Annotated in this window: 51 protein-coding genes and 1 pseudogene (1 of these 52 running past the window's edge); 30 read left to right on the top strand and 22 right to left on the bottom strand. The window is 66.0% G+C overall.

The window, feature by feature from the left end:
• Together QW845_RS23200 and QW845_RS23195 are read right to left on the bottom strand one after the other, a co-directional pair.
• Positions 1–47, bottom strand: partial view of a putative bifunctional diguanylate cyclase/phosphodiesterase gene (locus QW845_RS23200; protein WP_315803850.1) — the 5' end (the start) only. The gene continues 1,732 nt to the left of window position 1, outside the view; the window shows 47 of its 1,779 coding nt (coding positions 1–47); its start codon is at positions 45–47; the stop codon falls past the left edge of the window.
• A gap of 191 nt (positions 48–238) precedes the next feature.
• Entirely contained in the window at positions 239–1,207 is a 969-nt protein-coding gene (locus tag QW845_RS23195; RefSeq protein WP_315803849.1) for a sensor histidine kinase, read from the bottom strand.
• Between the two features lie 181 nt (positions 1,208–1,388).
• Between QW845_RS23195 and QW845_RS23190 the strand changes: the two genes are divergently transcribed.
• Entirely contained in the window at positions 1,389–2,231 is an 843-nt protein-coding gene (locus QW845_RS23190; protein ID WP_315803848.1) for a glucose 1-dehydrogenase, read from the top strand.
• A 212-nt stretch (positions 2,232–2,443) separates the two neighbouring features.
• On the opposite strand, the gene QW845_RS23185 is transcribed toward QW845_RS23190, so the two are convergent.
• From QW845_RS23185 to QW845_RS23175, 3 genes are all read right to left on the bottom strand, one after another.
• Entirely contained in the window at positions 2,444–3,820 is a 1,377-nt protein-coding gene (locus tag QW845_RS23185; RefSeq protein WP_315803847.1) for a cytochrome P450, read from the bottom strand.
• Between the two features lie 896 nt (positions 3,821–4,716).
• Entirely contained in the window at positions 4,717–4,875 is a 159-nt protein-coding gene (locus QW845_RS23180; protein WP_315803846.1) for a hypothetical protein, read from the bottom strand.
• 374 nt (positions 4,876–5,249) lie between these two features.
• Positions 5,250–6,068, bottom strand: a complete 819-nt coding sequence (locus QW845_RS23175; RefSeq protein ID WP_315803845.1) for an outer membrane protein — start codon at positions 6,066–6,068, stop codon at positions 5,250–5,252.
• Positions 6,069–6,427: 359 nt separating this feature from the next.
• On the opposite strand from QW845_RS23175, the gene QW845_RS23170 reads away from it, so the two are divergent.
• The gene (locus QW845_RS23170; RefSeq protein ID WP_315803844.1) at positions 6,428–6,838 is read left to right on the top strand and encodes a response regulator; all 411 of its coding nucleotides are present in this window, start codon (positions 6,428–6,430) and stop codon (positions 6,836–6,838) included.
• Positions 6,839–6,973: 135 nt separating this feature from the next.
• Here the strand turns inward: QW845_RS23170 and QW845_RS23165 are convergent, their stop codons facing one another.
• The gene (locus QW845_RS23165; RefSeq protein ID WP_315803843.1) at positions 6,974–8,212 is read right to left on the bottom strand and encodes an LLM class flavin-dependent oxidoreductase; all 1,239 of its coding nucleotides are present in this window, start codon (positions 8,210–8,212) and stop codon (positions 6,974–6,976) included.
• A 444-nt stretch (positions 8,213–8,656) separates the two neighbouring features.
• Between QW845_RS23165 and QW845_RS23160 the strand changes: the two genes are divergently transcribed.
• The gene (locus QW845_RS23160) at positions 8,657–10,159 is read left to right on the top strand and encodes a PHB depolymerase family esterase (protein WP_315803842.1); all 1,503 of its coding nucleotides are present in this window, start codon (positions 8,657–8,659) and stop codon (positions 10,157–10,159) included.
• 6 nt (positions 10,160–10,165) lie between these two features.
• On the opposite strand, the gene QW845_RS23155 is transcribed toward QW845_RS23160, so the two are convergent.
• Positions 10,166–10,834 carry an MBL fold metallo-hydrolase gene (locus tag QW845_RS23155; RefSeq protein ID WP_315803974.1) on the bottom strand — a complete coding sequence of 223 codons (669 nt, stop codon included), beginning with the start codon at positions 10,832–10,834 and terminating at the stop codon, positions 10,166–10,168.
• Between the two features lie 136 nt (positions 10,835–10,970).
• On the opposite strand from QW845_RS23155, the gene QW845_RS23150 reads away from it, so the two are divergent.
• Positions 10,971–11,453: an MmcB family DNA repair protein gene (locus tag QW845_RS23150; protein ID WP_315803841.1), complete on the top strand. Its 483-nt coding sequence runs from the start codon at positions 10,971–10,973 to the stop codon at positions 11,451–11,453.
• A gap of 126 nt (positions 11,454–11,579) precedes the next feature.
• Here the strand turns inward: QW845_RS23150 and QW845_RS23145 are convergent, their stop codons facing one another.
• The 4 genes from QW845_RS23145 to QW845_RS23130 form a co-directional block, all read right to left on the bottom strand.
• Positions 11,580–11,840, bottom strand: coding sequence for a DUF1488 domain-containing protein (locus QW845_RS23145; RefSeq protein ID WP_315803840.1), 261 nt, complete (start codon positions 11,838–11,840; stop codon positions 11,580–11,582).
• A gap of 98 nt (positions 11,841–11,938) precedes the next feature.
• A complete protein-coding gene (locus QW845_RS23140; protein WP_315803839.1) occupies positions 11,939–12,181 on the bottom strand; it encodes a hypothetical protein in 243 nt (80 codons plus the stop codon).
• A gap of 103 nt (positions 12,182–12,284) precedes the next feature.
• Positions 12,285–12,422, bottom strand: a complete 138-nt coding sequence (locus QW845_RS23135; RefSeq protein ID WP_315803838.1) for a hypothetical protein — start codon at positions 12,420–12,422, stop codon at positions 12,285–12,287.
• 282 nt (positions 12,423–12,704) lie between these two features.
• Positions 12,705–12,869 carry a hypothetical protein gene (locus QW845_RS23130; RefSeq protein ID WP_315803837.1) on the bottom strand — a complete coding sequence of 55 codons (165 nt, stop codon included), beginning with the start codon at positions 12,867–12,869 and terminating at the stop codon, positions 12,705–12,707.
• Between the two features lie 62 nt (positions 12,870–12,931).
• Between QW845_RS23130 and QW845_RS23125 the strand changes: the two genes are divergently transcribed.
• From QW845_RS23125 to QW845_RS23115, 3 genes are all read left to right on the top strand, one after another.
• The gene (locus tag QW845_RS23125) at positions 12,932–13,201 is read left to right on the top strand and encodes a hypothetical protein (RefSeq protein ID WP_315803836.1); all 270 of its coding nucleotides are present in this window, start codon (positions 12,932–12,934) and stop codon (positions 13,199–13,201) included.
• A complete protein-coding gene (locus tag QW845_RS23120; protein WP_315803835.1) occupies positions 13,194–13,490 on the top strand; it encodes a hypothetical protein in 297 nt (98 codons plus the stop codon). The genes QW845_RS23125 and QW845_RS23120 overlap by 8 nt, the downstream gene beginning before the upstream one ends.
• A 209-nt stretch (positions 13,491–13,699) precedes the next feature.
• Positions 13,700–14,065, top strand: a complete 366-nt coding sequence (locus tag QW845_RS23115) for a hypothetical protein (protein WP_315803834.1) — start codon at positions 13,700–13,702, stop codon at positions 14,063–14,065.
• A gap of 23 nt (positions 14,066–14,088) precedes the next feature.
• Here QW845_RS23115 and QW845_RS23110 read toward each other — a convergent pair whose 3' ends face one another.
• Positions 14,089–14,643: an ActR/PrrA/RegA family redox response regulator transcription factor gene (locus QW845_RS23110; RefSeq protein ID WP_315715137.1), complete on the bottom strand. Its 555-nt coding sequence runs from the start codon at positions 14,641–14,643 to the stop codon at positions 14,089–14,091.
• A gap of 177 nt (positions 14,644–14,820) precedes the next feature.
• Positions 14,821–16,176 carry an ActS/PrrB/RegB family redox-sensitive histidine kinase gene (locus QW845_RS23105; RefSeq protein ID WP_315803833.1) on the bottom strand — a complete coding sequence of 452 codons (1,356 nt, stop codon included), beginning with the start codon at positions 16,174–16,176 and terminating at the stop codon, positions 14,821–14,823.
• Positions 16,177–16,273: 97 nt separating this feature from the next.
• On the opposite strand from QW845_RS23105, the gene QW845_RS23100 reads away from it, so the two are divergent.
• From QW845_RS23100 to QW845_RS23080, 5 genes are all read left to right on the top strand, one after another.
• A complete protein-coding gene (locus QW845_RS23100; RefSeq protein WP_315803832.1) occupies positions 16,274–17,065 on the top strand; it encodes an ABC transporter ATP-binding protein in 792 nt (263 codons plus the stop codon).
• On the top strand, positions 17,062–17,874 hold the full coding sequence (locus QW845_RS23095; RefSeq protein WP_315803831.1) for an ABC transporter permease: 813 nt from the start codon (positions 17,062–17,064) through the stop codon (positions 17,872–17,874). Before QW845_RS23100 ends, QW845_RS23095 begins: the two co-directional genes overlap by 4 nt.
• 124 nt (positions 17,875–17,998) lie before the next feature.
• Complete coding sequence (locus tag QW845_RS23090; RefSeq protein ID WP_315803830.1) at positions 17,999–19,327, top strand: polyhydroxyalkanoate depolymerase; 1,329 nt, start codon at positions 17,999–18,001, stop codon at positions 19,325–19,327.
• A gap of 208 nt (positions 19,328–19,535) precedes the next feature.
• Positions 19,536–20,375 carry a SprT family zinc-dependent metalloprotease gene (locus QW845_RS23085; protein ID WP_315803829.1) on the top strand — a complete coding sequence of 280 codons (840 nt, stop codon included), beginning with the start codon at positions 19,536–19,538 and terminating at the stop codon, positions 20,373–20,375.
• A 316-nt stretch (positions 20,376–20,691) separates the two neighbouring features.
• On the top strand, positions 20,692–23,355 hold the full coding sequence (locus QW845_RS23080; protein ID WP_315803973.1) for an EAL domain-containing protein: 2,664 nt from the start codon (positions 20,692–20,694) through the stop codon (positions 23,353–23,355).
• Positions 23,356–23,559: 204 nt separating this feature from the next.
• On the opposite strand, the gene QW845_RS23075 is transcribed toward QW845_RS23080, so the two are convergent.
• Positions 23,560–25,764: a penicillin-binding protein 1A gene (locus QW845_RS23075; RefSeq protein WP_315803972.1), complete on the bottom strand. Its 2,205-nt coding sequence runs from the start codon at positions 25,762–25,764 to the stop codon at positions 23,560–23,562.
• Positions 25,765–25,918: 154 nt separating this feature from the next.
• Here QW845_RS23075 and QW845_RS23070 point away from each other — a divergent pair, with 154 nt between their 5' ends.
• From QW845_RS23070 to QW845_RS23055, 4 genes are all read left to right on the top strand, one after another.
• Positions 25,919–26,344: a DUF1330 domain-containing protein gene (locus QW845_RS23070; protein WP_315803828.1), complete on the top strand. Its 426-nt coding sequence runs from the start codon at positions 25,919–25,921 to the stop codon at positions 26,342–26,344.
• 282 nt (positions 26,345–26,626) lie between these two features.
• A complete protein-coding gene (locus QW845_RS23065; protein ID WP_315803827.1) occupies positions 26,627–26,941 on the top strand; it encodes a metalloregulator ArsR/SmtB family transcription factor in 315 nt (104 codons plus the stop codon).
• The gene (locus tag QW845_RS23060) at positions 26,938–27,297 is read left to right on the top strand and encodes a polyketide cyclase (protein WP_315803826.1); all 360 of its coding nucleotides are present in this window, start codon (positions 26,938–26,940) and stop codon (positions 27,295–27,297) included. Before QW845_RS23065 ends, QW845_RS23060 begins: the two co-directional genes overlap by 4 nt.
• 41 nt (positions 27,298–27,338) lie before the next feature.
• Entirely contained in the window at positions 27,339–27,956 is a 618-nt protein-coding gene (locus QW845_RS23055) for an ATP-dependent Clp protease proteolytic subunit (RefSeq protein WP_315803825.1), read from the top strand.
• A gap of 331 nt (positions 27,957–28,287) precedes the next feature.
• Here QW845_RS23055 and QW845_RS23050 read toward each other — a convergent pair whose 3' ends face one another.
• The 4 genes from QW845_RS23050 to QW845_RS23035 all read right to left on the bottom strand — a co-directional run bounded on the left by QW845_RS23050 (position 28,288) and on the right by QW845_RS23035 (position 34,590).
• On the bottom strand, positions 28,288–29,523 hold the full coding sequence (locus QW845_RS23050) for an ABC transporter substrate-binding protein (RefSeq protein WP_315803824.1): 1,236 nt from the start codon (positions 29,521–29,523) through the stop codon (positions 28,288–28,290).
• Positions 29,524–29,800: 277 nt separating this feature from the next.
• Complete coding sequence (locus QW845_RS23045; RefSeq protein ID WP_315803823.1) at positions 29,801–31,027, bottom strand: ABC transporter substrate-binding protein; 1,227 nt, start codon at positions 31,025–31,027, stop codon at positions 29,801–29,803.
• A 308-nt stretch (positions 31,028–31,335) separates the two neighbouring features.
• Positions 31,336–31,701 (bottom strand): DUF1304 domain-containing protein, encoded by a 366-nt coding sequence (locus tag QW845_RS23040; protein ID WP_315803822.1) that lies wholly within the window; start codon positions 31,699–31,701, stop codon positions 31,336–31,338.
• 93 nt (positions 31,702–31,794) lie between these two features.
• Positions 31,795–34,590: a [protein-PII] uridylyltransferase gene (locus tag QW845_RS23035; RefSeq protein WP_315803821.1), complete on the bottom strand. Its 2,796-nt coding sequence runs from the start codon at positions 34,588–34,590 to the stop codon at positions 31,795–31,797.
• A 244-nt stretch (positions 34,591–34,834) separates the two neighbouring features.
• Here QW845_RS23035 and QW845_RS23030 point away from each other — a divergent pair.
• From QW845_RS23030 to QW845_RS23020, 3 genes and pseudogenes are all read left to right on the top strand, one after another.
• A pseudogene (locus tag QW845_RS23030) lies at positions 34,835–35,189 on the top strand (ABC transporter ATP-binding protein); the annotation flags it as partial.
• 57 nt (positions 35,190–35,246) lie between these two features.
• A complete protein-coding gene (locus QW845_RS23025; protein ID WP_315803820.1) occupies positions 35,247–35,762 on the top strand; it encodes an OsmC family protein in 516 nt (171 codons plus the stop codon).
• 214 nt (positions 35,763–35,976) lie between these two features.
• Entirely contained in the window at positions 35,977–36,780 is an 804-nt protein-coding gene (locus QW845_RS23020; protein WP_315803819.1) for a hypothetical protein, read from the top strand.
• Between the two features lie 327 nt (positions 36,781–37,107).
• Here the strand turns inward: QW845_RS23020 and mutS are convergent, their stop codons facing one another.
• Positions 37,108–39,852, bottom strand: a complete 2,745-nt coding sequence (gene mutS, locus QW845_RS23015) for a DNA mismatch repair protein MutS (protein ID WP_315803818.1) — start codon at positions 39,850–39,852, stop codon at positions 37,108–37,110.
• 247 nt (positions 39,853–40,099) lie between these two features.
• Between mutS and pcaF the strand changes: the two genes are divergently transcribed.
• The 6 genes from pcaF to QW845_RS22985 all read left to right on the top strand — a co-directional run bounded on the left by pcaF (position 40,100) and on the right by QW845_RS22985 (position 47,294).
• A complete protein-coding gene (gene pcaF / locus QW845_RS23010) occupies positions 40,100–41,308 on the top strand; it encodes a 3-oxoadipyl-CoA thiolase (RefSeq protein WP_315803817.1) in 1,209 nt (402 codons plus the stop codon).
• A gap of 132 nt (positions 41,309–41,440) precedes the next feature.
• Complete coding sequence (locus tag QW845_RS23005; protein ID WP_315803816.1) at positions 41,441–42,334, top strand: dioxygenase; 894 nt, start codon at positions 41,441–41,443, stop codon at positions 42,332–42,334.
• A 60-nt stretch (positions 42,335–42,394) separates the two neighbouring features.
• On the top strand, positions 42,395–43,459 hold the full coding sequence (locus QW845_RS23000) for a phosphotransferase (protein WP_315803815.1): 1,065 nt from the start codon (positions 42,395–42,397) through the stop codon (positions 43,457–43,459).
• Between the two features lie 248 nt (positions 43,460–43,707).
• Positions 43,708–44,889: a PspA/IM30 family protein gene (locus tag QW845_RS22995; RefSeq protein WP_315803971.1), complete on the top strand. Its 1,182-nt coding sequence runs from the start codon at positions 43,708–43,710 to the stop codon at positions 44,887–44,889.
• 23 nt (positions 44,890–44,912) lie between these two features.
• Positions 44,913–45,563, top strand: coding sequence for an OB-fold-containig protein (locus QW845_RS22990; protein ID WP_315803814.1), 651 nt, complete (start codon positions 44,913–44,915; stop codon positions 45,561–45,563).
• Between the two features lie 36 nt (positions 45,564–45,599).
• Entirely contained in the window at positions 45,600–47,294 is a 1,695-nt protein-coding gene (locus QW845_RS22985; protein ID WP_315803813.1) for a flotillin family protein, read from the top strand.
• Positions 47,295–47,557: 263 nt separating this feature from the next.
• On the opposite strand, the gene QW845_RS22980 is transcribed toward QW845_RS22985, so the two are convergent.
• From QW845_RS22980 to QW845_RS22970, 3 genes are read right to left on the bottom strand one after another with little or no spacing between them, the layout of a single operon-like run.
• The gene (locus QW845_RS22980; protein ID WP_315803812.1) at positions 47,558–49,114 is read right to left on the bottom strand and encodes a DHA2 family efflux MFS transporter permease subunit; all 1,557 of its coding nucleotides are present in this window, start codon (positions 49,112–49,114) and stop codon (positions 47,558–47,560) included.
• Between the two features lie 4 nt (positions 49,115–49,118).
• Complete coding sequence (locus QW845_RS22975; RefSeq protein ID WP_315803811.1) at positions 49,119–50,276, bottom strand: HlyD family secretion protein; 1,158 nt, start codon at positions 50,274–50,276, stop codon at positions 49,119–49,121.
• Entirely contained in the window at positions 50,269–50,748 is a 480-nt protein-coding gene (locus QW845_RS22970; RefSeq protein ID WP_315803810.1) for a MarR family transcriptional regulator, read from the bottom strand. Before QW845_RS22970 ends, QW845_RS22975 begins: the two co-directional genes overlap by 8 nt.
• Before the next feature lie 174 nt (positions 50,749–50,922).
• On the opposite strand from QW845_RS22970, the gene QW845_RS22965 reads away from it, so the two are divergent.
• The 5 genes from QW845_RS22965 (at position 50,923) to QW845_RS22945 (ending at position 54,885) form a co-directional block, all read left to right on the top strand.
• A complete protein-coding gene (locus QW845_RS22965; protein WP_315803809.1) occupies positions 50,923–51,414 on the top strand; it encodes a Fur family transcriptional regulator in 492 nt (163 codons plus the stop codon).
• A gap of 227 nt (positions 51,415–51,641) precedes the next feature.
• On the top strand, positions 51,642–52,595 hold the full coding sequence (locus tag QW845_RS22960) for a DMT family transporter (RefSeq protein ID WP_315803970.1): 954 nt from the start codon (positions 51,642–51,644) through the stop codon (positions 52,593–52,595).
• A 13-nt stretch (positions 52,596–52,608) separates the two neighbouring features.
• The gene (gene ispG, locus QW845_RS22955) at positions 52,609–53,898 is read left to right on the top strand and encodes a flavodoxin-dependent (E)-4-hydroxy-3-methylbut-2-enyl-diphosphate synthase (protein WP_315803808.1); all 1,290 of its coding nucleotides are present in this window, start codon (positions 52,609–52,611) and stop codon (positions 53,896–53,898) included.
• A 43-nt stretch (positions 53,899–53,941) separates the two neighbouring features.
• Positions 53,942–54,199 carry a hypothetical protein gene (locus tag QW845_RS22950; protein ID WP_315803807.1) on the top strand — a complete coding sequence of 86 codons (258 nt, stop codon included), beginning with the start codon at positions 53,942–53,944 and terminating at the stop codon, positions 54,197–54,199.
• Positions 54,200–54,372: 173 nt separating this feature from the next.
• On the top strand, positions 54,373–54,885 hold the full coding sequence (locus QW845_RS22945) for a GNAT family protein (RefSeq protein WP_315803806.1): 513 nt from the start codon (positions 54,373–54,375) through the stop codon (positions 54,883–54,885).
• Positions 54,886–55,796: the final 911 nt, after the last annotated feature.

Genomic DNA, 55,796 nt, shown 5'->3' with positions numbered 1-55,796 from the left:
CCCTCGTTCGGTCCGGGAGAAAAGTTGAATCGGTCGCTGCTGTACATGCGCCGATTGTGCAAAGTTCCCGCTTCATTTTAGTTAAGCGCTACGTAGAAACCCGGAACGCGCGCGCCAAGTCTTGGAAAGAACGGAGCTTTGTGCCGCGGCGTCATTAACCGTTCCTGAATCGGAAGAACGACGCGACCGGACCCATGCGGCGAAAGTCGCAGGCAGGAATGGCCGCCCGGCGGCCAATTCAATTCGGTGGCACGCGACACTGCAAGGTGCAGTGAAGGCCGGATTCGAGAAAGCTGGTCTCGGTCCTGCCGTCGAACGACGACAACGCGGCCTTGAGCAATTTGCTCCCGAAACCGGGCATGCCGACCGGACCGATCGGCGGACCCGCGGCCTCGTCCCAGGTCAGATGGAGACGGTCCTCCTGCATCGTCCATGACACCTGAAGGAAGCCGCGCGGCGAGGCGAAGGCGCCGTATTTGCCGGCATTGGTCGCCAACTCGTGGAAGATCAAAGCGAGGCTGACGGCCAGCTTGGCGGGCAGGAACAGCGGCGGGCCGTGGAGCTCGAAGCGGACTTGGCCATAAGGCCCGAGCTCCGACACCAGCAGGTCCTTGAGGTCGCAGCCCTGTCCTTCGGCGCGCGCGACCAAATCGTCGGCGGTCGCGAGCGCGCGGATGCGCTGGTCGATGCGGCTCCACACCTGCGGTTGGTCGTACAGCACCTGATGCAGCACGGCGTGAATGGTCGAGGTCTTGTTCTTGAGGCGGTGATGCAGCTCGTCGACCAGGAGCCTGCGATACTGCTCCTCCTCGGTGAGCCGCCGGGCGATCTCGCGCTGCTTGCCGGCCAGCCGCCGGTAGTGATCGACGCCCCAGATCACCAGCAGCGCCACGACCATATACATCGCCATCAGCGCGAGCCGGGCGCCATCCGCCGGACCGCCGCCAAAATCGAGCGTCAGGCCGAGCGCTGCGCCTGCGATCGCCGTCGCCAGGCCGACGCCCGATCCGCCCATCGCGGTGGCGAAGAAGACGGCCGGCATGTAGGGCGTGAAGAACACGTCGGGCCGCAGATGCGCCATGCCGTAGCGGATCGCCGTGGCTGCGAGCAGGCACATCGCGGCAAACATGCAGCTCCATGTCAGGGAAGGCTGCTGCTCGCCGCGCCAGATCCGCTTGATGTCGTCGATGAGTCGCGTCATGGACATCCATGAGCCTCAACTGCGCAACCAAATTAAGGCCGACGTGGCGGTAATTTGTCCGGTTGATGGAAGCCGTCTTGCGTGTGTTGCCGTTTGGCGCGCACGATGACGGTTCCGCGGCGGAACTCGGGCGCTTATTATTCCGCCGCCAAGAACGAGCACGTAGCAGCAACGCAAGGAGTAGGGAATGGGACGGTTGGAGGGCAAGGTCGCCGTGATCACGGGCGCGACCAGCGGCATCGGCCTGCGCACGGCGGAAATCTTCGTGGCCGAGGGTGCGAAGGTCGTCGTCGCTGGCCGGCGCAGCGCGGAGGGCGAGGCGCTGGCGAGCCGGCTCGGAGCGAGCTGTGTGTTCCGGCAGACCGACGTCACGGTCGACGCGCAGATGCGGGCATTGATCGATGGCGCGGTCGAGCGCTTCGGCCGGCTCGATTGCGTGTTCAACAATGCCGGCGGTCCGGCGCAGACCGGCGGCATCGAAGGCCTCGACGCCGATCGCTTCGACCAGGCCATGGCGGTACTGGTGCGCAGCGTCATGCTGGGCATGAAATACGCCGCGCCCCACATGAAGCGGCAGGGTGCCGGCAGCATCATCAACAACGGCTCGATCGCCGGCCGGCTCGCCGGCTTCTCCACCTCGGTGGTCTACAGCACGGCGAAGGCGGCGGTGATCCATCTGACGAAATGCGTGGCGATGGAGCTTGGCGAATCCGGCGTGCGCGTCAACTCGATCTCGCCCGGACTGATCGCGACCGGCATCTTCGGCAAGGCGCTCGGACTGTCGACCGAGGCGGCCGAGAAGACGCCGGAGACGATCCGCAACGCCTATGCCACGGCGCAGCCGATCCCGCGCGCTGGCCTGCCCGACGACATCGCGCATGCCGCGGTGTTTCTCGCCAGCGACGAATCCAGCTTCATCAACGGCCATGACCTCGTCATCGACGGCGCCATCACCGGCGGCCGCAACTGGAGCCAGCAGCAGCAGGCCTATCAGGCGATGCGCAAGCTGCTGGGGGATGCGGTGGAGTAGGGGGCGGTGAAGTATACACTTCGTCATGGCCGGGCTTGACCCGCCTGCGCGGCCGAAGCCGCTTCGGCGCGGCGAAGGCCCGGGCATCCACGTCTCTCCGTCCGCGGATTGCAGCAGGATGGATGGCCGGGACAAGCCCGGCCATGACGAGGAGGAAAGAGTCCGCAACAAACCGAGATCCTTGGCGCGTTTGCTGCATCTATGCGGACCGATCACACCGCCTTCAACATCACCTTCAGACCGTCGCGCGGTTTCGGGATCGGCCAGACCTGCCAGTTCGGCTGATAGCCGGGGGCGAACGAGACCTCGAGGTTGGCGAGGAAGTGCCGCGCGAAGCACTTCACCTGCATGTAGGCGAAGTGCAGGCCGAGGCACATGTGCGCGCCGCCGCCGAACGGCACCCAGGCGAAGCGGTGGCGGCCGCGCTGGGCCTCGTCGGTGAAGCGCATCGGGTCGAACCGCTCCGGCTCCGGCCAGATCTCCGGCATGTGATGGGTGTACATCGGGTTGATGCCGACGCCGGTGCCGGCGGGAATCGCGTAGCCCTTGAAGGTGAAATCCCGGATCGGCCGGCGCGGCAGCGACGGCACCGGCGGCATCAGCCGCAGGGTCTCCTGGAACGCCATCTCGGTCAGCTTCATCTTTTCCAGATGCTCCGAGGTCATCGGTTCGTCCTTGGCGAGGCCGAGGCTGGCGACCTCCTCGCGCAGCCTCTGCTGCCACTGCGGATGCGCGGCGAGCTGGGCGATGAAGGAGGTCAGCGACGAGGTCAGCGTGTCGTGCGCCGCCATCATCAGGAAGCTCATGTGGTCGACGATGTCCTGTGTCGACAGCAGGGCGCCGTGGTCGTCGGTGGCGCGGCACAGATGCGAGAACAGGTCGTCGCCATCGCCTTTCGCGCGGCGCAGCGGGATCTGCTCGGAGAAATAGGCGACGATGCGCTGGCGGCCCTTGACGCCGCGCGCCATCTGCGTGCCCGGCAGCGGCCGCCGGATCGGCGCCACCGAGGCTGCGACCATGTCGACGAAGGCGCGGTTGATCGCGTCGACCTCCGGCCCGATCTCGGTGCCGAGGAAAGACGTCGCGGCGAGGTCGAGCGTGAGCTGCTTGATCGCCGGATAGAACAGCATCTCGCCCGGATTTGCCTTCCACTGCGCGATGCGCGCGGCGATGCCGCGGTCGAGGCCGGCGAGATAAGACTTCATCGGCCCGGCCTTGAAGGCGACCGACAGCGCCTTGCGATGCATGCGGTGCTCGTCAAAATCGAGCAGCATCAGGCCGCGCGGAAACAGCAAATTGAGGATGTGGCCCCAGCCATGCGCCGAGGAGAACAGCTTGGCCTGGTCGAACAGCACCAGCTCGTTGGCTTCGGGGCCGAGCAGCACGACGTTGACGTCGCCGAACATGTGGGTGCGGTAGACGGGGCCATACTTCCTGGCGTTGCGCTCGACGTGGCCCTTGGGGTCGGCGAGGGTCTCGAACGTCTTGCCGATGATCGGCCAGCCTTCGTCGCCCGGAATATGGGTCAGCGAGTTGCGCCGCGGCGAGGTCAGGCGGAACGATGGCGTGGCCACACTTTGCATCGACATCAAGGAGGCTCCGTTTTCGGATCGGCGGGGCGCGGCGATGCGCCGGCACATCATTGAAGGGCGGTTGCAGCCATCATGCAATACGCTGCGTTATTTCGTCTCGGTGTAGTTGTGCTGCATCGCACGCGTTCGCGATCTCGCGACGCGCTTCATGCGTCCGAGTCCTGCTGGACTTGCTGCCCTCCTTGGGAAGAGGGCACGGGGAATGCCGGGCGCTGGCCGCACCCATGGCCCGCCTGCAGAAAAAAATGCAGGCGGCAGGTACCACAGGTTCAGCCGAGGCATCCCGGCATTCCCCGCGCGATGGTTTTGACGGCTGCTTCGCGATCTCCCCGGTGCGCCGGGCTTGTTGGCCACCGTGCGCGCAACGCGCTTGCGCGCGTTACGCGGGACACCAGCATCGGGGTGCCAGGACCACGCGACTTGACCGTGCGCATCTCTGCTGTTCGTCGGCGCGGGATCACCCCACGCTGCAACATCGACGCGCCCACCGCATCCCGCCTCAACGTTCGTGACGACCGCGAAGCGCCCCTCTGATCGAGACGGGACGACGTGACGATATGCGAGATTCGGAAAAACGAAAGCAGAATATTTTTGCGCGCGGGACTGGACAGGGGTGATGTGATTGAGCTGGTTCGTGAAATGAGTTTTTCGGCGCGCATCGCCTTATGGTGATGAGCCTGCGACCGGCAGGCCGTCGCGGTGCGGCTTCGCGTTCTCAAAGGCGCTTTGCTGGAAGCGATTTGCCCGTCGGCCCGGACGGGCGCCATTATTTCCTGCTGTCGCTCGCGAGTGATGCCGCGATATCGGCGGTCTATCGACGCAGGATCAGCGGATCATCTTTCGAGGCGAGCAAGCAGAAGCCGCCACGCGTTCCGATCTGGACGTCGAGACCGTCAGCCGCCCGATTTGTTGATCTTCTTCACCTTGGCGTCGGTGGCCTCGATCGAGGCCGCCAGCTCCAGGATCGCCTTTGCCAGGAGATCGGCGGCCTCCTTGGGATCCTGCGACCGTTCGGCGCGCAGCGCGTAGTTCCTGGCTGACGAGAGTGACATTGGCGAGCTTTCCCGCGGAAGAGCCCGCCGGTCGGGGCGGCGGGCTGCCTGACGCATCCTACGCGCGAGAGGTAGCAGGTCCGGGTTAAGAAAATTTTCGTGACGCTCGCTGCGCCGGTGTCCGCCACGCGGTTGCTGGCGCCTCCATCTCCGGAGATCAGACTGTGACCAAAAGCTGGCAAGTCATAGGTTGATGTCGCCGCGGATCACGCGGCCGTAGGGCGGGCAAAGGCGATCCGTTGATCGCTCCACGGGCTCGCTTGTGGTGGCGCCGTGCCCACCATCTTCTGAGGAGCTCCGAGATCAAGAATGGGCACGCTGCCGCCTGCGGCGGCTGCTTTGCCCACCTTGCATTCTTCACCCCCGACCGCGCCTCAGAACTTGTAGGCGAGTCCCACTGTCGCGGTGTGGGTGCGCGTCGTGACGTGCGCGGTGAAGCGGTCGTCGAATCCGGGGCCGACGCCGCCGGGGATGAAGAAGGTCTGAGTCCAGGTGCCGAAATCGGCGTAGCGGTAGTCAGCGCGCACGATCCAGTGGCCGCCGATCATGTGCTCGACGCCGCCGCCGACGGTCCAGCCGACCCTGGTCGATGCCTGGGTCTCGTTGTGCGGATTGCCGAAGCAGAAAGCATTGCCTGGAACAACGGTACAGTTGGCGTTCAGCTCGAGGCGCTGCCACGCCACGCCGCCGCTGCCATAGACCAGCGTGTCCGGCGTAACCAGATAGCCGAGCCGGGCGCGCACGCTGCCGTCCCACGTCTCCTTCACGGAGCCGGTGGGAAGGCCGACCAGCGGCGCGCCGAAGAACAGCCCGGTGGTTCCCGGCAGGGGATTCGCGGTCGTCTTGTTGTCGGCCCATCCAAGGTCGCCCTCGAGGCCTGCGACCCATGACGGGGCGAACTGCCAGTTGACGCCGAGATAGCCTCCGATCCTGGCCGCCACGCTGTCCATGGCGCCGCCGGTGCCGGCCGTCGGCACGAACACGCCGGCCCCGAAGTTCGGCGAGATGTCGCTGGTCCGCCAATCATTGTCGGCCCAGCGGGCGCCGACCGACACGCCGGCATAGACGCCGGTCCACGACGGCGCGGCCACAACCGGCGATGCCTTCACCGGCAGGTCGGCCGCCAGCGCTGATCCCGCGAGGACGATGCTCGCCAACGCGGCCGCAATCCCGGCCACTCCAGATTTCGTCATGCTTTGCCCCAGCGCGCGACGTCGTTTCGACATGGTTGCGGCACCATCGCCGGTTGCATCGAACGCGGCAATTGCATCGCGATTGGCTGGATCAAAAAGTTCGCGGTGTTGCTGGCGGGATACGTCGACCGGGTTGAGGCGGCGCTCGACGAGATGGCGCCGAGTCGGCATCGATGACCACACTCGCTGCGAGCCTGCTCCGGCTGGCCCGCACGTCATCAGGTCCGCCTCGCCCCAGGCGGCCCCCGCGTCCCCTTCACCCGTAAATCCACGGAGCCGAATGTTTACCTCGCGGCCATCGGCGGCATCTAGCAACGGCCTGACTTGACGTCGGGTCAACGTGCGACGAGGGCAAGGGCATGAGCAATCAGTTGCTGGTGATCGAGGATGCCGAGGTGCATCTCTCGATTCTGCGCAAGATCGCCGCGCAGTGCGGCTACGAGGCGACCTGCGTGACGTCGGTCGAGGCGGCGGCCGATCTGCTGCGCCGGCGGACCTTCGACTGCATCACGCTGGATCTGTCGCTCGGCGATCGCTGCGGCGCCGACATCCTGCTGCTGCTCAACGAGCTGAAATCGCGCACGCCGGTGATCTTCATCAGCGGCGCCGAGGACGCCACGCGCGACGAGCACGTTCGCCTTGCGACCGTGCTCGGGCTCGTGGTCTATCCGCAATTCCAGAAGCCCGTCGACCTGCCGGCGCTGCGCGAGACGCTGAAGCAGATCGCGACGCTCGCTGAGTGCGAGAGGCTGGTCGCGGCGGTGAGGTAGCCGTGCGTAGGGCGGATTAGCGCAGCGTAATCCGCCGACAATTACGGGCCTTCTCGATTTGTGCGTCTCAGCGGCTTCATGGATCCGACTACGCCGGATGTGGCGGATTACGCTGCGCTAATCCGCCCTACACTCTCATCCCCTCCGCTTCGCCGCTTCCTGCAGATCCGGCGCATTCACCGCGGGAATCGCGATGCGGCCGGGTCCGGTCTGCGACAGCGCCGCGGCGGCCTTGTCGTTGTCCATGATCTTGGCCATCACGGCCTGTCCCGCGCGCTCGAAGATGTCGCGGTTCTCGATGACAAATTTCTGCGAGCGGCGCAGGCCGTCGATGTAGCCGTTGATCTCCGGCACGACATAGCGCGCGACCATGTCCCAGCTGCGGCGCGTGTTCTCCGGATTGGCCCAGTCGTGCACGAAGCCGATGATGTGGCCGACACCGCCCGACACCTGCATCAGGTTCTTGATCGTCTTGACGAGATCGTCGGGCGTGCCGATCGTCGACGCCGCGCCCTCGACGAAGGCGGTCTTGTCGACAGCCTCGTCCGGCGAGGCGAATGGTTTCAAACCCGGCCGCATCAGGGTGCCGACCGTATATTCGTTGTGCCAGCGCATCAGCCCGGGGCCGGCCTCGCGGCGCGCCTGCTCGCGCGTCTCGGCGATGTGCCACGACAGCAGCACGCGCCAATTGGCGCGGCTCACGGTGGTGCCGTGCTTCTTCGCCGCGTCCTCGGCGAACTCCCATTGCTGCGGCAGCGCCATCAGGCCCTGGGTCGACATCGAGCCGAGCGAGATGATGCCGATGCCGTATTTGCCTGCGAGCGTCATGCCGGACGGCGAGATCTGCGACGCCACGACGAACGGCATTTCCTCCTGCAAGGGCAGGATCTGCAAGGCCGCGTCGTTCATCGTGAACCAGTCGCTCTTGGCGGTGACGCGCTCGCCGTTGAACAGGCGGCGGATGACCGCGATCGCCTCGTCCTGACGGTCACGCTGCGTCATCGGATCGATGCCGAGCGTGTGGGCATCGGAGGCGAGCGCGCCCGGCCCCGAGCCGAAGATGGCGCGGCCGCCGGTCATGTGATCGAGCTGCACCATGCGCTGCGCGACGTTGTAGGGATGATGGTAGGGGAGCGAGATGACGCCGGTGCCGAGCCTGATGCGCTTGGTGCGCTCGCCGGCAGCAGCGAGAAACATCTCGGGCGAGGCGATTGTCTCCCATCCGCTGGAATGATGCTCGCCGCACCAGAACTCGTCATAGCCGAGCTCGTCGAGCTGCGAGACCAGATCGAGGTCGCGGCGGAATTGCAGCATCGGATGCTCGCCGATCGGATGATGCGGAGCGAGGAACGCGCCGAATTTGAGCCGCGCCATGTGTTTTCTCCCAAGCGGAATTCGTTGTTGCTTACCGATCAGGCTAATTGGCGCCTCGGTGCGAGGCAATCATCTTGCCGCGCGGGACGACCGGTGCATGGCTGCCATTTGTTTGTTTACTGATCGCCGATCGGTGCTCACACTCGGCGCGGGGTTGTCGATTCGTTGACCTGTGGCTGCAATGGCGACCTGCCGAACGCGGTCACTGCCTTTCCGGGTTGCGTCGCGTGTCGCTTTCACGCTCGCGGCGATCGAACGCCTCGTCGGTTCGCTTTTCGGTGATTGCTGCGTGAAGAGCCGCGTCGGCGTGGCATTTAGATCGCAGCAAGAGCGAAATTCGCAATCAAATTGCCGAGCTCCGCAATCTCGCGGGCTTTTTCTTTTGCGCTGCAGCAACCATCTGGGTGATGGTGGGTTTGATCCGTGACTGCCAAGGAGCTGCCGTTGTCCCTCGCTGAAAATGTTGAGTATTTGCGACGGCTGCGCGAGTTGAATGGCATCACCGGATTCGCAGATTTCCACCGCCAGTCCCGTCCCGCTCCCGAATGTCCGCTGGTCGAGGTCGAAAGCTTCGGCAGCAATCCCGGCCGTCTGAAGATGTTCGCCCATGTGCCGGCGCAGCGCCAGCCGCTGCTGCCGCTCGTCGTCGTGCTGCATGGCTGCGGGCAGGGCGCGGCCGACTACGATCTCGGCGCTGGCTGGTCGACGCTCGCAAAGCATTTTGGCTTCGCGCTGCTGATGCCGGAGCAGCAGCGCATCAACAATCCGCAGCGCTGCTTCAACTGGTTTCAGTCCGAGGACATCACGCGCGGCCAGGGCGAGGTCGCCTCGATCCGCGAGATGATCGCCCGCATGGTGGCCGACTACGCCATCGATGCGAACCGCATCTTCGTCACCGGCCTGTCGGCGGGCGGCGCCATGACCATGGCGATGCTGGCGGCGCATCCGGAGGTGTTCGCGGCCGGCGCCGTGATCGCCGGGTTGCCGTTCGGCACCGCGCGCAACATGCGCGATGCCATCCTGCAGATGCGGATGCCGCCGGCGCGGCCGGCCGGCGAGCTCGGCGATCTCGTGCGCCGCGCCTCCAGCCATCGCGGCAAATGGCCGAAGCTGTCGGTGTGGCACGGCACCGCCGACTACACGGTGCATCCGGACAATGCCGGCGAGATCGTCAAGCAATGGCTCGACCTGCATCACCTGCCGCTGGCGCCGATGGCCGCAGGCGAGGTCAACGGCTATCCGCATGAGCAGTGGTGGAATGCCGATGGCGAGACCGTGGTCGAATCCTTCACCATCTCCAACATGGCGCATGGCACGCCAATCGGCGTCGCGGCCAACGACAAGCGCTATGGCAAGGCCGGGCCGTTCCTGCTCGAAGCCGGCATCTCCTCGTCGTATCTGATCGCGAAGTTCTTCGGCGTGACCGACTGGATCCGTCAGCCGAAGCCGGCCGCGGCCTCGCCGAGCACGAAGCTCATTCCCGAGGTGTCGCCGATCTCGGCGCTGCCGGCCCTGACGAAAATGCTGCGGCGGCCGGATGCGCCGGCTGCGGTCGAGCCGACCGAGGCCAAGCCCGTGCCGGAGACACCGGTCAAGGCGGCGCCGGTCAAGCCGACACCGGCGCGTCCGCCGGCGCGGGCGAAGGGGACGCGGTCTGCTTCCGGCAAGGCCGCGAAGCCGAAAACCGAGTTGCCGGGATCCAGGCCATCGGCGCCGGTGGTCGCGCAAGCGGTGGCCGCGAAGCCGGCCGTTACGCCGGTCGAAATCAAGCCTTCAGCTCCAAGGCCGTCAGGCGCGAAGGCGGTCGACATGACGCCGGCCGACGCGCCGCCGGTTCTCAAGCCCGCGACCGCCGTCCCGACGCAGGCGCCGCCGCAGAAGCGGCGCCGTGTGATCGACGTGGCCGCGGTGATCGAGCGCGCGCTGCAGGCGGCCGGCCTGAAGTAGTTCGTCTCAGGCCATCCCCGTCAGGAACGGGTTCGTCATCCGCTCCTGGCCGAAGCTCGAGCCGGCGCCGTGGCCGCAGATGAAGCCGACGTCGTCGCCGAGCGGCAGCAGCTTGTCCTTGATCGAGCGGATCAGCGTGTCGTGGCTGCCGCCGGGCAGGTCGGTGCGGCCGACCGAGCCGTTGAACAGGACGTCGCCGACATGGGCGAAGCGCATGTCCTTGTTGAAGAACACGATGCTGCCCGGCGAATGGCCGGGGCAGTGCAGGATGTCGAAGACGAGCTCGCCGATCTCGACCGTATCGCCTTCCTCGAGCCAGCGGTCGGGCGTCACGTCGCGCACGCCTGTGATGCCGAAGCGCGCACCGCTGGCGACGACGTTGTCGAGCAGGAATTTGTCGGCGACATGCGGTCCCTCGATCGGCACCTTCAGCTGGTCGCGCAGATCGGCCGCGCCGCCGACGTGATCGATATGGCCATGCGTCAGCCAGATCTTCTCGACGGTGACTTTGGCCTGCGCGATCGCCGCCTGGATGTTCGGCACGTCGCCGCCGGGATCGATCACGATCGCCTTCTTGGTCGCCTCGCACCACAGGATGGTGCAGTTCTGCTCGAACGGCGTCACGGGCACGATCATCGCGCCGGCCTTCGCCCTGGTCTGGTTCTGCTCGGTCATGGGCGCCAGCATGCCGATTTTTCGCAGTGCGCCAAGTGAAAAGGCGGCTGTCGGGTGCAGAGCTCCGCGCTGCAGCGGCCCGCATCGGGGCGTCAACCGGGCTTGGGAGACGCCTGGAATCGGCTATGCTGCACCGATGGAATCGTCCGCCGCCAGGATCAGCCTCGTTCCCGTCGACCGCCGCCAGTCGGAGACGGCGCTGGCGATCGCACGCGGCACCTCGCGCCTGCTGCGCTCGCTCGGCTTTGCCACCATCAGCGAGCTGCCGCTGCCGTCGGGCCGTCGTGCCGACCTGGTGGCGCTGAACGAGCGCGGCGAGATCTGGATCGTCGAGATCAAGTCGTCGGTCGAGGACCTCCGCGCCGATCACAAATGGGAGGACTACCGTGCCCATTGCGACCGGCTGTTCTTCGCCTTCACGCAGGACCTGCCGTGCGAGATCTTTCCGCGGGACACCGGCCTGATCGTGGCCGATGCCTACGGCGCCCACCTGCATTGCGAGGCGCCTGAGCACAGATTGCCGGCGCCGACGCGCAAGCTGATGACGGTGCGCTTCGGGCTCGCGGCGGCGCGGCGGATCAACCGGCTGATCGACCCGCAGGGCCACGCGGACCTCTAGAGAATCCTTAAGTGCGCTCCACTGGACGGGGTTCCCTGCCTAGGTAGGTGACGCAGGCTCCGTCAGGTCACGACTCTCGAGATGAGAGACATCGCATCGCTGAGAGCCGATCCGCAGGCAGCGCCGTCAAAAATTTGCAGCGACGAGATCGTAGGATCCCCGGCTTCCTCGGACATAGACCTTGGCGGCGGCGGCGCAGATGCGCTCACGGTTGGAATCGAACGCAGTCAGAAAGCCCGACTCGTCCGGACAGGTGTCGGGTTGAAGGCGTCTCAACGCGCCCTCGTCGACGAAGAACGACGCTTCGATCGCGCTGTCGTAGCCCCAGAACCGTACGGCACGTCGCGTGCGATCATAGGAGCGGCTGTGATTTGGAAACTCAATCATGTGTGTGTCCGATCAGGTTCGGAGGGCGCCGCAGATGGGCGGACGTCATCCAAGGGGGCGCTCGGCGGTGGTTGCCGGCGGCAAAGCGGGTGCGCATCTCAATCGAAAGCCGACGGCAACTCGCCGTGGCGGAAGAAAACCGTCGGCTCATCGTCATAGTCGCCCATGTCGGGATCGCCCGATGACGAGAAGGCGACGACGCCTGCCTTGCTCGACACCAGTCGTTCCGCAGTTCGGAGCGCGCTCGATTCCGTCTTGCAGGCGATCGGCGTCTCGGCTTTCGGGCGTCCGCCCCGGCCGGTGCTGAACGCCTGGACGAAATAGATCGTTTCGCGCGCCATGCTCTGTCCTTTGCGCTGCCAGTACGGTCGGCCGCATCGTCACCGCATTGCGCGCGGCCTTGCGTGCGGGAGAACCATCCAGACTGATGAGACCGGAAAGCCCCTAGCGCTTCTTTTTGTCGCTGGAAAAATCCGGCTGCCATGCTCCGGCCTTCTGGCTCGGCGCTGCGGCAATGCTCTTGGGCTTCTCCCTCTTGGGCTTCTTGGCTTCCCGATTGCTTTTTTGCTGACCTTTGGCCATGTCGGTCTCCTCGACTCGGGTTGGAGCTGGTTCAGCGCATCGAACGAAGGCGCCGTGTCGATCCTGCGTGCGCGGCGTCACCGCCTCGTCGGCGGGTGGCCATCGTCCACCGACGCCGACGGGGCGCACGGCGGTGTGATCTACGAATGCAGCGCGGCAGTTGCGAGCGCGAGAAGGATCAGCAGCAGCGGCACGATGATGGGTGGAACGATCCACTCGCTCAGACGAAACTGCGGCATTGGCTATCCCTCGCGTGGTTTGCGGCGGGAGCGCTCGTGACCCTCAGTCACCGGTGAATGCCGTCGGAATGGCGGTGATCACCATTGATACACCCTGGCTCCTGTAATAGCGAGCACCAAAGCGCAGCGACACGGTGCGATGACGGCCCAGCCGCTCATCCGTCGTGCTGACGAGAAAGCGGTGGCTATTGCCGGCCGCAAGGCGCATGCTTCGTAGAAGCCTTGAGGCTGCGACAGCGACAGCGGGCCTGTTGCGAAAGGTAGGCGCAGATGAGCATTCGCTCGCGGCGCGAATTCGTCACCTTCAGACATCCGTTCCGGATCAGAAGCATCGAGCGTCTCCTGCCGCAAGGCACCTATGAGGTGGTCACGGACGAAGAGATGATCGAGGGGCTGTCCTTTGCTGCCTACCGCCGGGTTGCGACGATGATGATGCTGCCCGCCGACCGTCCGCACTCTGGTGCCGTCGAGATGGTATCCATCAGCTCGGCCGATCTTGCAGACGCGCAGCGTATCGACGCGAGTGCATCGGATGACTGACGAACCGCTCGATCTCGACAGCCACCGCGGGATGAGCGCGCAGAAGGCCGTGGACCTGCGTCGCGCGTTGGCGGAGGCCGAAACTCACGCACGGGACCTGCGCGAGCGCCAGGCGGTTCTCGAGCAGCACCTGCTCGCCCACGCGGCTGCGTCGTGGCCGGAAGCTGCCGCGAAGGCGCGCTATCTGCTAAACCTCTACGCCGCGAGTCTTGCGGAACAGGATACCAGGCACCGAGAGCTGATCGCCGCCGTGCTGGCCGATTTCTCCCGGCTGGCCGGGGAGAGCTGACGCGAGCCGGCGAATCGTGGCGCCTATCAGCCTATCGTGCACCCGCGCCCGATTCAGGACTGTTGCCAAGGGCGACAGCATCGACCCGTCTGGCCTCCCGGCAATTTCCCCGGCTTTGCCTGATAATTGCCCCGCATAGGGCGCAACATGCCGGAACAATTTTAAGGTTCGAGCAGTATCCAGCCCAGGGGTGCGGACAGGGACGACAGATGCGACGGGTGGTCTTGGCGTTGGCACTGCTCTTCGCGACTGGAGTCCGCGCGGAGGAAAAGGCGTTCTACGTCCTCGGCGTGGGCGCCGATTCCTGCGAGCGCTTCATCGCCGCCGCCGAGGAGCAGCCGCCCGGCACCTACAAGGCGATCAGCAATGGCGACGAACCCTACGTCAACGCCATATCAAAATATCAGCAGTGGATGATGGGCTACGTCTCCGCGATCAATGCGGACCGCGGCGACGAGGGCCGGCAGATCAAGCTCGACCTGACCGAGGTCGACAGCTGGATGCGCAACTGGTGCAGCCGCAACCCGCGGCGCACCGTCTTCCACGCGCTGCAGGCGTTCGTGAAATCGCACTGATGCCGGAGCGAGCAAGCGCTCGCTTACTTCGGTGCGCGCTTGGCGAGGATGCGCTGCAGGGTGCGGCGGTGCATGTTGAGCCTGCGCGCCGTTTCCGAGACGTTGCGATTGCACATCTCGTAAATGCGCTGGATGTGCTCCCAGCGCACGCGGTCGGCCGACATCGGATTCTGCGGCAGCTCGGACTTTTCGCTGGTGGTCGACAGCAGCGCGGCGACCACGTCATCGGCATCCGCCGGCTTGGCGAGATAGTCGACGGCGCCCATCTTCACGGCCGTCACCGCGGTCGCGATGTTACCGTAGCCGGTCAGCACGATGGCGCGCGCCTCGGGGCGCTTGCGCTTCAGCGCCGACACCACGTCGAGGCCGTTGCCGTCGCCGAGCCGGAGGTCGACCACGGCAAAGGCCGGCGCCGCCTTGCCGATCTGTGAAATACCTTCGGCGACGCTTTCGCAGGAGGTGACGGTGAAGCCGCGAGTCTCCATGGCGCGCGACAGGCGCTCCAGGAACGGCTTGTCGTCCTCCACGATGAGGAGAGAGCGGTCCGGGTGGTTCGTCAGTTCGGCGATGGCGCCCACGGTCATATATCCTTGAGAAGATGGCTCGATGGTTGCGAGACGATCTGGTCCATCCTCATATGGTCTGCCGAGTCGCCGCTGCCAAGATCGCGGGTTGCCGCAGTCTGCGGCGTGACGCCGCGCGGGGCCGGTGTGCCGTATGCCAGGACCGCGCCAGCGGCGGCTGCCCCGCAGGTTTCATTCCGGCTCCGCCTCGCCATCGTCATCCTCGCTGGCCTCGAAGCGCCGCCGCGGCCAGACGATCTGGACCACGGCGCCATGGTCGGGGAAGGTGCGATTGCTGAACGAGACCTTGGCCCCGGTCCGCTCCAGCAGGGTGCGGGCGATGAACACGCCGAGCCCGAGTCCGCCGCCCTGGTTACCTCCCGGGCCGTCCTCGGCGCTGGGCCGCCGCGACAGATAGGGCTCGCCGATCCGCTTCAGGATGTCAGGCGCGAAGCCGGGGCCGTCGTCGGACACCACGATCTCGACCGTCTCGTTGTTCCACCAGGCGTTCACCTCGACGGCGTTGTGCGCGAAATCGACGGCATTTTCCAGGATGTTGCCGACGCCATAGAGGATCGCCGGGTTGCGCGAGCCGACCGGCTCCTTGGCCGCGGCCACCGCGACGCGGACCTTGATGTCGACGCCAAAGTCGCGATGCGGTGCGACCGTCTCCTCGATCAAGGTCGACAGCTTCATCCGGTCGTACATCGACCCGATCGAGGACAGCTGGGTGATCTTGCCGAGAATGTCGCGGCAGCGCTGGGCCTGCTCGCGCAATGTCTTGATGTCGGACGTGACCTGGCTGTTGTCCTGCAGGGCGCGCTCCAACTCGCGCGAGATCAGCACGATGGTCGCGAGCGGGGTGCCGAGCTCGTGCGCGGCGGCCGCCGCGAGACCGTCGAGCTGGGTGAGGTGCTGCTCGCGCGCCAGCACCAGCTCGGTGGCCGCCAGCGCGTCCGACAGCTTCCGTGCCTCCTCGGTCACCTGGAACGCATAGAGGCTGGTGACGCCGATCGCGAGCGCGATCGAGAGCCAGACGCCGAACAGATAGATCGGCGGGAAGATCAGCGGCTCTTCGCCTTCCCACGGCAGCGGCAGGTGCATGAAGAACAAGGCGGTGGCGCAGGCGACGGCGAGCAGGCCGAGCATGATCGTCAGGCGGACCGGCAGCGCGGTCGCCGAGATCAGCACCGGCGCCAGGAACATGTAGGAAAACGGATTCTCCAGCCCGCCCGTGAGATAGAGCAGCACCGTCAGCTCGATGATGTTGAGCGCGAGCAGGCCACCGGCGTGGGCCGGCTCCAGCAACTGCATCGGGTTGAAGGCGATCTGCAGGCCGAGATTGAGCAGCGCCGAGATGCTGATCACCGCCAGACAGGGCACCACCGGCAGGTCGAACTCCAGCCCCTGCACCACGATAAAGATCGCGCTCAACTGACCGAGCGCCGCCAGCCAGCGCAGTCGCAGGATGGTGTCGAGCCGGACGCGCTGGCGCGGATGGCGATAGTCGGTGTCGGGCGTGTCGATGATCAGGGCGTCGTCGGTCATGACGGGAACCTAATGCCGCGCAGGCGCGGCGACAAATCTGGGCGGCCGTTGGTGGCCTGTTGCGGTTTGCGGCACAATGCCTCAATGAACCCCTCCCATGACGCAAGATGACGCAGTGCCGACCCTCTCATCCGATTCCGGCTCGGTTTCGCCCGCGATTGCCGTGTCGCGGCTGACCAAGGTCTACAAGACGACGACGGCCGTCGACGGCATCTCCTTCGCGATCCGGCGGGGCAGCATCACCGGGCTGCTCGGCGGCAACGGCGCCGGCAAGACCACGACGATTGCCATGATCATGGGGCTGGTGCAGCCGACCTCGGGCGAGGTCGCCGTGCTCGGCCACAGCATGCCGGACGAGGCTGCGGCCGTGCTGGGGCGGATGAACTTCGAGAGCCCCTATGTCGACATGCCGATGCGTCTCACGGTGCGGCAGAACCTCACCATCTTCGGCCGGCTCTATGCGGTGGACCACCTCAAGGAGCGGATCGCCGAACTCGCGTCGCAGCTCGACCTGACCGACTTCATCGATCGCGCCAATGGCAAGCTCTCGGCCGGGCAGAAGACGCGCGTCGCGCTGGCGAAGGCGCTGATCAACGATCCCGAGCTGCTGCTGCTGGACGAGCCCACCGCCTCGCTCGATCCCGACACGGCCGACTGGGTGCGCGGCCACCTCGACCGCTATCGCAAGCGCCGCGGGGCCACGATCCTGCTCGCGTCGCACAACATGCTGGAAGTGGAGCGCCTGTGCGACCGCGTCATCATCATGAAGCGCGGGCGGATCGAGGACGATGACAGCCCCGCCCAGATCATGGCGCGCTACAACCGCACCACGCTCGAGGACGTCTTTCTCGACGTCGCCCGCGGCCGCGACCGGGAGGCCGCACAATGAACGATCTCTCCTTGACGATCGCCCCGCACCGCATCGGCGCGATGGTCCTGCGCTACTGGTATCTCCTGCTGTCGTCCTGGCCTCGGCTCCTGGAGCTGATGTATTGGCCGACCCTGCAGATCATCACCTGGGGCTTCCTGCAGACCTACATCGCTTCGAATGCCGGGTTCTTCGCCCGTGCCGGCGGCACGCTGATCGGCGCGGTCATCCTGTGGGACATCCTGTTCCGCGGGCAGCTCGGCTTCTCGATCTCCTTCCTGGAGGAGATGTGGGCGCGCAACATCGGCAACCTGATGATGAGCCCGCTGACGCCGATCGAATTCCTGCTGGCGCTGATGACGATGAGCCTGGTCCGGCTGGCCATCGGCATCATCCCGATGACCCTGATCGCGGTCTGGTTCTTCGACTTCAACTTCTACAGCCTCGGGCTGCCGCTGATCGCGTTCTTCTGCAACCTGATCTTCACCTCCTGGGCGGTCGGAATCTTCGTGTCGGGTCTGGTGCTGCGCAACGGGCTCGGCGCCGAGAGCATCGTCTGGACGCTGATGTTCGCGCTGATGCCGCTGGCCTGCGTGTACTATCCCGTCCAGGTGCTGCCGCATTGGCTGCAGCTCGTCGCCTGGTCGCTGCCGCCGACCTACGTGTTCGAAGGCATGCGCGCGCTGCTGGCCGATCACGTCTTCCGGTCCGACCTGATGCTGACCGCGCTCGGGCTCAATGCCGCCCTGCTGCTGGCGTCGTTTGCGGCATTCATTGCTCTTTTGCGCAGCGCGCGCCGCGCCGGCTCGCTGCTGGCGGCAGGGGAATAATTGCGCTTTTCCCGTGGATTTCCGGGCTCATTTCGTCGCTTTGCGGCGTTGACACGTACAACACCGCATTGACGCTTAATTACGCATTCGGCAGTATGCTGCGTTGCAGAGAGGTTGAACGAGAATGCCGATAGGTGAGTTTGGCGGTGCACCGCCCCTGGCGTCGGAAGGCAGTCCGGTCCTGACGACGCCGATGTACTGGATGTACGAAATGGCGCATGCCTCGCTCAATCCGGCGCGCGCTGTCACCGATGCCACCAAGATCCTGTTTCAGAACCCGCTTAATCCCTGGGCGCATACCGAGATGGGCAAGTCGGTCGCAGCGGCCTGCGAGCTGTTCGAGCGCACCACGCGCCGCTACGGCAAGCCCGAATGGGGTCTCGACGAGACCGAGGTCAACGGCATCCGGACCCCGGTCGAGGTCCGTGCGATCTGGGAAAAGCCGTTCTGCCGGCTGCTCTATTTCGACCGCAAGCTCACCCGCCCTCTGCGCGCGCCCCAGCCCCGGCTCTTGATCGTGGCGCCGATGTCCGGCCATTACGCGACGCTGTTGCGCGGTACCGTCGAGGCGTTCCTGCCGACCCACGAGGTCTACATCACCGACTGGTCCGACGCGCGGATGGTTCCGCTGGCCGAGGGCCGTTTCGACCTCGACGACTACATCGACTACGTCATCGAGATGCTGCGCTTCCTCGGCACCAACATGCACGTCATGGCGGTGTGCCAGCCGGCGGTGCCGGTGCTGGCCGCGGTGTCGGTCATGGAGGCCGAGCGCGATCCGTTCGCACCGATCTCGATGACCCTGATGGGCGGTCCGATCGACACCAGGCGCAATCCGACCGGCGTGAACAATCTCGCCCAGGAGCGCGGCATCGACTGGTTCCGCAACCACGTCATCACCAAGGTGCCGTTCCCGCATCCCGGCGTGATGCGCGACGTCTATCCGGGCTTCCTGCAGCTGAACGGCTTCATCAGCATGAACCTCGACCGCCATGTCGACGCCCACAAGGCGCTGTTCGCCAACCTCGTGAAGGGTGACGGCGACCAGGTCGACAAGCACCGCGACTTCTACGACGAGTATCTCGCCGTCATGGACTTGGCTGCGGAATATTATTTGCAGACGGTTGAGACGGTGTTCATCCGACACGCGCTGCCGAAGGGCGAGATGACCCACCGCGGCACGCTGGTCGACCCGTCGAAGGTCACGCGTGTGGCGTTGATGACCGTCGAAGGCGAGAAGGACGACATCTCCGGTCTCGGTCAGACCGAAGCGACGCATGGACTCTGCTCGTCGATCCCGGATCATCGCCGGGTTCACTACGTGCAACCAGGTGTCGGTCATTACGGCGTGTTCAACGGCTCGCGATTCAAGTCGGAGATCGTGCCGCGCATCAACGATTTCATGTTGTCGGCGGCCGATCCCAAGTCGCTGCTCGCCATTGCGGCTGAATGAGCGACAATCACATTCACCGCGCATCCGAATCCGGCTGCGCGGTAACTCTTTGAAGGGACGGTAGAAACCGGAATTCAGGAGTGACTCAAGCAGTGAATGTGGCGTCGCTCCTTGAGCGATGCTTTTGAATCTGAATTCATATCTTCGGGAGCCTGAGAGGCCCAACTGCTGGGGTGCGGAACCTTCGGAACCCCTGTATGTTGGGCAAATGATTTGTTTTTGCGCCGAGCGCTTTCCCTGGCGGTGGATATGGCAAAATCCGGGCGAGTTCTTACCCCCCGGACTGACAGAAATGGCCACTCGCGCGCTACTTTATCGGCGGCCCGCCGAACCCTCGCGTCTTCTCGTCAAGCACGGCTCGCAAATCTACTCGATTAGATTGCGGCGTCACCGTCGTGCGCGACGTTATACCCTGAGAATTCATCCGTCGGATCGCGAAGCGATCCTGACGATGCCTCCGCGCGGCACCATCATCGAAGCGAAAGACTTCGCGCAGCGTCACGGCGCGTGGATCGCGGCGCGTCTCGGCCGTCTGCCGAAGGCGGCGCCATTCCTGCCGGGCACGTTGGTGCCGCTGCGCGGCGTGCCGCACAAGATCGTGCATCGCGCCGGCGAGCGCGGCACGGTGTGGACCGAGACGCGCGACAGCGGCGAGAAGATCCTGTGCGTGGCCGGCGGGATCGAGCACACCGAACGCCGCGTGCTTGACTTCCTCAAGCGCGAGGCGCGCCGTGACCTTCAGAAGGCCGCCGACGGCTATGCCGAGCAGCTCGGCGTCAAGGTCAAGCGGCTGTCGATCCGCGACCAGTCGAGCCGCTGGGGCTCGTGCACCTCGGCCGGCTCGCTGTCGTTCTCGTGGCGTCTCATCCTGGCGCCGCCCTTCGTGCTCGACTATCTCGCCGCGCACGAGGTCGCGCATCTGATCGAGATGAACCACTCGCCGCGGTTCTGGAAGGTGTGCGGTAGAATCTGCGCCTCGGTCGAGCGCGCCAAGAAGTGGCTCGACACCTGCGGCAACGATCTGCATCGCTATGGCATCGACGACTGAGGTCTCGACGACAGACCTCTCGACGATGTGAGTCCCAATGGCCCGGCCTTCTGGTCCGGGCCATTTCTTCGTCGGGTTCCAATCTGCATCGATGAACTCAGAACCCGCCTGCGGACTATCGAATTCTTAAGCCTTCTCGCCTGCAGTCGCAGGATATTGCCCAAATCGGCGGCGCCTTAACGTGGCTGTAACGCTGCGCTCGCCAGATTTACCGCAATCAACCCAAGGTGACGTCCCAGCGAGCTGCCGGGCCGTTCGCTGCAACCAAAGCGCCGATCGTTTCTCTCGAAACGTGCAGCGCGCCTCGAATCGAACGATGTTTGCAAGCGAGTTTCAACCGGCCGCATCCACACAATTGCTCTCTGCCGCGCTCGACGGTGCCTCCGAGGCGATTCTCTTTCTCGACGCGCAGGGCCACGTCCAGCACGCCAATCAGGCGGCGTCGGTGCTGCTGCGGCGTGAGCCGGCCGCTCTGGTCGGCGCCGACCTCGAAAGCCTGGGTCTGCCCGCGGATCTGATCGCAGCGACCCCGTGCGCCGAGGCGACCGACGCGCAGCAGGAGCCGGACCAGTCCGACGCCCGCGAAATGACGATGCGCCATGCCGACGGCGGGCGGACCCGCCTCCGCCTGTCGTTGTGCGCGCTCCCGCCGGGCCGGGAGGATGAGCCGGTCCGTTCGTTGCTGTTCATTCGTGACGTGACCACCGAAGTCGACATGCGCGAGCGCAATGCGCTGCTGACATCGGTCGCCGATCGGACCAACCGGGCCGTCATCGTCACCGATCGCCATCTCAACGTCCTGTACACCAACGCCGCCTTTGCCAGCCTGTTCGGCTACACGCCTGAACAGGCGATCGGGCGCCGCGCCGAGGAACTGCTGACCGGCCCCTGCACCGATCCCGCCATCGTCAACCGGCTGAGGCAATGCCTCGAGGACGACCGCGGCATCGAGGAGGACGTGCTGGTCTACGACAAGGACGGCCGCGAGATCTGGACGACCGCCTATGTCAAGGCGCACCGGACCAGGCGGGGCAAGGTCAGATATCTGTTCGGGCTGCTCACGGACATCCGGGAGACCAAGCAGCTGCGCTCGCTGCAGCAGCTGATCATGGCGTCGCTGGCGTCCGACGTTTCGATCACGACCATCGCCGATCAACTGTGCCGCCGGGTCGAAGAGCTCGCCCCTGACGTCGTCTGCTCGATCCTGCACGTCGATTCCGATGGGCACGTGCATCCGCTCGGCGGCCCGAGCCTGCCGGCCGATTTTTCCGCCAGCCTCGACGGGATCCCGATCGGGCCGGACGTCGGCTCCTGCGGCACCGCCGCCTATCTCTGCGAGCCGGTGCTGTCGCGCGACATCGACAATGATCCGCGCTGGCAGCCCTACAAGGCCGGCCCGCTCGCCGCCGGCCTGCGCGCCTGCTGGTCGTCGCCCATCAAGGGCAAGGACGGCCGCGTCATCGGCACCTTTGCCTTCTACTTCCGTGAATGCCGCGGCCCCAGCCCCTGGCACGAGCAGATCGTCGCCGCCTGCGTCCAGCTCGGTGCGCTCGCCATCGAGCGCCAGGAGGTCCGCTCGACGATCTCGCAGGTCGCCTATCACGACATGCTGACGGGCCTGCCCAACCGTGCCCGCATCCCGTCGCTGATCGCCGAGGCCATCAAGGCCTGTCCGGAAGGCGGACACGTCGCCGTCGCCTTCCTCGACGCCGACAATTTCAAGGACGTCAACGACACGCTGGGCCATGCCGCCGGCGACGAGTTCCTGGTCGGCTTCGCCAACCGCCTGCGGGCGCAGATTCGCGCCGGCGACATGCTGGGCCGGCTCGGCGGCGACGAGTTCGTGATCGTGCTGCAGAACCGCGATCCGCTCGAGGCCTCGCTGGCGGCGGCGCGGATCACCGCGGCGCTCGCCATGCCGCTGACGATCGGCAAGCGGCAGGTGCCGATGTCGGCGAGCATGGGGCTCAGCCTCTATCCCGATAATGCCAAGGACATCGAGACCCTGATCAAGCAGGCCGATGCGGCGATGTACAAGGCCAAGCGCGGGGGACGGGCGACCTACCGCTTCTTCAGCGCCGACATCGACAAGCTCGCCGAAGAGCGGCTGATGCATTCGACCGCGCTGCGCGAGGCGATCGCCAGCGAGGCCCTGACCCTGCACTATCAGCCGCAGATCCGCACCCGCGACGGCGCGATCCACGGCGTCGAAGCGCTGGCGCGCTGGCACGATCCGGTGCTCGGCGAGGTCTCGCCTGCCAAGTTCATTCCGCTTGCCGAGGAATGTGGTCTGATCGAGCAGATCGGTGTGTGGTCGATCAAGCTGGCCTGTCAGCAGATGGCATCGTGGCGGCGTGCCGGTCTCGATATCCCCTGCATCTCGGTGAACCTGTCGCCGATCAACTTCCAGAACGTCAACTTGGCGGCGATGGTGGCGCAGATCCTGGCCGCCAACGACCTGCCGGCGAAGATGCTGATGCTGGAGATCACCGAAGGGGTGATCCTCAACGAGCGCGCCACCGTGATCGCGACCATGAACGAGCTGCGCAACATGGGCGTCGGCCTGTCGCTGGACGATTTCGGCACCGGCTATTCCAGCCTGAGCCGGCTGGCCCAGCTGCCGATCGACGAGCTGAAGATCGATCGCAGCTTCATGCGCGATTTCGAGAACGACAGCGGCACGCGGGCGATCGTGACCGCGGTCGTGCGCGTCGGCCAGAGCCTCGACGTGGCCGTGGTCGCCGAAGGGGTCGAGACCGAGCCGCAGCGCAGGCTGCTGGCCGAGCTCGGCTGCGATGCGATGCAGGGCTTCCTGTTCGCGCGGCCGATGGCCGCCAGTGCCTTCAGCCGCTGGCTGCTGGACTACAGCGCCCACCGCGCGAGCCTGATGCTGCGGCAGATCGGACGCGTTTTGGCGCAGACGGCTGGTTCTGGGGCGGTTGATCCGGCTCCGCTTCCGATCGCCAAGGCGGCTGGCTGAGCCAGCCGGGTTGCATCCATCCTCAGCCGAGCCATCGTCATTCCGGGGCAATCGTGAACGCGCGCATGCGCGTTGACGATTGAACCCGGAATTCCGAGCTTGTTGGAAAAGAACACCAGGCAATGTCGATATTCCGGGTTCAAGGCCTGCGGTGCCCCGGAATGACGGTGGGCGTGGCGCAAGTCGTCACGCGATGAGCTCAGCTCAGCGCCGACCACCGAACAGCCGGTCGACCAGCCAGCCATCGAGGCCGGCGGCGGGCTCCGGCCGCACATTGTTGCGGCTTGGCGGCGGCGCCGAGCGCGCGGAGTAGGCGGCATTGGGGGCAGGGGCCGTCGGCGCCGTGATCTGTGAGGCGATCTGCGCCAGTGTCGGGACCACGCCGGGGCTCTGTGCATTCGGCAGCGCCGCCACCGGCACGCCCTGATGCGCTGATCGCATGAAGCGCGTCCAGACCTCGACCGGCAGGCCGCCGCCGGTCGCCTTCTTGGTCGGCGAGTTGTCGTCATTGCCGAGCCAGACGCCGGTGACGAGATGCGCGGTGTAGCCGATGAACCACGCGTCGCGGAAATCCTGGCTGGTGCCGGTCTTGCCGGCAGCGGTCCAGCCCGGGATCTCGGCCTTCTTCGCGGTGCCGGAGATCAGCGTCTCCTGCATCATCTGATTCATCATCGCCGCGTTGCGCGGCTCGATCACCTGCACCGGCTGCTCGGTCTGGCGCATGTAGAGCAGCTTGCCGTCGAGCGTCCTGATCCGCGTCACCACATGCGGCGAGACGGCGAGGCCGCCATTCGAGAACGGCGCATAGGCGCCGACCAGCTCGATCATCGACACCTCGGAGGTGCCGAGCGCGATCGACGGGTTGGGATCGAGCCTGGAGGCGATGCCGAGCCGGTGCGCGGTCCGCACCACGTTCTTCGGCCCGACCTCGAGGCCGACGCGCACCGCGACCGTGTTGAGCGACATCGCCAGCGCCTGGGTCAAGGTCACCGGGCCGAAATATTCGCGGGTGTAGTTCTCCGGCTTCCAGCCCTTCAGATCGAGCGGCGCGTCCTGGCGGACCGTGTCCGGCGTCAGGCCCTGCTCGATCGCGGTGAGATAGACGAACGGCTTGAACGCCGAGCCGGGCTGGCGTTTGGCGGTGACGGCGCGGTTGAACTGGCTGTCGGCGTAGTTGCGGCCGCCGACCATGGCGCGCACGGCGCCGTCCGGCGTCATCGCCACCAGCGCGCCCTGGCTGACGTTGAACTTGACGCTCTTGGCCGCGAGCTCGTCGATGATCGCGGCCTCGGCGACGCTCTGCAGCTTCGGATCGATCGTGGTCTCCACCACGATCGATTCCTCGACCTGGCCGACGAGATCGTCGAGCACCTCGCCGATCCAGTCGGCGACGTAGTTGATGGTGCCGGCGCCGGCCGGCTTCACCGCGACGGAAGGGTGAGCGATCTGGGCCTGCGCCTGGGCGTCGGTGATGAACTTGGCGTCGGCCATCGCCGCGAGCACGGTCTGCGCGCGCTTGGCGGCGCCCTCCGGGTTGCGGTTCGGCGCCAGCCGCGACGGAGACTTGACGAGACCCGCGAGCATCGCGGCCTCGCCGATCGTCACCTGCCGCGCCGACTTGCCGAAATAGCGCTGCGCCGCCGCCTCGACGCCATAGGCGCCGGAGCCGAAATAGACCCGGTTGAGATACAGCTCCAGGATCTCGCGCTTGGAATATTTGCGCTCCAGCCACAGCGCCAGCTCGGCCTCCTGCAGCTTGCGCGCCAGCGTACGCTCCTGGGTCAGGAACAGGTTCTTGGCGAGCTGCTGCGTCAGGGTCGAGCCGCCCTGCGACACGCCGCGATGCAGGACGTTGGCGACCACGGCGCGGGCGATGCCGATCGGATCGATGCCGAAATGCTGATAGAAGCGGCGGTCCTCGATGGCGATGAAGGCCTTCGGCAGATAGGGCGGCAGATCCTTCAGCGCGACATTGGCGCCCGCCATCTCGCCGCGCTGCGCCAGCATGCTGCCGTCATAGCCCACGATCTCGATCGTCGGCGGCCGCTTCGGGATCTCCAGCGACTGGATCGGCGGCAGATGCGCGCCGGCCCAGATCACGACGCCGACCAGCGCGATCACGCCCCACAGGCCGCAAACCAGTGCCCAGTAGAACATGCGGCCGACCGACATCCCCCAGCGTGACTTGGCTCGGGCAGGCTTCGGTTTCGGTGGGGTGGCTTTCGGCGCGCGCGCCGGCACATCGTCCTCGTCGTCCGGCTCGACCGGCTTTTTCTTTGCAGCGGACTTCTTGGGCGCGTTGTCGGAGGGAATGCGATCCTTGGGGTCGAGGCGCAGATCGGCCATCGCGGCCGCAAGACCGAATCGCGGCTCCTTGCGTCCGCCGCCCTGTTTCCGTCCCCGCGCCATACGCAACCCGAGCCCGCGATCCCGCCGTCCGACCACGGTAATGTCCGGAGTTTAAGGGGCAGTTAGGAAGAGCTTAACGCGCGATTAGGAGTTTCGCGCTCGTAACGCCGCGTTATGGTTAAGCCAAGGTAAACAACAACAGACGAGGGAGTTCATGGGCCATATCGATCCCACCAAGGAGGTGTTCGCGCAGTTCCGGGAGAACGACCGCCCGGGTCCGATCCACATGCTGAACCTGGTGCGACTGCGCAAGGAGGCGGCCTATCCCGACGGACGCAAGGTCAGCGGCGCGGAAGCCTATGCCGCCTATGGCCGCGAGAGCGGCCCGGTGTTCGAGCGCCTCGGCGGCCGCATCATCTGGCAGGGCCGCTTCGAGCTGATGCTGATCGGCCCGCAGGAGGAGCGCTGGGATCACTGCTTCATCGCGGAATATCCGTCCGTGCAGGCGTTCGTCGAGATGATCCGGGATCCCGTCTACCGCGAAGCGGTGAAGCACAGGCAGGCGGCGGTGGAAGACTCGCGGCTCATCCGGCATGCGGTACTGCCGGTGGGGAAGAACTTTGGCGAGGTGCCGGCGTAGTTTTTTCTCAGCAGTGTTGGTCGAAGTCGACGCCCCATCGGCGGTAGGTTCCCTCCCCCCTTGTGGGGGAGGGTTAGGGAGGGGGGGTAGCTACGAGGACGGTCGCCCGGAGGCCCCCCTCCCCAACCCTCCCCCACAAGGGGGGAGGGAGCGCAGCGGGGGACTTTGCGAGAGTGTTTTCTACAGTGGAATGCAGTCCGCGAGCGTCGGATCGCTCGATAGGCTCGCCAATGCTTGGGCTGCGGGCTTGCACAACGCATAAGTTTATGCTTATGTGTCGTCATGATCGAGAGTGACATCTTCAAGGCGCTGGCCGATCCGACGCGCTACGCGATCTTCGAGAAGCTCGCGGCCGGCGGCATGAATGCCAGCGCCCTTCGCGAAGGTTTGACGATCAGCCAGCCGGCGATGTCGCAGCATCTCGCGGTGCTGCGGAACGCGGGGCTGGTGCGGGAAGAGCGGCAGGGCCGCTTCGTCAACTACGAGGTCGATCCGAATGGCCTGGCGCACATCGCGCGCTGGCTGGCGAAGTACCGCGCCTACTGGCCGTCACGGGTCGATGCATTGAAAACCCTGCTGAAGGACATGGACCAATGACCGATCTCGAGGCTGACGCGCAGGGCGATGAACTGGTGCTCGACTACCAGCTTGATGCGCCGCCGGAGAAAGTCTGGCGTGCCATCAGCAGTCCGGCGCTGCGCGACACCTGGCTGCCGCCCGGCGACCTCGCCGATGCCGCGCCGATCTCGTCGACGCCAGGCGAGGAAGTGCGCTACCGCATGCGCGACGACGAGCCGCCCTACCTCGAAAGCATCGTGACGTTCCAGGTCATGCCCAACGCCGATGGCGGCACGCGGCTCAGGATCATCCACGGGCTGGCCGCGGCGACGCTGATGCGGCGAACGCCGCCGGCGGCGAACGGCAACACGCGCAGTTTGATGCGCGCGGCCTGACGCTTCAACTCATCAGCAACTCACTGAACGGGAGCTCGCGCATGCGCGACACGATGCAACTCGTCCCCATGGTCATCGAGCAGTCGAGCCGGGGAGAGCGATCCTTCGACATCTATTCGCGGCTGCTGCGCGAGCGGATCGTCTTCCTCAACGGCGAGGTCAACGACACGGTCTCCGCCCTGGTCTGCGCGCAGCTGCTGTTTCTCGAGGCGGAAAACCCGAAGCGGCCGATCCATCTCTACATCAATTCGCCCGGCGGCGTGATCACCAGCGGGCTCGCGATGTACGACACGATGCAATTCGTCAAGGCGCCGGTGCATACGCTGTGCATGGGAACGGCGCGCTCGATGGGGTCGTTCCTGCTGATGGCGGGGGAGCCTGGCGAGCGCACCGCGCTGCCCAATGCGAGCCTTCACGTGCATCAGCCGCTCGGCGGCTTCCAGGGCCAGGCGTCCGACATCCTGATCCACGCCAGGGAGATGGAGCAGACCAAGCGCCGCATGATCCGGCTTTATGCCGAACATTGCGGACGCAGCTACGAGGATGTCGAGCGCACCTTGGATCGGGATCATTTCATGACCGCGGACGAAGCCCAGCAGTGGGGCTTGATCGACCGGGTCGTGAAGCAGCGCGACCTGGCTAGCGTCAGCAGCGATTGATGCGCCTGTGAGGCGACGGTGGTTGCTGTCGCGACGAGTGTCGTCATCCGCCGAAGGCGGGTGACCTGGTATTCCAGAGGCCGCCGTGATGACCCGAGCGGCCGCGGCCGGTGAGGGCAGCGTAGGCTCGTTAGCGTCGCGTGGGCCATTATGCTTTGCCACGAAAATCGTCCGTTCCCTCCCCCCTTGTGGGGGGAGGGCTAGGGAGGGGGGTAGCTCCGGGCGACCGTCTTCGTGGCTACCCCCTCCCCAACCCTCCTCCACAAGGGGGGAGGGAGCGGAGTTGAGGTTTTGGCACGATTTGTTGCCTCTTGCGCTTAGTCGCCGGGGCTTACCCCGCGGCTCCCGTGTCCTCGATGATCGGGCCGAACAGCTCCCAGCGCTCGCCATTGAACTTCATCATCTGCATCTGCTTGTTGATGCGGAAGTCGGTCGGCGACGTCGTGATCGAGAGGCCGGGCAGCGCGAGGCTGGGCACGAAGCCCTTGATGCTGGCGGCCTGGCGCATCACGTTCTCGCGTGTCAGGTCGTCACCGCACTGGCGCAGGATCTGCACCAGCAGCTCCGCGGTCGAATAGCCGTAAGTGTTGACGGTGTTGAGCTTGTCGCCCTCCGGATAATACTTGTCCATGAACTCGAAATAGGCCTTCACGCCCGGATCGTCCTTCCATTGCGGGTCGGCCGGGTCCTTGCCGTAGTTGGTGCTGATGATGTCCTTGGAGATGTCGAGGCCGGCCGGCTTCAAGGTCGCCGACACCGGGCTCGCATTGATGTCGAGGATGTGCACCGGCTTCCAGCCGAGATCGGCGAGCTTCTTGATCGCCTGCGCCGCGAATTTCGGCGTCGAGGCGTCGTAGAGCAGGTCCGCGCCCGACGACTTCAGCTTGACGATTTGCGAGTCGACCGTCGGATCGGACAGCTCATAGGATGCTTCCGACACGATCATCGTATCGGCCTTGGCGCCGAGGCCGCTTCTGAGGCCGGCGATGTAGTCGCGGCCGAGATCGTCGTTCTGGTAGAGGATGCCGATCTTGGCATTGGGGTGGTTGGCGAGAATGTATTTGGCGTAGATCCGTCCCTCCGACTGGTAGTTCGGATTGTAGGCGATGGTCCACGGGAAATTCTGCGGATCGGTGAAGCGCGAGGCGCCGGTCGATGCCAGGAGCTGCGGCACCTTTTTGCCGTTGAGATATTTCTGCACGGCGGCGTTCGAGGGCGTGCCGATGATCTGGAAGGTGAACAGCACTTCGTCGCCTTCGACCAGCTTGCGCACCTGCTCGACCGCCTTAGGCGGAGAATAGGCATCGTCATACTGGATCAGGTTGAGCTTGCGGCCGTTGATGCCGCCCTTGTCGTTGATCATCTTTAGATAGGCGGCCTGCGTCTTGCCGATGCCGGCATAGGCGGAGGCCGGGCCGGAGAACGGCACGGTCTGGCCGATCTTGATCTCGGTGTCGGTCGCGCCGGTGTCGTATTTCTTCTGCGCGTAGCTGGATGATGCAGGCAGCGCGACGGCCAGCGACGCAGCAATTGCAATTGCGCCGAGACCGAACAGTGACGTTCTCATGCGGGTCCTCCCTCCGGTGATGTTGTCGATGGTTCTTCCTGGTTGTTATGTCGCCATCGCTGCACGCGAGTGTGGAGGAAGCAAGTCGACAAGGCAACGTTTCAGGGAGCGACCAACCGGCGCAATCCGTGCCGCGACGCAAAACGGGGCCGCGCCCTCGCGCAGCCCCGCACCTTCGATGTCGATCACGTCGTGCCGGGGCGCGCGGAGCGCGAACCCGGAATCTCGAGGTTCCGGGTTCGTCGCTGCGCGCCGCCCGGAACGACGTTGAGCAGTGCTAACCTGCCGCGCCCTTGTCCTCCAGGATCGGGCCGAACAGCTCCCAGCGCTCACCGTTGAACTTCATCATCTGCAACTGCTTGTTGACGCGGTAGTCGGTCGGCGAGGTGTTGATCTTCATGCCCGGCAGCGACAGGTCGCCGACGACATCCTTCAGCGACGTCGCCTGCTTCATGACGTTCTCGCGGGTGAGATTGTCGCCGCACATGCGCAGGATGGTCACCAGCAGCTCGGCGTTGCCGTAGCCATAGGTGTTGAAGTTCGAGTTCTTGTCGCCTTCAGGATAATACTTGGCCATGAACTCGAAATAGCGCTTCATGCCCGGATCGTCTTTCCACTGCGGATCGAGCGGGTCCTTGCCGTAATTGACCGAGATCACGCCCTTGGACGCCTCGAGACCGGCCGGCTGAAGCACCGCACCGACCGACGTCGCATTGATGTCGACGATGTGCACCGGATGCCAGTCGAGCTCGTGCAGCTTCTTGATCGCCTGCGCCGCCTGCTTCGGCGTCGCGGCCGAGAACAAGAGGTCGGCGCCGGCCGCCTTGAGCTTGAGGAGCTGGGAGTCGATGGTGGGGTCGGAGACCTCGTAGGAGGCCTCGGACACGATCATCGTCGCCGCCTTGTCGCCGAGGCCGGCCTTGATGCCGTTGAGGTAGTCCTTGCCGAGATCGTCGTTCTGATAGAGCACGCCGACCTTGGCATTGGGGTGCTCCTTCAGAATGTACTGGCCGTAGATGCGGCCCTCGGTGAAGTAGTTGGGATTGTATCCCATGGTCCAGGGGAAGTTCTTCGGATCGGTGAACTTGGTGGCGCCGGTGGCCGCGAACAGCTGCGGCACCTTCTTGGCGTTCAGGTATTTCTGGACCGCGGCGTTGGACGGCGTGCCGATGATCTGGAACGTCAGCAGCACCTCGTCGTCCTCGACCAGCTTGCGCACCTGCTCCACGGCCTTCGGCGGCGAGTAGGCGTCGTCATACTGGATCAGCTTGATCTTGCGGCCGTTGATGCCGCCCTGCTCGTTGATCATGTTGAAATAGGCGGCCTGGGTCTTGCCGATCGAGGCATAGGCCGAGGCGGGACCCGAGAACGGCACGGTCTGGCCGATCTTGATCTCGGTATCCGAAGCGCCGGGATCGTACTTCTTCTGGGCCGAGGCTGACGTGACGGAGAGGGTGACGGCCAGAGCGGCCGCCCCTGCAAGACGGAAATATCCCTGTCGCATGGGGTCTATCGTTCCTCCTGATTTGTTGTGCGGCTGGTCTGCCCAATGGGCGCCATCGCTGGAAGGCAGTGTGGAGGAACGGCTTGGCGGACGCAAGGCGAGGGGAGCGCGGGTGGGGCGGTTCCGCGGGGCGGGGGCGTGTGCTGATTTCGTCGCCTTTAGGCGAGAGCATTGGCCTGATGGTTCGAGACGCGCCGCAAAGGCGGCGCTCCTCACCATGAGGGTGGAGATTGCGCCGCGAATTCCGCCCTCGTCCTGAGGAGCCCGCCGGAGGCCGGCGTCTCGAAGGACGGCCGCAGACTCGATGGTCAGCCCGCGAGCCAGACCAGCACGAGGCCGATCGCGGCCGGCACGCTCTGGATGAACAGGATCTTGCGGCTCGCGGTGGCCGCGCCGTAAAGCCCGGCGACCAGCACGCAGAGCAGGAGGAAGATCTTGATCTGGAACGCGAAGGCCGGCGTCGGGTGGGCCAGGCCCCAGAACAGGCCGGCGGCGAGGAAGCCGTTGTAGAGGCCCTGATTGGCGCCGAGCACCTTGGTCTGCTCCGCGCGCTCCGGCGTGTTGTTGAACGCCCTCAAGCCGGCCGGCTTGGTCCAGAGAAACATCTCCAGCACGAGAATGTAGACGTGCAGCAGGCCGATCAGCCCGACGACGATGTCTGCAATCAATGCCATGGTTCGGCTCCCCCAAGCCTGCGTGGGCCGGCGCTGGTGCCGGTCCCCTTCTTCAAATCGGCTCCGAGCGGCTCAGGGCCGCGCGATGGTCCTTCATGCCGCCGGTTGAGCGGCCGCGTCGTCGTTCGCCAGCAGATGCAGCAGCGCGCTCTTGATCGCGGCCTGCCGGGTCGGCGCGTTGATCTGCGCGCCCAGGAGGTCGGTGACGTAGAACACGTCGCGGGCGCGCTCGCCGAAGGTGGCGACATGGGCGGAGGCGATGTTGAGGTTCAGCTTCGAGATCGCCGTCGTCAACTCGTAGAGCAGGCCGGGGCGGTCGAGGCCGGAGACCTCGATCACCGTGTAGAGCTCCGACCACTGATTGTTGATGGTCACTTCCGGCTCGACCGAGAACGCCTTGTGCTGCTTGCCGCGCGTGGTGCGCCGCGCCACCGCGTCGGGCAGCCGCAGCTTGCCTTCCAGCACCTGCTCGATGGTCTCGCCGATCCGGGTCGCGCGCCGGCCCTCGTCCTCGTCGCGCTCATACTCGCGGGAGATCGCGATGGTATCGAGCGCGCGCCCGTCGGTCGTGGTGTAGATCTGGGCGTCGACGATGTTGGCGCCGGCCGAGGCGCAGGCGCCTGCGATGATCGATAGCAGCCAGGGGTGGTCCATCGCGAAAATCGTCAGTTCGGTGACGGCGCGGGCCGGATCGAAGCCGACATTGATCGCGAGCTTGTGTCCCGCATCCTCGCTCGATCGCACGAAGCGGGCATGGCGGATCTTGCGCGGCAGCTCGACCTTGAGCCAGTAGGCCGGATAATGCCGGCCGATATAGGTGTTGAGCTCGTCGTCGGGCCAGTCGGTGAAGGCGTTGCGGAATTCGGCCTGCGCCGCGGTAATGCGCTTGGCGCGGTTGACCTCGGAGAAGCCGCCGGTCAGCACCGGTTCGGTCTCGTAATAGAGCGTGCGCAGCAGTTGCGCCTTCCAGCCGTTCCAGACGCCGGGGCCGACGCCGCGGATGTCGGCGGTGGTCAGGATGGTCAGCAGCTTCATCTGCTCGACGGACTGCACCACCGCGGCGAAATTCTCGATCGTCTTGCGGTCCGACAGGTCGCGCGACTGCGCCACCGTCGACATCGTCAGGTGCTCCTCGATCAGCCAGGCGACCAGCTCGGTGTCGGCATTGTTGAAGCCGAGCCGCGGGCACAGCCGGCGCGCGATCTTGGCGCCGGCGATGGAATGATCCTCGGGGCGGCCCTTGGCGACGTCGTGCAGCAGCACGGTGATGTAGATGACGGCGCGGTGCTCCGGCCGGATCTTGCGCATCAGGTCGGAGGCCAGGGTGAACTCGTCGATGCCGCCGCGCTCGATCTCCTGCAGGAAACCGATGCAGCGGATCAGGTGCTCGTCGACCGTGTAGTGATGATACATGTTGAACTGCATCATCGAGACGATGCGGCCGAAGGCGCGAATGAAGTGGCCGAGCACGCCGGTCTCGTTCATCCGCCGCAGCACGACCTCGGCATCGTTGGAGGTCAGGATCTCCATGAACAGCCGGTTGGCCTCGGGATCGTCGCGCAGCTCGGTGTTGATCAGGTTCAACGAGCGCGTGACCGCACGCATCGCGTCGGGATGGAAGGCGAGGTTGTTCTTCTGCGCCAGCCGGAAGATGCGGATCAGATTGACCGGATCGTGCTTGAAGACGTCGGGCGCGGCGAGGTTGATGCGGTTGTTGTCGACGATGAAGTCGTCGCTCTCCGGCACGCGCCGCCAGGTCGAGCCGGTGGTCAGGCGCGAGATCATCCGGCTCAGCACCGGCGCCGGCTTGGCCTGCTGGTCCTCGAGCTTGGCGCACAGGATCGCGGTGAGATTGCCGACCTCCTTGGCGACCAGGAAGTAGTGCTTCATGAAGCGCTCGACATCCTGCATGCCGGGATGGCTGGTGTAGCCCAGCCGCACCGCGATCTCGCGCTGCAGGTCGAACGACAGCCGTTCTTCCGGACGCCCGCTGACGAAATGCAGGTTGCAGCGCACCGACCACAGGAAGTCCGCGCAGCGCCGGAAGGTGCGGTATTCATGCGCGTCGAACACGCCGCGCTCGACCAGCTCGGCGGTCTCGCGCACGCGGTAGACGTATTTGGCGATCCAGAACAGCGTGTGCAGGTCGCGCAGGCCGCCCTTGCCGTCCTTGACGTTGGGCTCGACCAGGTAGCGCGACTGGCCGCCGCGGCGATGCCGCTCCTCGCGCTCGGCGAGCTTGGCGGCGACGAATTCGGCGGCGGTGCCCTGCACCACCTCGCTGTCGAACCGCGCGACCAGCTCGTCATAGAGCGGCCGGTCGCCCGCGAGATAACGCGTCTCCAGGATGGCGGTGCGGATGGTCATGTCGCCGCGCGCCTGGCGGATCGACTCGTCGACCGACCGGGTCGCGTGGCCGACCTTCAGCCCCATGTCCCACAGCGAATACAGGATGGCTTCGGCCACCTGCTCGCCCCAGGCGGTCTGCTTGTAGGGCAGGATGAACAGCAGATCGATGTCGGATTCCGGCGCCATCAGGCCGCGGCCATAGCCGCCGGTGGCGACCACCGCCATGCGCTCGGCGCCGCTCGGCACCTGCGAGCGATAAAGGTGCTGGGTGGCCGCGGCGTAGAGGATGCGAATGATCTCGTCCTGCACGAAGCAGAGCTGCTCGGCGCAGCGCCGGCCGTGGCGGTCCTTCAGCAGTTGCGCCTGGGCCGCCGCGCGCGCCTTGACCAGCTCGGCCTTGAGGAATTGCACCACGGCCGCGCGGAACATGTCCTCGCGTCCCGAATGCTGCGCGGCCAGCGCGTCGACCGCAGCCGCGATGCCGGCGCTGTCGAAATCGGAAATGCTATCAGGGTGGGAATGGGGGGCGACGCTGTCCATGGCTGCAACCGGATATCGAACAAGGCCTGTGCTGTCACGAAACTTCCAATGCAACAATCGATCCATGCTGTCATCGGTGGTCACGGGATGATGATCGTTCTGAACCGCGCCGTCGAAAGGAAAAGCAATTCTCGCGCGCTTCCGGAATAAACTATTGTAATAAAAGAGAGATTTCCGAGGCTCCAAGGGAGCTGCGACGGGTGATTGTCGGGGCCGCGGATTTGCTGCGGTTGCGGCCGTGGTTCTACTGGGGGGCGACGCTTTACGCGCGGCCGAGCCGGTGAATGAGGTCTGCGGCGCGCGTGCGCTCTGCCGCGACGAGCCGTTCTCGGCGCTCGACGCCCTCACCCGCAAGGACCTGCAGGATCATCTTCTCGATCTCTGGACTCGTGCTGGCCGACCGCGTGCTGGTGATGCGGCCGCATCCCGGCCGGCTGTTCGAGGAGATCACCATCAATCTGTCGCGGCCGCGGGACCGCAACGCGCCCTTGTTCGACCACTTCAAGCGCCACGTGCTAACCGCGCTGGACCGCTCGCTCGACCGGACGATGCCGGACGCGCAGGGCAGGGGTGAGCCCGGCGGCGGCCTGTGGTGGTGACAGCGGCAGCCGGTCCCGGTACATCTCGTCTGAAATAAATCCGGGAGAGAACGACAAATGGATGCTGCCGAGCTGCGCGCCATGCAGGCGCCGATCAAGGAACGCTACAAGGCCGACCCGTCCGCCGCCGTGATCACCTTGAAGGCCAAGGGTGAGGTCGGGCAGGAGGGGCTGACCTGCAAGCTCGAGACCGGGCGCGCGCTTGCCGTGGCTGGTCTGCATCCGGGAACCGGCGGCTCCGGGCTCGAGCTGTGCTCCGGCGACATGCTGCTGGAGGCGCTGGTCGCCTGCGCCGGCGTCACCTTGAAATCGGTCGCGACCGCGGTCGAGGTGCCGCTCAAGAGCGGCCATGTGCTGGCCGAAGGCGATCTCGATTTCCGCGGCACGCTCGGCGTCGACAAGGAGGCCCCGGTCGGCTTCCAGGAGATCCGCCTGCGCTTCGAGGTCGACACCGACGCCCCGCAGGACAAGCTCGACCTGCTGCTCAAGCTCACCGAGCGCTATTGCGTGGTCTATCAGACCATCAAGAACGGCCCGAAGGTGTCGGTCAGTCTGAAGCGGGTGGCGGCGTAGCCCTTCGTTCATTCTGTGTCCCGCCGTTGGTGAGCGCGAGCCGGCGAGGCGCGCTCGGTCTGCGCCTCCCCCGCGCGCGGGGGAGGTCGCATCGCAGATGCGAGGCGGGTGGGGGAATTCTCTCCACACGACGTGCACCACCCGAGCCGCGCCCCCACCCCGGCCCTCCCCCGCAAGCGGGAGAGGGAGCCCACCGCCGCTGCGGCATGAGCTGATGTCCCTCGATCCTTCCTTCCTGCTGCTGCTGGCCCTGCGCATGGCGATCGCCGCGTCATTCGTGGTCTCGGCGTCGATGATCGCCGAGCGCACGGGACCCGTCATTGGCGCGCTGGTCGCGACCCTGCCGATCTCGGCGGGGCCGACCTACGTGTTCCTCGCGCTCGACCACGACGCCGCCTTCATCGCGCAGGGCGCGCTGACCAGCCTGCCGATCAATGCCGCGACGATCTTCCTCAGTCTCGCCTATGCCGTGCTGGCGCAGCGCCACAGCGTGGGGGTGGCGAGCGCCACCGCCGTCGCGGTGTGGCTTGGTCTCGCCGCCCTAATCAAGAGCGTCGAGTGGACACTGTCGATGGGCATCGCTGCCAACGTCGTGACCTTTGCGATCTGCCTGCCGCAGCTCGCGCGCTACCGTCATGCAAAGATGCCGCTGATCACACGGCGCTGGTACGACGTTCCCTTACGCGCCTCGCTGGTCGCGACGCTGGTTGCGACCGTGACCTCGGTGTCGGGCTGGGCCGGCCCGAGCGTCTCCGGCATCCTGGCGCTGTTTCCGATCGTCTTCACCTCGATGATGCTGATCCTGCAGCCGCGCATCGGCGGACCCGCGACCGCGGCCGTGCTGGCCAACGGTGCCTGGGGCCTGATCGGCTTCTCGCTCGCCGTCGTCGTGCTGCATCTCGGCAGCCTGCATTTGGGCGCTACAGTGGGATTGAGCGGCGCGCTCGCAACCTGCGTCGGCTGGAATCTCGGCCTGTGGTGGCTGGGTCGGCGGAAGGCGGCGAGGCGGGTCGCGTAGGGTGGGCAAAGCGCAGCGTGCCCACCACTCTGCGCCACGTGCTCGACATGGTGGGCACGACGCTGCGCGTCTTTGCCCATCCTACGGCTCTCTCCGCCGTCATTGCAAGCGAAGCGAAGCAATCCAGGGCTCAGGTGGGACTCTGGATTGCTTCGGCGCGGGGGCGCCTCGCAATGACGGACAGTCTGGAGCAGCCGCCTCCCAGCCCACCGCCGTCATTCCGGGGCGCGCGAAGCGCGAGCCCGGAATCCATTGGGCCGCGTGCGCTGACGAGAGATGGATTCCGGGTTCGCGCTGATGCGCGCCCCGGAATGACGGAGAAACAAATCAGTTGCGCGGCAGCTTCGCCTTCAGCCGATACAGCGCGTCCATCGCCTCGCGCGGCGTCATCTCGTCGGGATGCAGCGCCTTGACCGCGGCGATCAGCTCTTCCGCTTCCTTCGACATCGCAGGCTCCACGGCCGCGCGCGACGGCACCGCGAACAGCGGCAGGTCGTCGACCAGCGCACGCGCGCTCTGGCCGCGGTCCTGAGCCTCCAGCTTCGCCAGCACCGATTTGGCGCGGCTGATCACCGCCGGGGGGAGACCGGCGAGCTTCGCCACCTGGATGCCGTAGGAGCGGTCGGCGGAGCCGGGCAGCACCTCGTGCAGGAACACCACGTCGCCCTGCCATTCCTTGACCCGCACCGTGGCGTTGAACAGCCGGGGCAGCTTGGCGGCCAGCGCGGTGAGTTCGTGATAATGCGTGGCGAACAGCGTGCGGCAGCGGTTGCTCTCGTGCAGATGCTCGATCGCCGCCCAGGCGATCGACAGGCCGTCGAAGGTCGCGGTGCCGCGTCCGATCTCGTCGAGGATCACCAGCGCGCGCTCGCCGGCCTGGTTGAGGATCGCGGCGGTCTCGACCATCTCGACCATGAAGGTCGAACGTCCGCGCGCGAGATCATCGGCGGCGCCGACGCGCGAGAACAGCCGGTCGACGATGCCGATGCGGGCGCGGCTCGCCGGCACGAAGCTGCCGATCTGCGCCAGCAAGGCGATCAGCGCGTTCTGACGCAGGAAGGTCGATTTACCCGCCATGTTCGGACCGGTGAGCAGCCACAGCTGGCCGCTCTTGTGTCCCGGCGTCGGCGACAGGTCGCAGGAATTGGCGATGAACGGCTGACCCTCGCGCTTCAGGGCCTGCTCGACCACCGGATGGCGGCCACCTTCGATGGCAAAGCCGAGCGAGCCATCGACCTCGGGCCTGACGTAGTTGTCGTCGACCGCGAGCTTGGCGAGGGCGGTGGCGACATCCAGCATCGCAAAGCCATGCGCGGCGGCGCGCAGATCGTCGCCGATCGCGAGCGCGGCCGCACACAGCCGGTCGAAGATCTCGAGCTCGAGATTGAGCGCGCGCTCGCCGGCATTGGCGATCTTGGCCTCGATCTCGCCGAGCTCCGACGTGGTGAAACGCACCTGGCCGGCCAGCGTCTGGCGATGGATGAAGGTCGCGTTCAACGGTGCCGTCATCAGCTTGTCGCCGTGCTGCGCGGTGACCTCGACGAAATAGCCGAGCACGTTGTTGTGCCGGATCTTGAGCGCCTTGACGCCGGTCTGGTCGGCGTAGCGCGCCTGCATCGAGGCGACGACGAGCCGCGAGGCGTCGCGCAGATTGCGCGTCTCGTCCAAGGTCGCATCATAGCCTGATCGAACGAAGCCGCCGTCGCGCTTGATCAGCGGCAGCTGCTCGTCGAGCGCGCGGGCGAATTCGTCGGCCAGCGCGCGCGCCGGCCGCACCAGCGCGGCCATCACCGAGGCGATCTCCTGCGGCGGCTGGTCGAGCGCCGACAGCCGCTCCAGCGCCTGGTCGGCGGCGAGGATGCCATCGCGTAGAGCGGCGAGATCGCGCGGGCCGCCGCGGCCGACCGAGAGCCGCGCCATCGCGCGGGTCATGTCGGGCGCGCCGCGCAGGATCGAGCGGATGTCCTCGCGCGCGGCGCTATCGGCAACGAAAACGTTGACCGCGTCGAGCCTTCGCCCGATCTGCGCGGGCTCGGTCAGCGGCGCAGCGAGGCGTTGCGCGAGGAGGCGCGAGCCGGCCGAGGTCACCGTGCAGTCGATCGCGTCGAGCAGCGAGCCGCGCCGCTCGCCGGCGAGCGTGCGCGTCAGCTCGAGATTGGCGCGGGTCGCGGGATCGATCGCCATGGTGCTGCCGGTCGCCTCGCGCGTGGGCGGCGCCAGCGGCGGGCGCTGGCCCACTTGCGTGCGCTCGACATAGGTGACGCAGGCAGCGGCGGCGGTCGCCTCCAGCCGCGACAGCACCGCGAGCCCGTCCATGGTCGCGACCGCGAAATAGTCGCACAGCCGCCGCTCTGCGGTGGCGCCGTCGAACACGTCGCGGGTCAGCGGCGTCACGGCGGTAAGCTCGCGCAGCACAGGCTCGAACGCCGCGTCCGAATACAGCGCGTCGGAGACGATGACCTCGTTCGGGTTGATACGGGCCAGCGTCGCCGTGAGCTCGACAAAGGCACATTCGGTGACGATGAAGTCCGAAGTCGAGATGTCGATCCAGGCGAGCCCGAGCCGGTCGCCGCCGGACGAGCCACGGCTGCGCGCGATCGCCAGCAGATAGTTGTTGGCGCGCGCGTCGAGCAGATTGTCTTCCGTCAAGGTGCCCGGCGTCACCACGCGCACCACGCCGCGCTTGACCACGCTCTTGTTGCCGCGCGCCCGCGCCGCCGCCGGATCCTCCATCTGCTCGCACACGGCGACGCGGATGCCTTGCGCGATCAAGCGATGCAGATAGTCCTCGGAGCGCTCCACCGGCACGCCGCACATCGGGATATCCTGGCCCAGGTGCTTGCCGCGCTTGGTCAGCACGATGCCGAGCGCTTTCGAGGCGACCTCCGCATCCTCGAAGAACAGCTCGTAGAAGTCGCCCATCCGGTAGAACAGCATCAGCCCCGGATGCGCTGCCTTGATGTCGAGATACTGCTCCATCATCGGCGTGAGCTTGGCCGGCGCCTCGGCGGGCGCGGCGCCGAGTGTCGACTCTTGCGGAACCGGGGCGGAGATGGGCTGCTGGATCGTCATGGCGCGGAAACTAGCCAATTTGCCCGGACGGTCCTACCGCTTTGCAGGCGATGTCCCGGTTTTCCACGATGGCGATTCTTGCCCTGATCGACCGCTTGTGAGGGGCGCCGCTCTCTCCTCTCGTCATTCCGGGCCGTGCGCATGTCGGCGCATAGCACCCCGCGTCCCCGTCATTTGACCTGCCTCCAGGGCACTCCTAAAACCGCCGTCAATTCTGACCAGAAACACGAAAGTTCGGGAGAGAGCGATGCGAGACGTGTTCATTTGTGATGCGGTGCGGACTCCGATCGGCCGCTTCGGCGGCGCGCTGGCCAAGGTGCGCACCGACGATCTCGCGGCCACCCCGCTCAAGGCGCTCAAGGCCAAGCATCCGAATCTCGACTGGGCCGCGGTCGACGAGGTGTTCTTCGGCTGCGCCAACCAGGCCGGCGAGGACAACCGCAACGTCGCGCGCATGGCGCTGCTGCTCGCGGGCCTGCCGGATTCCATTCCCGGCCAGACCTTGAACCGTCTCTGCGCCTCCGGCCTCGACGCGGTCGGCGCGGCGGGACGTGCGATCCGCGCCGGGGAGGTCGATCTGGCGATCGCCGGCGGCGTCGAATCCATGACGCGCGCGCCGTTCGTGCAGGGCAAGGCGACGGAAGCGTTCTCGCGCTCGGCCGAGATCTTCGACACCACGATCGGCTGGCGCTTCATCAATCCCTTGATGAAGCAGCAGTATGGCGTCGACTCCATGCCGGAGACCGGCGAGAACGTCGCCGAGGAATTCCAGGTCTCGCGCGCCGACCAGGACGCGTTCGCGATCCGCTCCCAGCAGCGCGCCGGAAAGGCGATCGCGTCGGGCTATTTCGCCGCCGAGATCACGCCGGTCATGGTGCCCGGCGGCAAGGCCGGCCCTGTGACGGTGGACAAGGATGAGCATCCGCGCCCCGAGACCACGCTCGAAGGCCTCGCCAAGCTGAAGCCGATCGTGCGCAATCCCGGCACGGTCACGGCCGGCAACGCCTCCGGCGTCAATGACGGCGCCGCCGCCATGATTCTCGCCTCGGAAGCGGCGGTGAAGAAGCACGGCCTCACGCCCCGCGCGCGCGTGCTCGGTCTGGCCTCCGCCGGCGTGCCGCCGCGCATCATGGGCATCGGCCCGGTGCCGGCGGTGCGCAAGCTGATGGAGCGGCTCGGCCTGAAGATCAGCGATTTCGACCTGATCGAGCTCAACGAGGCGTTCGCCTCCCAGGGCATCGCCTGCCTGCGCCAGCTCGGCGTCGCCGAGGACGCCGATTTCGTCAACCCGCATGGCGGCGCCATCGCGCTGGGACACCCGCTCGGCATGAGCGGCGCGCGCATCGCGATGACCGCGGTGCACGGCCTTGAGGTGCGCGGCGGCAAGCGTGCGCTGGCCACGATGTGCGTCGGCGTCGGTCAGGGCGTCGCGCTGGCGGTCGAGATGATCAACTGATCCCAAACCCTCATCCTGAGGAGCCCGCCTCTTGGCGGGCGTCTCGAAGGATGAGGCCCGGCACTGGCCTCATGGTTCGAGACGGCGCTTCGCGCCTCCTCACCATGAGGGGAAACAGCGGAGAGCGCCGCCATGACCATCTCCCGCGAACAGGACGTCACGCCGGCCGTATTGGCGGTGATGGAGCGCACCGAGAATCCGCGGCTGCGCGAGATCATGGTGTCGCTGATCAAGCACCTGCACGGCTTCGTCCGCGATGTCAGGCTGACCGAGGCGGAATTTCGCGAAGCCGCCGCCATCATTGCCGAGCTCGGACAGCGCACCAACGACACGCATAACGAAGTCGTGCTGATGGCCGGCTCGCTCGGCGTCTCGCCGCTGGTCTGCCTGCTCAACAATGGCGATGGCGGCAACACAGAGACGGCGCAGTCGCTGCTTGGCCCGTTCTGGCGGCTGAATTCGCCTGTTACCGAGAACGGCGGCTCGATCGTGCGTTCGGCGACGCCGGGTCCGGCGTTGTTCGTGCACGGGCGCGTGGTCGATCCGAGGGGCGCGCCGATTGCCGGCGCCGAGATCGACGTCTGGCACGCCTCGCCGGTCGGCTATTACGAGAACCAGGATCCGGAGCAGGCCGACATGAACCTGCGCGGCAAGCTCGTGACCGACGCCGACGGCCGCTTCTGGTTTCGCTCGGTGATGATGGTCGGCTACCCCATCCCGACCGACGGCGTCGTCGGCCGTCTCCTGAAGGCGCAGGGCCGCCATCCCTATCGCCCGGCGCATCTGCATGCGCTGATCGTCAAGCCCGGCTTCAAGGTCCTGATCTCGCAGGTCTACGACCCCAACGACCCGCACATCGACAGCGACGTGCAGTTCGGCGTCACCAAGGCGCTGCTCGGCAACTTCATTCGCCACGATGGACCGCATCCGACCGAGCCCGACGTCACTGCGCCATGGTATTCGCTCGATCATGTCTATCGCATGGAAGCCGGCGATACCGTGCTGCCGCGCGCGCCGATCAAGTAGCGCTTCGGCACATCCATGCTAGTGTGGGCTAAGCTGCAATCCTGAAGGGACGGCGCCCACATGTCCTCCACCGACTTGCCGTCCGTCGCCGAGCCTGCCGCGTTGACGGCGACGATGCGCGAGGCGGGTGTGCTCCAGTCCGGTGCGGTCTCGGACGTCGCCGTGATCAGCGACCGGCCGATGCTGCTGTCGCGCATCATCCGCCTTGGTTTGTCCTATCGCGGCGCGGCCCCGGATGCGCCGAAGGCGCTGATCCTGAAAATCCCGATGCCGGCCTTCGCCAAGACGCTGTGGCGGGGCGGTCGCCACGAGGTCAACTTCTATCGCGATCTGGCGCGGCTCATGCCGACGGGCCTGGTGCCGGGCTCCTACGGCGGCGCGTGGGACGAAGCCGCGCTCACCTGGCACTTGCTGCTCGAGGATCTCACCGACACGCACCAGACCGCGACGCCATGGCCGCTGCCGCCTTCTCTGCCCCAGGCCGAGGGGATCGTGCGGGCGCTGGCGCGGCTGCATGCGGCGTGGTGGGACGATCCGCGGCTTGGCGTGTCCATCGGCAGCTTCGCGACCGCGGACGAGCGCGACGAGCGCGGCAGGACCTTTGCCGGCCACTATCAGCGCTTCGCCGATCAGTTGGGAGACCGCCTGAGCGCGGACCGGCGCGCGGTCTACGAACGCCTGATGGCGGCGACGCCGCGGCTCTCGGAACGCTATCTGTCGCGGCGAAACCTCAGCATTCTGCATGGCGACGCGCATGTCTGGAATTTCCTGGTGCCGAAGGCCGCCGACAGCGACGACGTGCGCGCGTTTGATTTCGACCAGTGGCGGATCGGCGTGCCCGCGAACGATCTCGCCTACATGATCGCGCTGCAGATCTATCCCGACCGGCGGGCGCGGATGGAGCGACCGTTGCTCGACCGCTATCATCAGACGTTGGTCGCAGGCGGTGTGACCGGTTACGACAGGGCGGCGCTCGATCAGGACTATCGTCTCGCTGTGCTCTGGCACATCGCCCAGCCGGTCCGGCAATGGGCGATCCAGCTCCCGCCGGTGATCTGGTGGAACAATCTCGAGCGGATCTTCCTTGCGTTCGACGATCTCGGCTGCCGCGAATTGCTGGACTGACGACGCTTTCCCCATGACAGGGCCGCACGCAGGCGGCGAGGTCCCTGTCGCTACACGTCACCGCGGTGCACTTGCCGTTGCAGCTACCAGTCTCCTTAACGATCACCAGAGATTGTTCGCCGGCCTTAAACCGCCGGCCGGCATCGGCGCGACATATCGGCATGGGCATGGCGTTTGGCATGGTCACGGAGAGATGCGGCGTCCCCGGCCCGGAGGGCGGCTTGCTAAAGCACATAAATCGTGCTTTGATGTTCTTCATGCTCGGAAGCTTGTACGATCAGGCTGTTCGCTACCGTCTGCTCCTCTCCGCCGAGGCGCGGGACGCGATCGAGGCGACCTTCGCCGACTATGCCCGGATGATGGACATGCTCGACGAGATCGCTGCTGGCAAAGGCGTCGGCGCCAATCTCGTCGCGCTGCACGGCCATGCCTACGACCCGATCCGCAAGGCCACCCGGCTGCCGTCGCGCCTCGTCACGCTCGGCCTGCGCGACCGTGCGGCCTATCGCGCCGCTTCGAACCTGCGGCTGCCGCTCGACGACCGCCTGGTGAATGTCAGGACTGCGGGGACCTTGTCGCTCGGCACTGCGCTCGGCCGCTTCACGATCCCGTTCGAAGTGACCGGCTATTCCGCGGGCTGGCCGCATGCGACGCCGGCGCAGCTCGTGCGTACCGCCCAAGACGACTTCGAAGTCCATTTCGGTGTCACCGCAACGTCGCAAGCTCATATCGCCTCAACACTCAGCCCACGAAAGGACCACGTCATGCTCGCCGAACACGCGCCGGCTCCCGACACGCTCCTGTCACGCGCCGGGCGCCTCATCGCCGGCATCGCCTATGGAGCGATCGAAAAGGCCGAGGACAAGAACCGGGTCGCGCTGGTCAGCCAGGCGATCCGCGAGATCGAGCAGGCCGAGCGCGAATCGCGCGAGAGCCTGTCGCATGCGCGCGCCGAGGAATATCGGCTCAACGCCCGCCGCGCCGAGATCGAGCGCGAGACGACCGTGCTGGCTGAGCAGATCCGCGTCGCCATCGCCGAGCACCGCGACGATCTCGCCCGCGCCGGCATCGCCCGGCAGATGGATCTCGAAGCCCAGTTCGAGGTGCTGTCGAAGGCGATCGACGAGAATGCCGAGCGCGTCGATGCGGTGCTCACGACGCTGCGTGCGATCCTGTCGAGCCTGCAGGACGCGCAGGCGCGTCTCGTCGAGCTCGAGCGCAGCGAGGCGCTCGCCGAGCAGCCGAAGGCCACATCGCGCAAGTCGGGCGATACCGGCCTCGCCAGGGCCGCGCGCGCCTCCCGCGTCATCGCCCGCGCGACCGGCGTGCCGGAAGGCATCGCGCCGTCGCCCGACATCGACGAATTGTCGAAGCTGAAGCGCGACAAGGACATTGCCGAGCGGCTGGCACGGCTGAAATCGCAGAATTGAACGGGCAGGGGGCGCGTCGTCCCATGACCATCGTCGACCATTTCATGCAACCCGAGGTGCGGCCGTTCGCGATCGCCGCCGTGATGATCGTGCTGGTCGGCGGCGTCGAGATCGGCTCGATGCTGATCGGCCTGTCGATCAGCGAGCTGCTCGGCCAGACCGTCGATCTCGGTCACGACGGCGACAGCACCAGCGTCGGTCACGTGCTGTCCTGGATCAATGTCGGCGGTGTGCCGCTGATGATCTGCATCCTGCTCGCGCTCGGCATCTTCTCGATCACGGGTTTTCTCATCCAGGATGCCGCGCGGCTGGTAGCGGTGGCGCTGCCGCCAACGGCCGCGGGCATGCTCGCCGCCGTCGTCACCGTGCCGCTGCTGCGCAGCTCGACGCGCTATGCGGCGCGGCTGGTCCCGCAGGATGAGAGCTATGCGGTCGGCCTGTCCGATCTCGTCGGCCGCACCGGTGAGGTCGCGGTCGGCCCGCTCGACGGCGGGCTGCCCGGCCGCGTCCGCGTCAAGGACGTCCACGGCAATTGGCACATGGTGACGGCCTCGGCCGCGCCGGACTCACCGGCCTTGCCGGTGGGCGCGTCGGTTCTCCTCGTCGACCGCAAGGACGGCCGCTTCATCGCGATCGCCGCAGCCGACGAGCTCACGAGCTCCAAGACACTTTAGCCCCAAGACACTTTCCTCAACCCGAAAGTAAATCCCATGTTTGATCTGGTTCTGCCTGCGTCGATCGGCGTTGTGCTGCTGGTCGTTCTCGGCACTGTCTTTGCCGTTCTCTACCATCGTTCCACCCGCGACGAGGCGTTCGTGCGCACCGGCCTCGGCGGCAAGAAGGTGGTGCTCGACGGCGGCGCCGTGGTGCTGCCGATCTTCCACTCCATCGCGCGCGTGAATCTGAAGACGCTGCGGCTGCGCGTCGAGCGCTCGAAGAAGGATTCGCTGATCACCAAGGACCGCATGCGCGTGGACATCGACGCCGAATTCTACGTGCGCGTGAAACCCGACGTCGATTCGATCGCGCTGGCCGCGCAGACGCTCGGCGCCGTCACCAACAATGCCGAATTGCTGCGCGACCAGGTCGAGGCCAAGTTCGTCGACGGACTGCGCTCGGTCGCGGCGACGATGGAGCTGTTGGACCTGCAGGAGAAGCGCTCGGATTTCGTCAAGCACGTCCAGGCCGCGGTCGAGGCCGACGTGCAGTCCAACGGCCTGGAGCTGGAATCGGTGTCGCTGACCAAGCTCGACCAGACCGACATCTCGTTCTTCAACGCCGAGAACTTCTTCGACGCCGAAGGCCTCACTCTCTTGAAAACGGTCACCGAGACCCGCCGCCGCGACCGCAACGCGATCGTGCGCGACAACGAGGTCGCGATTGCGCAGAAGGACCTCGAGGCGCGCCAGCTCACCCTGACGATCGAGCGCACCAAGAAGGAGGCCGAGCTCAGCCAGGAGCGCGACATCGCCAACAAGACCGCGAGCACCCGCGCCGAGGTTGCGAGCGCCACCCAGACCGCGTGGCAGACCGAGGAGAATGCCCGCATCGAGGCGCAGCAGAAGATCGCCCAGCGCGAAGCCGAGGCATTGAAGGTGCGCGAGACCGCGGCGATCGAAAGCAATCTCGCGATCAACCGCCGCAAGACCGACGCCGACCGCGAGATCCAGATCGCCACCCAGGACAACGACATCCAGATCGCGACCAAGAGCAAGGAAACCTCGGAGGCCCGCGCGGTCGCCAAGGCGGCCGAGGCGCTCGCGGTCTCCGCGGAGGAAAAGGTGACGACGGCGCGCGCCATCGAGATCGCCGATCGCGAGCGTCAGACCGCGGTCATGGCGGCGCGGAAAGAGGCCGAGCAGCGCTCGACCGGCATCACCGTTGCAGCCGAGGCCGAGAAGCGCGCCGCGGTCGATCGCGGCGCGGCGGCGAAGACCCTGGCCGAAGCGGAGGCCGAGGCCAACAAGATCAAGGCCGTCGGCGTGCGCCAGATCGGCGAGGCGGAAGCCGCGGTGATCCTGATGAAGAACGAGGCGCAGAACAAGCTCGGCAGCAACGTGATCGATTTCGAGCTCGCCAAGCAGCGCATCGCGACCATGCCCGCCGCGCTCGGCGAGATGGTCAAGCCGATCGCCAACCTGAAGGACGTCCGCATCCTGCACACCGGTGGCGCCTTCGGCGGCAACGGCAATGTCGGCGCTGGCGGCAATGTCGGCTTCGGCGAAGGCCTCGCCGGCGAGCTGCTGCGCGTGCACGCGCTGAAGCCCTTGATCGACGAGATCCTGGTGCAGTCCGGATTCAAGCCCGGCGACGATCCGGTGCAGGCGCTGGCGGGTGTGATCGTGCCGGCCACGGAGACGAATACCGCTGCCGGGCCGAAGATCGAGCCACTGCAGAAGCCGTAAGCAAGACACATGAAAAGGGAAGCCCCGGGGCTGGGGGCGGCGCTGGAGGAGCCACCGCCCCCGCCCGGCACATCACGAGTGGGGCGCTCATGAGGTGCAGTCTCTGCGCGCAACTCATACGCAGAGAACCGAGTGGGGTGAACAGAAGATAGCCGGAAACGCGCCGGATTGAAGTTACAAATCCATCACGTCGTGGTCACCTTTTTGCTATCCCGGTCCCGCTGCGTCTCAACAGCACGCGAATTTTCCGTCACGGGGAAGCGTCACTCCATCACGGCGTGGTCGGCCGGGGCAGACTGGGCGCGCAGCGCGCTGCGCGTCGAGCCGATCATGACCGCGAGCGGGATCGACACCAGGATGAACGTCATGACCAGCTGGTAGTCGTGCGAGAAGGCCAGGATCTGCGCCTGCACCATGACCATCGCGTCGGCCATTGCGCGCCCGGCATCGGTGGACAGGTTCAACAGGCCGGCGACATTGGGCATCTGCAGGGCGTGATTGAACGGATTGATGTGCTCGACCAGGATCGCGTGGTTGCGCCGCGTTCCCTCGGTGAGCTGCGCGATCGCGATGGAGATGCCGATCGAGCTTGCGACATTTCGCACCAGGGTCAGCATCGAGGTTCCATCCGTGCGCAACTCGCCCGGCAGCGTCAGGAACGCCACGGTCGACAGCGGCACAAAGACGAGGCCGAAGCCGAACCCCTGCATGATGCTGATGGTGATGATCTCGGGCACGCCGGTCTGGTCGGTCCACGCCGTCATCTGGAACAATGACAGCGCCGTCAGCGCCAGCCCGACCACGATCAAGGTCCGCGCCTCGATGTAGCGCAGCAGGCGGCCGACCAGCATCATCGCGACGAAGGTGCCGCAGCCGCGGGTCGCGAGCAGGACGCCGGCGGTGATGATGGGATAGCCGATGACGTTCTGCAGATAGGGCGAGGACAGCGCCATGGTCGAGAACAGCACCAAGCCCATCACCGTCATGAACACGCAGCCGCCGACGAAGTTGCGGTCCTTGAACAGCGCGAACTGGATGAACGGCCGCTTCGTCGTCAGCGAATGCGCCAGGAAATAATAGAAGCCGACGCCGGCGACGATGAACTCGATGATGATCTCGTTGCTCTCCAGCCAGCCCTGATCCTCGCCGCGGTCGAGCGCGATCTGCAGCGAGCCGATGCCGATGGCGAGCGCGGCGAAGCCGAACCAGTCGAAGGTCAGCTCCGCGTTCGGCTTGGTTTCCTCCATGAACGCCATCAGGCCGAGCACGGTCACGGCGCCGAACGGCAGGTTGACGAAGAACACCCAGTGCCAGGAATAGGTCTCGGTCAGCCAGGCGCCGAGCGACGGCCCCATGATCGGGCCGAGCATCACGCCCATGCCCCAGATGGCCATCGCCTTGGCGCGCTCATGCAGCGCGTAGGAGTCGAGCATCACCGCCTGCGACAGCGGCACCAGCGAGGCACCGAACACGCCCTGCAGCAGGCGGAACAGCACCATCTGCGTGATGTCCTGAGCCAGCCCGCACATCACGGACGCGATGGTGAAGCCGGCCGAGCAGACGATGAAGGTGCGCTTGCGGCCGAAGCGGTTGGCGATCCATCCCACCGGCGCGGTCATGATCGCGGCGGCGACGATGTAGGACGTCAGCACCCAGTTGATCTGGTCCTGCGACGCCGACAAGGTGCCCTGCATGTACGGCAGCGCGACGTTGGCGATGGTGGTGTCGAGCGCCTGCATGATCGTCGCCGTCATTGCGCAGATCGTCACCATGTTCCGGCGCAGGCCCGGAACCGCCGATGAGGCTGCTGGCGCGGTCATGACGCTACTCGTCCTTGTCCGCCGCGTGCGCCGATCCGAACAGCCCGGCCAGCGAACGCTCGTGCCCGGTGTCGATCGAGACGTTGACGCTCATGCCGGCCTTCAGCTTCGCGACGAACTTGTCGGACTTGTCGAAATGGATTCTGACGGGCACGCGCTGCACGACCTTGACGAAATTGCCGGTCGCATTCTGCGGCGGCAGGATTGCGAACTGCGCGCCGGTGCCCGGCGACAGCGAGCCGACCGTGCCCTTGAAGCGGTGGTTCGGGAAGGCGTCGACGTCGAGCTCGACCGGCTGTCCGACCGCGACATAGGTGAAGTCGCTCTCCTTCGGATTGGCGTCGACCCAGGGATTGGCGATGTCGATCACCGAGAAGACCGGCGTGCCCGCGGTGACGAAGCGGCCGAGCTGGATCTGGTCGACCTGGGTGGCGATGCCCGGCATCGGCGCGCGCAAGGTGGTGTGGTCGAGGTCGCGCTGGGTATCGTCGAGCTTGGCCTTGGCCTGGACGTACGGCGGAAACTGCTCCAGCGGCAGCTCGGGATTGCCGAGCAGTTGCGTCCTGGCATTCGACAGCTGCTGCTTGATGAACTGCGCCTGCGCGCTCGCCGTCACCAGTGCGTTCGCGGCGTTGTCGAGGTCGAGCTGCGAGCCGAAATTGTTCTTGGCGAGCGTCTGCTTGCGCTCGACGTCCTTCTGCTTGAGCTCGATGCCCTGCTGGGCGAGGTCGAGCATCTGACCGTAGATCTTGATGTTGGCGGTGAGATTCTCATAGCTCGTCCGCGCCTGCTCCAGCGCCGCCTTGGCCTGGTCGACCGCCAGGCGATAGGGCATGGGGTCGATCTCGAACAGCTCGTCGCCCTTCTGCACCTGCTGGCCTTCCTTGACGACGACCTTGACGATCTTGCCGGAGATATCGGGCGTGATGAGCACCTTCTGGGCGCCGACATAGGCGTCGTCGGTCGTCACGTAGCGGCCGCCATTGAGATACAGCACGAGGCCGCCGATGGCGGCGACGAGCGGCAGCACGACCAGCAGCAAGATGCGGCGGTAGCGGCGCAGGAATCCGGGGCGCGCCGGCTTCGCGGCCGCGGCCGCGGGCGCCGCCGCATCCGGGCTGGCCTTCTGTTCGGGGGCGAGTTTCAGGGCGGGCTCAGCCATAGCGCTGTTCCTTTCGCTGCTCGTCGCACAGCGACTGCAGGGCGTTTCTCACGTTTTCCTTGATGGCTTCGAGATGGGTCATCAGCCGCTCGGCATCACCGGCGCTGATGCCCTGAAGGGCGGTGTCGGTCAGCTCGGCCTTGAGCACGCCGAGCTTGGCGAGCAGCGGGCGGGCGGCCTTCTTCAGATAGAGCCTGTTGACGCGGCGGTCGGTGTCGTCGCCGCGGCGCTCGATCAGCCCGGCTTCGGCGAGCTTGTCGATCAGCCGGGTCAGCGTGATCGGCTGCATCTCCAGTTGCTCGGCCAGCTCCGACTGCTTCATCCCCTCATTGCGCTCGACCTTGGCCAGCACGGCCCATTGCGCGCGGGTCATGCCGAAGCGCGCGGCCTCCTTGTCGGCATAGGCGCGCATCAGGCGCTGCAGCTCGCCGAGCGTAAACAGGAAGTTGGCGTCCGCGGAGGTGCGGCTCATGGCGGTCTCGATTCGGGATCGGAGGGAACTAAGCTTTGGCTGTAATGAGCCACGGATATAATAAGCAAGCTTATGAATATTTCATGGCCCCGCCGAGCGCACCCGCTCCGCTCAGGATGCATGGCTCGGCCGCGGCCTTTGGCGAGAGCGGCCCGAGATGCTAGATTGTCGCCAATGACCCTCGCAAAACCCACCTTCCCGGCGCCGGACCACGATCATGGCCGCTGCGCGGCCGATGCCTTGGACCATGCCGAGCGCATCTGCGCCCAGCGTGGCCAGAAGTTCACGCCGCAGCGCCGCCAGGTGCTGGAGGCGCTGCTGTCGAGCCACCGGCCGCTCGGCGCCTACGAGATCATCGAGGAACTCGCCAAGGTGGCCGCGCGGCCGGCGCCGATCACGGTCTACCGCGCACTCGAGTTCCTGATGGCCAACGGTCTGGTGCACCGCATCGAAAGCCGTAACGCCTTCCTCGCCTGCGCTCACGACCACGAACAGACCGCGCTGGTGGCATTCCTGATCTGCGAGAGCTGCGGCGCCGTGGGCGAGGTTCCGGCCGCGCCGATCGCGGAAAGCCTCAAGAGCGCCGCCGCTGCTTCGGGCTTCACACCGAAACTGTCGGTCGTCGAGATCACCGGGCTGTGCGCCCATTGCCAGAAGGCGGCGTGAGGTCGGTCACTGGAGCTCAAGTCGCACAGCTGTACACATGTGACCGACCGTCGTATGCGATGACCTTGCCGCGAGGGTGGTGCGTCCCCTTTTCCCCGCCAGCGGGGCGAGGTGACCAGTGCCGTTGCAGCAGCCACGTCAGCCTCGTCTCGGGTGGTTGGCGGCTACGCTGACCGCAGGTTCAATTGCGGTCCAACAAGGAAACGCTTTCGGGAGTCCACGTCCTCGTGTCCGCAACGTCCACCTCGTCAGCCGCGAGCCGGCCCCTTGGCCCCGGCGCCATCGCCGTCATTCTCGTCCTCTGCATCTCCTGGGCCTTCAACCAGATCGCGGTCAAGCTGGCGCTACCGGAGATTCCGCCGATGCTGCAGGCGACCTTGCGCTCGGCCGGGGCGCTGCCCGTCCTCCTGCTCATCGCCCGGGTGCGCGGCGTGAGGATGTTCGAGCGCGACGGCACGCTCGTCCCCGGCCTGATCGCCGGCACGATGTTCGGCGTCGAGTTCGTGCTGATCTATGGCGGATTGCTGCTGACGTCCGCCTCTCGCGCGGTCGTGTTCCTGTACACCGCGCCGTTCTTCGTCGCGCTTGGCTCCTACCGCTTCCTGGGCGAGCGGCTCGGCGCCATGCAATGGTCGGGCTTGGCGCTCAGTTTCGCGGGCGTGGCGCTGGCGATCGGCGTTCCCCAGGCCAATGTCGATCGAACCGTGCTGCTCGGCGACCTCATGGTGGTCGGGGGCGGGTTGCTGTGGGGCGCGACCACGGTCGTCGCAAAAGGCACCCGGCTCCGCTTCGCCCCCCCGGAGAAGGCCCTGTCCTACCAGGTTGCCATGTCGATTCCGATCCTGGGGGCGGCAGCCCTGCTGGCCGGGGAACGGCTCCATCAGGTTCCCAGCCCGTTCGTGATCGGCCTGATGGCCTACCAGTCGATCTGGGTGGTCGGGACCACCTTTACCCTGTGGTTCGCGCTGGTGAAGGCCTATTCGGCCAGCAAATTGTCGGCATTTACCTTCATCACCCCTTTATTCGGGGTCGTGGCGAGCTATTTCATCCTGCATGACGCCCTGACGCTGGCCTTCGGCCTCGCCGCCGTGCTTGTGATCATTGGGCTTTTTCTCGTAAACCGCCCGAACCGCGTGGTCCTGGCCGCGACTGATCCATTGCTGAATGTCACCAAAACCTGATATCCGAGCGCCCATGAACAAGCCCGAGACACTGACCCAGACCGATGTCGCCGGACCCGCTCCCCGGCATCAGACCACCAAAGTCATGGTCGGCAACGTCGCCGTCGGCGGCGGGGCGCCGATCGTGGTCCAGTCCATGACCAACACCGACACCGCCGATGTCGAGCAGACGGTGGCCCAGGTCGCAGCGCTGGCGCGCGCCGGGTCGGAGATGGTCCGCATCACCGTGGATCGCGACGAGGCCGCCGCCGCGGTCCCGCACATCCGCGAGCAGCTCGACAAGCGCGGCATCACCACGCCCCTGATCGGCGACTTCCACTACATCGGCCACAAGCTGCTGACCGACTATCCCGCCTGCGCCGAGGCGCTGGCGAAATACCGCATCAATCCCGGCAATGTCGGCTTCAAGGACAAGCGCGACACCCAGTTCTCGACCATCATCGAGCTCGCCAACAAATACGGCAAGCCGGTGCGCATCGGCGCCAATTGGGGTTCGCTCGATCAGGAGCTGCTCAGCAAGCTGATGGACGAGAACGCGGCCTCCGCAAACCCGCGCGATGCGCGCGCGGTGATGCGCGAGGCGATGGTGCAGTCGGCGCTGCACTCGGCGGAGCGCGCGCAGGAGCTCGGCATGCCGAAGGACCGCATCATCCTCTCGGCCAAGGTCTCGGCCGTGCAGGACCTGATCGCGGTGTATCAGGACCTCGCTGCGCGCTCCGACTACGCCATCCATCTCGGACTCACCGAGGCCGGCATGGGCTCGAAGGGCATCGTCGCCTCCTCGGCCGCGCTCGGCATCCTGCTGCAGCAGGGCATCGGCGACACCATCCGCATCTCGCTGACCCCGGAGCCCGGCGGCGACCGCACGCTCGAGGTCCAGGTCGCGCAGGAGCTGCTGCAGACCATGGGCTTCCGCACCTTCGTGCCGCTGGTCGCGGCCTGCCCGGGCTGCGGCCGCACCACATCGACCACGTTCCAGGAGCTGGCGCGCTCGATCCAGGACTTCATCCGCGAGGAGATGCCGGCCTGGAAGACGCAATATCCGGGCGTGGAAGCGCTCAACGTCGCCGTCATGGGTTGCATCGTCAACGGCCCCGGCGAATCCAAGCACGCCAATATCGGCATCTCGCTGCCCGGCACCGGCGAGGCCCCGGCCGCGCCCGTCTTCGTCGACGGCAAGAAGTTTCGCACCCTGCGCGGTCCGACCATCGCCGCCGACTTCAAGGCGCTGGTGATCGACTACATCGACCAGCGCTACGGCAGCGGAGCCAAGGCTGCGGAAAGCGTGACCGCGGCGGAGTAGGGGCGCCCGGATCTGAATCGGCGGCGCCTCCTGCGTCTCTGGGATGATTGCGCTGTGCTTCATATCGCTGCCCGAGCATCTGCTTATTAGTTTCTCCGTCATGCCCGGGCTTGTCCCGGGCATCCACGTCTTTCCCAGGATGCCGAACGACGTGGATGGCCGGGACAAGCCCGGCCATGACGATGGGGAAGCAAGCGTGCGCATCATTCAGGTCGCGGCATACGCGTTCGCCGTGGCGCAGGGCGCCGAAAGCATGAGGAAGAGCCGGCAAAGCGACCTCCTCTTCAAAGTGCAACCTTGAGAGCGGCCAGCCCTGCAACCGTCAGCTGCTTGTGCCGCGCGCCTCAGTCTGGAATTTTCATCCGTGGATCAGCCGCTACGCGCCGCTGCCGTGACCGGCACGATCCGCCGGCCACGCCCCACTGCTGCCCGCATGATCAGCACCTTGAGGCCTGCTGAAAAAGGGACGCCTCGATGACTCTCGATATCCGTGAAATGGAGCTCGCCGAGACCTCGCTGGTCATCGACTACTTCTATGCGTCGAGCATCGAGCAGCTCGACCTGATGGGCATCGATCCGACCCGGATGCCGACCAGGGCGGTCTGGAGCAGCCTGTTCAAGACGCTCTACGCGACGCCGCTCGCCGAGCGCGCGGCGCTGCTGGTGATCTGGCGGCTCGACGGCCGGCCGATCGGCTTCTCCAGCTGCGACCGCATCGTCTACGGCAATCGCGCCCACATGCATCTGCACGTCACCGAGCCGGAGCTGCGCGGCCGCGGCCTCGGCGCCGCATGCGTCAGCCGCAGCGTCGACCTGTATTTCGAGAAGCTGCAGCTCAAGCAGTTGTTCTGCGAGCCGCACGCCTACAACACCGCCCCCAACCGCGCGCTGCAGAAGGCGGGTTTCCGCTACTTGAAGACCTACAAGACCGTGCCTGGCCCGATGAACTACCACCAGGCGGTGACGCGCTGGATGATCGAGCGGTGAGAGAGGCTGCCACGTTGAGCGCGGTGAGAACCGGCGATGGGCGGCGGATCGGACCACGTGAGACAAGAGCAAGTTTGTTGGCGAGATCTTACCGCGCCAACAGTGTCGTCCCAGCCTTGAGCCGAGACCTATACCACCGACCTCAGTTGTCGAGCAGGCTGCCGCTGCTTTCTTCGCTATCACCCTGCCCTGTGATTATGGGTCCCGGCTCAAGGCCGGGACGACAGCGGAGGATGTGGTCGGCTATCGGTCATACCGGCCGTTCCTCGCGCGGCAAGCCGCCAGCACTTACGAATCTAAAATTTTGCCCGTCGCGTTACCATGTCGCAGCTGTCAGGCCTTGTGCCGTCGGGCAAATCAGATCGATGTTTCCGCCCGTCCCGCCTCGCTCACGAGGGGCGCTTCGCGGTCGTCACGAACGTGGAGGCGGGATGCGGTGGACGCGACGTGGCGCAGTGAGCTCGGTGCTTGCGGACGAACGTCATGGCGCGGACGGTCAAGTCGCATGGTCCTGACATCCCGATGCTGATGCCAAGCTGGCGGTGATGATCCGCTGGTGACGGGGGCAAGAAAGCCCGGTCCCCGGGGAGAGTGCGAAGCAGCCGTTAAAACCATTGCGCAGGGAGGGCCGGGTCTTGTCCGGCTGAACCTGTGGTTCCTGCCGCCTGCATTTTTTTCGCAGGCGGGCCACGGGCCTCAGTCGGGGCCCGGCCTTCCCTGCGCCCTCTGATTGGAGAGGGCGGCATGAGGATCAACACTCGGACGCGAGAGCGGGCGCGAGGATGAGATGCTGTGTCTACAAGCTCAGTCGCCGTATTTGTACCCCCGCTCCGTCCACGTCATTGCGAGCGCAGTGTTTAGCCCGGAGACATAGCTTACACCTGTTCGGGGACATGGTTGACACTTTTGGG

The organism is Bradyrhizobium sp. SZCCHNS3002, assembly GCF_032377435.1.
Taxonomy (GTDB): domain Bacteria; phylum Pseudomonadota; class Alphaproteobacteria; order Rhizobiales; family Xanthobacteraceae; genus Bradyrhizobium.
This window is presented reverse-complemented; position numbering and strand designations above follow the sequence as displayed.

What these genes read in the sequence shown, in the direction of transcription:
- QW845_RS23195 (WP_315803849.1), bottom strand. Translation starts at nt 1,207, where the DNA reads ATGTCCATGACGCGACTCATCGACGACATCAAGCGGATCTGGCGCGGC.
- QW845_RS23190 (WP_315803848.1), top strand. Translation starts at nt 1,389, where the DNA reads ATGGGACGGTTGGAGGGCAAGGTCGCCGTGATCACGGGCGCGACCAGC.
- QW845_RS23185 (WP_315803847.1), bottom strand. Translation starts at nt 3,820, where the DNA reads ATGTCGATGCAAAGTGTGGCCACGCCATCGTTCCGCCTGACCTCGCCG.
- QW845_RS23180 (WP_315803846.1), bottom strand. Translation starts at nt 4,875, where the DNA reads ATGTCACTCTCGTCAGCCAGGAACTACGCGCTGCGCGCCGAACGGTCG.
- QW845_RS23175 (WP_315803845.1), bottom strand. Translation starts at nt 6,068, where the DNA reads ATGACGAAATCTGGAGTGGCCGGGATTGCGGCCGCGTTGGCGAGCATC.
- QW845_RS23170 (WP_315803844.1), top strand. Translation starts at nt 6,428, where the DNA reads ATGAGCAATCAGTTGCTGGTGATCGAGGATGCCGAGGTGCATCTCTCG.
- QW845_RS23165 (WP_315803843.1), bottom strand. Translation starts at nt 8,212, where the DNA reads ATGGCGCGGCTCAAATTCGGCGCGTTCCTCGCTCCGCATCATCCGATC.
- QW845_RS23155 (WP_315803974.1), bottom strand. Translation starts at nt 10,834, where the DNA reads ATGACCGAGCAGAACCAGACCAGGGCGAAGGCCGGCGCGATGATCGTG.
- QW845_RS23150 (WP_315803841.1), top strand. Translation starts at nt 10,971, where the DNA reads ATGGAATCGTCCGCCGCCAGGATCAGCCTCGTTCCCGTCGACCGCCGC.
- QW845_RS23145 (WP_315803840.1), bottom strand. Translation starts at nt 11,840, where the DNA reads ATGATTGAGTTTCCAAATCACAGCCGCTCCTATGATCGCACGCGACGT.
- QW845_RS23140 (WP_315803839.1), bottom strand. Translation starts at nt 12,181, where the DNA reads ATGGCGCGCGAAACGATCTATTTCGTCCAGGCGTTCAGCACCGGCCGG.
- QW845_RS23135 (WP_315803838.1), bottom strand. Translation starts at nt 12,422, where the DNA reads ATGGCCAAAGGTCAGCAAAAAAGCAATCGGGAAGCCAAGAAGCCCAAG.
- QW845_RS23130 (WP_315803837.1), bottom strand. Translation starts at nt 12,869, where the DNA reads ATGCGCCTTGCGGCCGGCAATAGCCACCGCTTTCTCGTCAGCACGACG.
- QW845_RS23125 (WP_315803836.1), top strand. Translation starts at nt 12,932, where the DNA reads ATGAGCATTCGCTCGCGGCGCGAATTCGTCACCTTCAGACATCCGTTC.
- QW845_RS23120 (WP_315803835.1), top strand. Translation starts at nt 13,194, where the DNA reads ATGACTGACGAACCGCTCGATCTCGACAGCCACCGCGGGATGAGCGCG.
- QW845_RS23115 (WP_315803834.1), top strand. Translation starts at nt 13,700, where the DNA reads ATGCGACGGGTGGTCTTGGCGTTGGCACTGCTCTTCGCGACTGGAGTC.
- QW845_RS23105 (WP_315803833.1), bottom strand. Translation starts at nt 16,176, where the DNA reads ATGACCGACGACGCCCTGATCATCGACACGCCCGACACCGACTATCGC.
- QW845_RS23100 (WP_315803832.1), top strand. Translation starts at nt 16,274, where the DNA reads ATGACGCAAGATGACGCAGTGCCGACCCTCTCATCCGATTCCGGCTCG.
- QW845_RS23095 (WP_315803831.1), top strand. Translation starts at nt 17,062, where the DNA reads ATGAACGATCTCTCCTTGACGATCGCCCCGCACCGCATCGGCGCGATG.
- QW845_RS23090 (WP_315803830.1), top strand. Translation starts at nt 17,999, where the DNA reads ATGCCGATAGGTGAGTTTGGCGGTGCACCGCCCCTGGCGTCGGAAGGC.
- QW845_RS23085 (WP_315803829.1), top strand. Translation starts at nt 19,536, where the DNA reads ATGATTTGTTTTTGCGCCGAGCGCTTTCCCTGGCGGTGGATATGGCAA.
- QW845_RS23080 (WP_315803973.1), top strand. Translation starts at nt 20,692, where the DNA reads ATGTTTGCAAGCGAGTTTCAACCGGCCGCATCCACACAATTGCTCTCT.
- QW845_RS23075 (WP_315803972.1), bottom strand. Translation starts at nt 25,764, where the DNA reads ATGGCGCGGGGACGGAAACAGGGCGGCGGACGCAAGGAGCCGCGATTC.
- QW845_RS23070 (WP_315803828.1), top strand. Translation starts at nt 25,919, where the DNA reads ATGGGCCATATCGATCCCACCAAGGAGGTGTTCGCGCAGTTCCGGGAG.
- QW845_RS23065 (WP_315803827.1), top strand. Translation starts at nt 26,627, where the DNA reads ATGATCGAGAGTGACATCTTCAAGGCGCTGGCCGATCCGACGCGCTAC.
- QW845_RS23060 (WP_315803826.1), top strand. Translation starts at nt 26,938, where the DNA reads ATGACCGATCTCGAGGCTGACGCGCAGGGCGATGAACTGGTGCTCGAC.
- QW845_RS23055 (WP_315803825.1), top strand. Translation starts at nt 27,339, where the DNA reads ATGCGCGACACGATGCAACTCGTCCCCATGGTCATCGAGCAGTCGAGC.
- QW845_RS23050 (WP_315803824.1), bottom strand. Translation starts at nt 29,523, where the DNA reads ATGAGAACGTCACTGTTCGGTCTCGGCGCAATTGCAATTGCTGCGTCG.
- QW845_RS23045 (WP_315803823.1), bottom strand. Translation starts at nt 31,027, where the DNA reads ATGCGACAGGGATATTTCCGTCTTGCAGGGGCGGCCGCTCTGGCCGTC.
- QW845_RS23040 (WP_315803822.1), bottom strand. Translation starts at nt 31,701, where the DNA reads ATGGCATTGATTGCAGACATCGTCGTCGGGCTGATCGGCCTGCTGCAC.
- QW845_RS23035 (WP_315803821.1), bottom strand. Translation starts at nt 34,590, where the DNA reads ATGGACAGCGTCGCCCCCCATTCCCACCCTGATAGCATTTCCGATTTC.
- QW845_RS23025 (WP_315803820.1), top strand. Translation starts at nt 35,247, where the DNA reads ATGGATGCTGCCGAGCTGCGCGCCATGCAGGCGCCGATCAAGGAACGC.
- QW845_RS23020 (WP_315803819.1), top strand. Translation starts at nt 35,977, where the DNA reads ATGTCCCTCGATCCTTCCTTCCTGCTGCTGCTGGCCCTGCGCATGGCG.
- mutS (WP_315803818.1), bottom strand. Translation starts at nt 39,852, where the DNA reads ATGACGATCCAGCAGCCCATCTCCGCCCCGGTTCCGCAAGAGTCGACA.
- pcaF (WP_315803817.1), top strand. Translation starts at nt 40,100, where the DNA reads ATGCGAGACGTGTTCATTTGTGATGCGGTGCGGACTCCGATCGGCCGC.
- QW845_RS23005 (WP_315803816.1), top strand. Translation starts at nt 41,441, where the DNA reads ATGACCATCTCCCGCGAACAGGACGTCACGCCGGCCGTATTGGCGGTG.
- QW845_RS23000 (WP_315803815.1), top strand. Translation starts at nt 42,395, where the DNA reads ATGTCCTCCACCGACTTGCCGTCCGTCGCCGAGCCTGCCGCGTTGACG.
- QW845_RS22995 (WP_315803971.1), top strand. Translation starts at nt 43,708, where the DNA reads ATGTTCTTCATGCTCGGAAGCTTGTACGATCAGGCTGTTCGCTACCGT.
- QW845_RS22990 (WP_315803814.1), top strand. Translation starts at nt 44,913, where the DNA reads ATGACCATCGTCGACCATTTCATGCAACCCGAGGTGCGGCCGTTCGCG.
- QW845_RS22985 (WP_315803813.1), top strand. Translation starts at nt 45,600, where the DNA reads ATGTTTGATCTGGTTCTGCCTGCGTCGATCGGCGTTGTGCTGCTGGTC.
- QW845_RS22980 (WP_315803812.1), bottom strand. Translation starts at nt 49,114, where the DNA reads ATGACCGCGCCAGCAGCCTCATCGGCGGTTCCGGGCCTGCGCCGGAAC.
- QW845_RS22975 (WP_315803811.1), bottom strand. Translation starts at nt 50,276, where the DNA reads ATGGCTGAGCCCGCCCTGAAACTCGCCCCCGAACAGAAGGCCAGCCCG.
- QW845_RS22970 (WP_315803810.1), bottom strand. Translation starts at nt 50,748, where the DNA reads ATGAGCCGCACCTCCGCGGACGCCAACTTCCTGTTTACGCTCGGCGAG.
- QW845_RS22965 (WP_315803809.1), top strand. Translation starts at nt 50,923, where the DNA reads ATGACCCTCGCAAAACCCACCTTCCCGGCGCCGGACCACGATCATGGC.
- ispG (WP_315803808.1), top strand. Translation starts at nt 52,609, where the DNA reads ATGAACAAGCCCGAGACACTGACCCAGACCGATGTCGCCGGACCCGCT.
- QW845_RS22950 (WP_315803807.1), top strand. Translation starts at nt 53,942, where the DNA reads ATGATTGCGCTGTGCTTCATATCGCTGCCCGAGCATCTGCTTATTAGT.
- QW845_RS22945 (WP_315803806.1), top strand. Translation starts at nt 54,373, where the DNA reads ATGACTCTCGATATCCGTGAAATGGAGCTCGCCGAGACCTCGCTGGTC.